Origin of the sequence: Wolbachia endosymbiont (group A) of Gastracanthus pulcherrimus (genome assembly GCF_964028265.1) — a bacterium.
Classification (GTDB): Bacteria; Pseudomonadota; Alphaproteobacteria; order Rickettsiales; family Anaplasmataceae; genus Wolbachia; species Wolbachia pipientis.
The window spans coordinates 460256-517926 of sequence record NZ_OZ034763.1; the positions used below are offsets into that span (position 1 = coordinate 460256).

General features: G+C 35.6%; 46 protein-coding genes, 3 tRNA genes and 4 pseudogenes (2 of these 53 running past the window's edge). 37 read left to right on the plus strand and 16 right to left on the minus strand.

Features of this window, described 5'->3' with window-relative positions; all coding sequences use genetic code 11:
* Positions 1-457 carry the end of a chromosomal replication initiator protein DnaA gene (dnaA, locus tag ABWU47_RS02420; RefSeq protein ID WP_006279777.1) on the plus strand. It extends 926 nt beyond the left edge of the window, so 457 of the gene's 1383 nt are visible here — the last part of the coding sequence; its start codon lies off the left edge, out of view; it ends in the stop codon at positions 455-457.
* Between the two features lie 27 nt (positions 458-484).
* Here the strand turns inward: dnaA and ABWU47_RS02425 are convergent, their stop codons facing one another.
* On the minus strand, positions 485-1759 hold the full coding sequence (locus tag ABWU47_RS02425; protein WP_006279778.1) for a metallophosphoesterase: 1275 nt from the start codon (positions 1757-1759) through the stop codon (positions 485-487).
* Positions 1760-1949: 190 nt separating this feature from the next.
* Here ABWU47_RS02425 and ABWU47_RS02430 point away from each other — a divergent pair.
* From ABWU47_RS02430 to ABWU47_RS02465, 8 genes are all read left to right on the plus strand, one after another.
* Positions 1950-2037: transfer RNA gene (locus tag ABWU47_RS02430), tRNA-Leu, on the plus strand.
* Positions 2038-2066: 29 nt separating this feature from the next.
* Entirely contained in the window at positions 2067-3149 is a 1083-nt protein-coding gene (locus tag ABWU47_RS02435) for a GTP cyclohydrolase II (protein ID WP_010082649.1), read from the plus strand.
* A 72-nt stretch (positions 3150-3221) separates the two neighbouring features.
* Positions 3222-3902, plus strand: coding sequence for a virB8 family protein (locus ABWU47_RS02440; RefSeq protein ID WP_006279780.1), 681 nt, complete (start codon positions 3222-3224; stop codon positions 3900-3902).
* Positions 3889-4689, plus strand: coding sequence for a P-type conjugative transfer protein VirB9 (virB9, locus tag ABWU47_RS02445; protein WP_186809141.1), 801 nt, complete (start codon positions 3889-3891; stop codon positions 4687-4689). Before ABWU47_RS02440 ends, virB9 begins: the two co-directional genes overlap by 14 nt.
* A gap of 16 nt (positions 4690-4705) precedes the next feature.
* Positions 4706-6166, plus strand: coding sequence for a TrbI/VirB10 family protein (locus tag ABWU47_RS02450; RefSeq protein ID WP_353285744.1), 1461 nt, complete (start codon positions 4706-4708; stop codon positions 6164-6166).
* 1 nt (position 6167) lies between these two features.
* Positions 6168-7160, plus strand: a complete 993-nt coding sequence (virB11, locus tag ABWU47_RS02455; protein ID WP_006279783.1) for a P-type DNA transfer ATPase VirB11 — start codon at positions 6168-6170, stop codon at positions 7158-7160.
* Between the two features lie 30 nt (positions 7161-7190).
* Positions 7191-9194: a type IV secretory system conjugative DNA transfer family protein gene (locus ABWU47_RS02460; RefSeq protein WP_353285745.1), complete on the plus strand. Its 2004-nt coding sequence runs from the start codon at positions 7191-7193 to the stop codon at positions 9192-9194.
* 121 nt (positions 9195-9315) lie between these two features.
* The gene (locus ABWU47_RS02465) at positions 9316-10182 is read left to right on the plus strand and encodes a P44/Msp2 family outer membrane protein (protein ID WP_006279784.1); all 867 of its coding nucleotides are present in this window, start codon (positions 9316-9318) and stop codon (positions 10180-10182) included.
* Positions 10183-10338: 156 nt separating this feature from the next.
* On the opposite strand, the gene prmC is transcribed toward ABWU47_RS02465, so the two are convergent.
* The gene (gene prmC, locus ABWU47_RS02470; protein ID WP_077188468.1) at positions 10339-11178 is read right to left on the minus strand and encodes a peptide chain release factor N(5)-glutamine methyltransferase; all 840 of its coding nucleotides are present in this window, start codon (positions 11176-11178) and stop codon (positions 10339-10341) included.
* Between the two features lie 971 nt (positions 11179-12149).
* On the opposite strand from prmC, the gene rpsL reads away from it, so the two are divergent.
* From rpsL to ABWU47_RS02530, 12 genes are all read left to right on the plus strand, one after another.
* Positions 12150-12524, plus strand: coding sequence for a 30S ribosomal protein S12 (gene rpsL / locus ABWU47_RS02475; RefSeq protein ID WP_006279787.1), 375 nt, complete (start codon positions 12150-12152; stop codon positions 12522-12524).
* A gap of 5 nt (positions 12525-12529) precedes the next feature.
* Positions 12530-13009 carry a 30S ribosomal protein S7 gene (gene rpsG, locus ABWU47_RS02480; protein ID WP_007549313.1) on the plus strand — a complete coding sequence of 160 codons (480 nt, stop codon included), beginning with the start codon at positions 12530-12532 and terminating at the stop codon, positions 13007-13009.
* Between the two features lie 21 nt (positions 13010-13030).
* Positions 13031-15106 (plus strand): elongation factor G, encoded by a 2076-nt coding sequence (gene fusA / locus ABWU47_RS02485; protein ID WP_077188470.1) that lies wholly within the window; start codon positions 13031-13033, stop codon positions 15104-15106.
* 11 nt (positions 15107-15117) lie between these two features.
* Positions 15118-16290: an elongation factor Tu gene (tuf, locus tag ABWU47_RS02490; protein WP_253303378.1), complete on the plus strand. Its 1173-nt coding sequence runs from the start codon at positions 15118-15120 to the stop codon at positions 16288-16290.
* A 13-nt stretch (positions 16291-16303) separates the two neighbouring features.
* Positions 16304-16376, plus strand: a tRNA-Trp gene (locus ABWU47_RS02495).
* Between the two features lie 19 nt (positions 16377-16395).
* Positions 16396-16596: a preprotein translocase subunit SecE gene (secE, locus tag ABWU47_RS02500; protein WP_022626186.1), complete on the plus strand. Its 201-nt coding sequence runs from the start codon at positions 16396-16398 to the stop codon at positions 16594-16596.
* Positions 16586-17422, plus strand: a complete 837-nt coding sequence (gene nusG / locus ABWU47_RS02505; RefSeq protein WP_065094731.1) for a transcription termination/antitermination protein NusG — start codon at positions 16586-16588, stop codon at positions 17420-17422. The genes secE and nusG overlap by 11 nt, the downstream gene beginning before the upstream one ends.
* Before the next feature lie 2 nt (positions 17423-17424).
* Positions 17425-17865, plus strand: a complete 441-nt coding sequence (locus ABWU47_RS02510) for a 50S ribosomal protein L11 (RefSeq protein ID WP_353285746.1) — start codon at positions 17425-17427, stop codon at positions 17863-17865.
* A 4-nt stretch (positions 17866-17869) separates the two neighbouring features.
* Entirely contained in the window at positions 17870-18523 is a 654-nt protein-coding gene (gene rplA, locus ABWU47_RS02515) for a 50S ribosomal protein L1 (RefSeq protein WP_077188473.1), read from the plus strand.
* Positions 18524-18535: 12 nt separating this feature from the next.
* Positions 18536-19054 carry a 50S ribosomal protein L10 gene (rplJ, locus tag ABWU47_RS02520; protein WP_006279539.1) on the plus strand — a complete coding sequence of 173 codons (519 nt, stop codon included), beginning with the start codon at positions 18536-18538 and terminating at the stop codon, positions 19052-19054.
* Between the two features lie 26 nt (positions 19055-19080).
* Positions 19081-19482, plus strand: a complete 402-nt coding sequence (gene rplL / locus ABWU47_RS02525; protein ID WP_007551887.1) for a 50S ribosomal protein L7/L12 — start codon at positions 19081-19083, stop codon at positions 19480-19482.
* Positions 19483-19540: 58 nt separating this feature from the next.
* Complete coding sequence (locus ABWU47_RS02530) at positions 19541-28054, plus strand: DNA-directed RNA polymerase subunit beta/beta' (protein ID WP_353285747.1); 8514 nt, start codon at positions 19541-19543, stop codon at positions 28052-28054.
* Between the two features lie 6 nt (positions 28055-28060).
* Here the strand turns inward: ABWU47_RS02530 and dusB are convergent, their stop codons facing one another.
* Both dusB and ABWU47_RS02540 read right to left on the minus strand, forming a co-directional pair.
* Positions 28061-29023, minus strand: coding sequence for a tRNA dihydrouridine synthase DusB (dusB, locus tag ABWU47_RS02535; RefSeq protein WP_077188475.1), 963 nt, complete (start codon positions 29021-29023; stop codon positions 28061-28063).
* Between the two features lie 5 nt (positions 29024-29028).
* Entirely contained in the window at positions 29029-30960 is a 1932-nt protein-coding gene (locus ABWU47_RS02540) for a Ulp1 family isopeptidase (RefSeq protein ID WP_353285748.1), read from the minus strand.
* Positions 30961-31103: 143 nt separating this feature from the next.
* Between ABWU47_RS02540 and serS the strand changes: the two genes are divergently transcribed.
* The gene (serS, locus tag ABWU47_RS02545) at positions 31104-32381 is read left to right on the plus strand and encodes a serine--tRNA ligase (protein ID WP_077188478.1); all 1278 of its coding nucleotides are present in this window, start codon (positions 31104-31106) and stop codon (positions 32379-32381) included.
* 34 nt (positions 32382-32415) lie between these two features.
* A complete protein-coding gene (gene purD, locus ABWU47_RS02550; RefSeq protein ID WP_077188477.1) occupies positions 32416-33687 on the plus strand; it encodes a phosphoribosylamine--glycine ligase in 1272 nt (423 codons plus the stop codon).
* 636 nt (positions 33688-34323) lie between these two features.
* Here the strand turns inward: purD and ABWU47_RS02555 are convergent.
* Positions 34324-36192, minus strand: a complete 1869-nt coding sequence (locus tag ABWU47_RS02555; protein WP_077188479.1) for a hypothetical protein — start codon at positions 36190-36192, stop codon at positions 34324-34326.
* Between the two features lie 413 nt (positions 36193-36605).
* Between ABWU47_RS02555 and ABWU47_RS02560 the strand changes: the two genes are divergently transcribed.
* From ABWU47_RS02560 to gatC, 3 genes are all read left to right on the plus strand, one after another.
* Positions 36606-37472 carry an ankyrin repeat domain-containing protein gene (locus ABWU47_RS02560; protein WP_006280296.1) on the plus strand — a complete coding sequence of 289 codons (867 nt, stop codon included), beginning with the start codon at positions 36606-36608 and terminating at the stop codon, positions 37470-37472.
* Positions 37473-37775: 303 nt separating this feature from the next.
* Positions 37776-38702, plus strand: a complete 927-nt coding sequence (locus tag ABWU47_RS02565; RefSeq protein ID WP_006279728.1) for a ribose-phosphate diphosphokinase — start codon at positions 37776-37778, stop codon at positions 38700-38702.
* Positions 38692-39045, plus strand: a complete 354-nt coding sequence (gatC, locus tag ABWU47_RS02570; RefSeq protein ID WP_006279727.1) for an Asp-tRNA(Asn)/Glu-tRNA(Gln) amidotransferase subunit GatC — start codon at positions 38692-38694, stop codon at positions 39043-39045. Before ABWU47_RS02565 ends, gatC begins: the two co-directional genes overlap by 11 nt.
* A gap of 41 nt (positions 39046-39086) precedes the next feature.
* Here the strand turns inward: gatC and ABWU47_RS02575 are convergent, their stop codons facing one another.
* From ABWU47_RS02575 to ABWU47_RS02600, 6 genes and pseudogenes are all read right to left on the minus strand, one after another.
* Positions 39087-40349 (minus strand): Tol-Pal system protein TolB, encoded by a 1263-nt coding sequence (locus ABWU47_RS02575; protein ID WP_006279726.1) that lies wholly within the window; start codon positions 40347-40349, stop codon positions 39087-39089.
* Positions 40350-40354: 5 nt separating this feature from the next.
* Positions 40355-41989: a ribonuclease J gene (locus ABWU47_RS02580; RefSeq protein ID WP_006279725.1), complete on the minus strand. Its 1635-nt coding sequence runs from the start codon at positions 41987-41989 to the stop codon at positions 40355-40357.
* Between the two features lie 208 nt (positions 41990-42197).
* Positions 42198-43316, minus strand: a complete 1119-nt coding sequence (gene dnaJ / locus ABWU47_RS02585) for a molecular chaperone DnaJ (RefSeq protein WP_077188480.1) — start codon at positions 43314-43316, stop codon at positions 42198-42200.
* Between the two features lie 82 nt (positions 43317-43398).
* Positions 43399-43476, minus strand: a tRNA-Arg gene (locus ABWU47_RS02590).
* A gap of 63 nt (positions 43477-43539) precedes the next feature.
* Positions 43540-44487, minus strand: a complete 948-nt coding sequence (locus tag ABWU47_RS02595) for a hypothetical protein (protein WP_077188481.1) — start codon at positions 44485-44487, stop codon at positions 43540-43542.
* A 226-nt stretch (positions 44488-44713) separates the two neighbouring features.
* A pseudogene (locus tag ABWU47_RS02600) lies at positions 44714-44992 on the minus strand (hypothetical protein); the annotation flags it as partial.
* Here ABWU47_RS02600 and ABWU47_RS02605 point away from each other — a divergent pair.
* A pseudogene (locus ABWU47_RS02605) lies at positions 44984-45394 on the plus strand (IS4 family transposase); the annotation flags it as partial. The pseudogenes ABWU47_RS02600 and ABWU47_RS02605 overlap by 9 nt on opposite strands.
* A 7-nt stretch (positions 45395-45401) precedes the next feature.
* On the opposite strand, the pseudogene ABWU47_RS02610 reads toward ABWU47_RS02605, so the two are convergent.
* Positions 45402-45987 (minus strand): annotated as a pseudogene (locus ABWU47_RS02610) (DUF6444 domain-containing protein); the annotation flags it as partial.
* Between the two features lie 424 nt (positions 45988-46411).
* Between ABWU47_RS02610 and ABWU47_RS02615 the strand changes: the two are divergent.
* From ABWU47_RS02615 to ABWU47_RS02660, 10 genes are all read left to right on the plus strand, one after another.
* Complete coding sequence (locus ABWU47_RS02615) at positions 46412-47053, plus strand: protocatechuate 3,4-dioxygenase (RefSeq protein ID WP_006279956.1); 642 nt, start codon at positions 46412-46414, stop codon at positions 47051-47053.
* 96 nt (positions 47054-47149) lie between these two features.
* Positions 47150-48652: a leucyl aminopeptidase gene (locus tag ABWU47_RS02620; protein ID WP_174930903.1), complete on the plus strand. Its 1503-nt coding sequence runs from the start codon at positions 47150-47152 to the stop codon at positions 48650-48652.
* A 189-nt stretch (positions 48653-48841) separates the two neighbouring features.
* Complete coding sequence (locus ABWU47_RS02625) at positions 48842-49171, plus strand: transposase (protein ID WP_049973609.1); 330 nt, start codon at positions 48842-48844, stop codon at positions 49169-49171.
* On the plus strand, positions 49155-49790 hold the full coding sequence (locus tag ABWU47_RS02630; RefSeq protein ID WP_082246250.1) for a transposase: 636 nt from the start codon (positions 49155-49157) through the stop codon (positions 49788-49790). The genes ABWU47_RS02625 and ABWU47_RS02630 overlap by 17 nt, the downstream gene beginning before the upstream one ends.
* 301 nt (positions 49791-50091) lie before the next feature.
* Entirely contained in the window at positions 50092-51279 is a 1188-nt protein-coding gene (locus ABWU47_RS02635) for an MFS transporter (protein WP_006279883.1), read from the plus strand.
* Positions 51280-51339: 60 nt separating this feature from the next.
* Positions 51340-51645, plus strand: a complete 306-nt coding sequence (locus ABWU47_RS02640) for an integration host factor subunit alpha (RefSeq protein ID WP_006279881.1) — start codon at positions 51340-51342, stop codon at positions 51643-51645.
* Positions 51645-51971, plus strand: coding sequence for a MerR family transcriptional regulator (locus tag ABWU47_RS02645; RefSeq protein WP_006279880.1), 327 nt, complete (start codon positions 51645-51647; stop codon positions 51969-51971). The genes ABWU47_RS02640 and ABWU47_RS02645 overlap by 1 nt, the downstream gene beginning before the upstream one ends.
* Positions 51972-52016: 45 nt before the next feature.
* On the plus strand, positions 52017-52613 hold the full coding sequence (locus tag ABWU47_RS02650) for a murein hydrolase activator EnvC family protein (protein ID WP_006279879.1): 597 nt from the start codon (positions 52017-52019) through the stop codon (positions 52611-52613).
* Positions 52614-52625: 12 nt separating this feature from the next.
* Positions 52626-55142: a leucine--tRNA ligase gene (gene leuS, locus ABWU47_RS02655; RefSeq protein WP_077188483.1), complete on the plus strand. Its 2517-nt coding sequence runs from the start codon at positions 52626-52628 to the stop codon at positions 55140-55142.
* Positions 55143-55270: 128 nt separating this feature from the next.
* Positions 55271-55906 carry a hypothetical protein gene (locus tag ABWU47_RS02660; RefSeq protein WP_077188484.1) on the plus strand — a complete coding sequence of 212 codons (636 nt, stop codon included), beginning with the start codon at positions 55271-55273 and terminating at the stop codon, positions 55904-55906.
* A 537-nt stretch (positions 55907-56443) separates the two neighbouring features.
* Here the strand turns inward: ABWU47_RS02660 and ABWU47_RS02665 are convergent.
* From ABWU47_RS02665 to ABWU47_RS07075, 4 genes and pseudogenes are all read right to left on the minus strand, one after another.
* Positions 56444-57266, minus strand: a pseudogene (locus tag ABWU47_RS02665) (IS5 family transposase).
* Positions 57267-57324: 58 nt separating this feature from the next.
* Complete coding sequence (locus ABWU47_RS02670; RefSeq protein ID WP_010082072.1) at positions 57325-57489, minus strand: IS3 family transposase; 165 nt, start codon at positions 57487-57489, stop codon at positions 57325-57327.
* Complete coding sequence (locus ABWU47_RS02675; protein WP_010082071.1) at positions 57482-57643, minus strand: DDE-type integrase/transposase/recombinase; 162 nt, start codon at positions 57641-57643, stop codon at positions 57482-57484. The genes ABWU47_RS02670 and ABWU47_RS02675 overlap by 8 nt, the downstream gene beginning before the upstream one ends.
* A 3-nt stretch (positions 57644-57646) precedes the next feature.
* A protein-coding gene (locus tag ABWU47_RS07075) for an IS3 family transposase (protein ID WP_174930894.1) crosses the window boundary here: on the minus strand, positions 57647-57671 show its 3' portion. Its footprint extends 398 nt past the window's final position; the window shows 25 of its 423 coding nt (coding positions 399-423); the start codon falls outside the window, past its right edge — the gene reads right to left on this strand; it ends in the stop codon at positions 57647-57649.

The window sequence follows — 57671 nt, forward strand, 5'->3', positions numbered from 1 at the left end:
TATGTATGTTCCGAAAGATGTCCTAGAGTTTTTAGCAAGGAACATAAAATCTAATATAAGAGAATTAGAAGGAGCATTAAATAAGGTTACCCATACCTCATTAATTGGAAGAAGTATGACGGTAGAATCAGCTAGTGAAACCCTAATCGATCTTCTTAGGTCAAATCATAGGTCAGTCACAATAGAAGAAATACAAAAGAAAGTAGCTGAATTTTTCAATATAAAGGTTGCAGATATGCAATCCAATAGAAGGCTTCGCAGTCTTGCAAGGCCAAGACAAATAGCTATGTATTTTGCCAAAAAATTTACGCAAAAAAGCCTACCAGATATTGGGAGAAACTTTGGTGGCAGAGACCATGCTACTGTTATACATGCAGTAAAACAAGTAGAAAATTTTATAAAGACCGACTCAAAATTTGCTGATGAAATCAATCGATTAAAAAAAACGTTTAAGTAGCGTTTTTAAAATAGCTAATAACAAATCCTAAAATGAATCGACTATAGTTTTAATCCGTTTAAGTTTAAAATCTTCTGTTAGCTTCGCAGAATACATTTCCTTATTGTGTTGATTATAGAAGGTAAATTCGTGATCATCTAAATTTAGTATTGCAAAGCCAAAGCCAAAAAAGTTTCTAACCTCGTGTGCTAAGTAGTTTTTACCATTTAAATAGTCAAATTCTACATTTTGATAAACAGATTCTTGATCTTGAGCGTGTAATGATGCACCACCGTTTCCAACTATAATTTGGTCTGGAACATTATCCATTAATAAAATCTGGGCTATATGAATGTGGCCAGAAACTATGGTAGTAACATTGCTTGGAAATTTATCTCCAAAAGCTTCGATTTGTGTAAGATTACCATGGCTTTTTAATGTCAAAAATTCTTTTTTTGGAGATCTCCAAAGCGGTTTATGAGTTAAAAACCACATGGGCTTGTCAGAACTATTTTGTATCAATTTATCAAATTGCCTCTCAAAAGCATCAATTGTGCTTTGGGTTGTAAAAATATCCTCACCGGATGAAGAGTCGAAGATAAAAAATTTCATCGGTCCAGCATCTAAGGACCAACTAGAAACGAAGTTTCCACATTTTTCAGACGAAAAGGGGTATGAATCTAGATACCTGAACCATCCTTCATAAGCTCTATCACAACTCTCATGGTTTCCACGAACAAAAAGGAAAGGGGATTGTGATAAAATATCCTTTGCAGGCTCAAACCAATCAGCGTACCAAACTTCTTTATTATATCCATAAATATCGCCACACTTTTTTGTATTTCTACATTTTGTTTGTCTATAATGATAATCACCAACATGGATAATTAAATCTGGTTTATGAAGGGCGATTGAATCTAAATTTTTTTTTAAAGGCCAGCTATCTACCGAATTACATTCCTGCTGAAATAACATATTTATTCTACAGCCCGTGTCACCAATGAAAGCAATTTTATTAACCTTTTTTGGTAATATAGGAACCCGTAGATCCTCAATACTAATGTTTTTGGCACTTGTTTGTACTGTCAGTTCACAAACTGTTTCGTTATGATCACCATTGTTAATTGAGCTGCGATTCAGCATTTCTGTTTCCTCGCCATCAACATAAACAATGGGACACATGTCATTGTCCGTAATTGCGCGTATGCTTAGTTTATTTTCTGGGATAACTTGAGACCATGTGTATAATATTTGTGCATGGACGAAATGAAAGCTAGTTATAAGAGAGAGAGCTAAAAAAATAAAGATATTAGCTATATTCATTTATATAAAAACCTAAGTTAAAAATTAGTAGTAAGGTTATCTTAAATGATTAAAATTTATAATCACAAAATTCATAATCAAATTATACAAACAATTTCTAAATTATTCTAGTATCAGATTGACACTCTAGATGAAAAATTCTAAAATGATTAAGTAATTTAAAATAATTATATAAAAACTAGAATATAGTGCGGCCGTGGTGGAATTGGTAGACACGCAGCGTTGAGGTCGCTGTGGCTCATAAGGCCTTGGAAGTTCAAGTCTTCTCGGCCGCACCAGTTTTTATCGCTGTTTAATATGGGTAAAAATGTTTATAGGAAATCAGAGTAGCAATAAGGTAGAAAGAGCTATCAGCGAAATCAGGCGCGGTCGGCCAATTGTAATATATGATGAAAGTAATTACCTATTGTTTGCTGCTGCTGAGGCTTTAGAAAGAGATTTATTTAATCAATACAAGCTTACATCAAGTAATGTATATGTTACTTTAACTTCAAGTAAGGTAAAATACATATCTCAGAATAAAGAACATAACAGCAAACGTCTGTTGGTGAATAATTTTGATGAACTGCTCTATTTAATAAACTGTTCAAAGGAAGATTGCATAAAAGAGTTGCAATGCTCAAAGACAATAGATGAATGTGCTATTGCCTTGCTTAAGTTCTCAGAATTATTGCCATACGCGTTAGTGGCTGATATGACTTTTGAGAATAACCATGAAATGCGAAATTGGTGCGAGAAAAATGACGTTATTGCACTGGACACGTCATTCATAAATAATTTTCAAGAAAATCAGGATGTATATGAAGTGTGCAAAACATCATTATTTTTAAAACAGACTCAAGAAGTAAATATCATATCTTATAGAACCGAAAGTGGTGGAAGAGAACATCATGCAATTATCATTGGCAATCCAGATAAAGATGACGAACCATTAGTGAGAATTCATTCTTCGTGCTATACGGGTGACTTGTTAGATAGCTTGTCATGCGATTGCAGAAGTCAGTTACATCAAGCAATTCAAATGATAGCTGACTCTGGAAGTGGTATTATATTGTATTTGATGCAAGATGGAAGAGGCATTGGTTTAACTAATAAGTTAAGAGCGTACAGTATGCAAAGAGGACATAATCTTGATACTGTTGATGCAAATAGAATATTGGGTTTTGAAGATGATGAAAGGAGTTTTGCTGTTGCAGCTAAAATGCTTAAGAAATTGAACATTAACAAAATCCAATTACTTACAAACAATGATAGGAAATTGTCAGAATTGGAAAGTAGTGGTATAGGAGTTACAAAGTGTCTACCACTTATTGTGGAACGTAATAAATATAACGATTCATATATGGAGACAAAGTTTGGTAAATTAGGCCATAGATTAAGAGTTTTTTAGCTTTTTTGCTGTAACTACTTTGTTAATTTGCTATGTTTATTAACATAAGTTAAGATTTTTAGGAATACTAAAATGCTAAGATTTTTTAAGCGAGAAAAAAATACTGAATCCTTAGATAAGGATATAAATTGGAATTCAAACCGCTACAGCACAGTTATTGCTCAAAGGAATATTCTACTTTTATTTGCATTAATATTATTAGCAACGACCTCTATCAGCATATTAGTCGTATTTAAAATTAGCACAAGTAGCACTATTGAGCCATTTGTTATAGAAATTGACAAGAAATCAGGAATAGTGCAATTGGTTGATCCTGTCACAGTAAAACAGTATTCTGCAGATGAAGCGCTAAACGATTATTTTATTTCAGAGTATATAAAAGCAAGGGAGGTTTTTGATCCATATCATTATAATTATAACTATTATACAAAGGTGAGGTTGTTTTCCTCACCTAATGTGTATAATGAATTTAGAAATTATGTAGGATCGCAGAATATGGATGATCTTTTTAATTTATATTCAGATACCAAAAGTGAATTTAAAATTCGCTCAATTCAAAAGTTGGGTAACGATGCTCTTCAGGTGAGATTTTTTGTGGAATTTACACGGAAAGATGGAAGTTCTACGAGAAAAAATAAGATAGTTATTATGTCATATAGATATGCATCGCTTGAAATGGATGATCAGCAAAGATATATTAACCCATTAGGATTTCAAGTTATTTCATATAGAGTAGATGATGAATATGTATAGGATATTATTAGTTTTAGCTTTACTTGTAAGTGGCAATTTAAACGCATCCATTAATTATAATGAGCCTATTTCTATAGATAGTAGAATAAAGACTTTTGTGTATAGCCCTAATGAAGTATTTACGGTGGTTTTTAGTCAGGGTTACTATTCTTATATTGAATTTGCGGAAGGAGAAAAAGTTAAAAATATCGCTGTTGGTGATGCATCAAGTTGGAAAATTAATCCTTATGACAATAAATTGCTTATCATGCCATTTGAAGTTAGTAGTCGCACTAACATGATTATTACGACAACTAAAAAAAGAAATTACATTTTTGATTTAATCTCAAGGCCAAACTACGATAAATACCCGGGTACTGATGCTAAGAAAGTGGATCACGATTATTCTGCTGAAAAGGATATATCTTACGTAGTACGTTTTTATTATCCTCAAGAAGAAGGTGAATTTGATGTTGATTTAGATGAGGTTTCTTTACCTACTCAAATGCAATATACTAAAGACAAGCTAGAAAAAATAATACAAGAAAATGATACGAAGTACAATTATACATATATTGATGAAGGTGGTAATGCGGATATAGTTCCGATTGAGTTATTTGATGATGGTTATTTAACCTATTTAAAATTTAGAAATAATAATAAAATACCTCAGATTTTTGTAGAAGGGGAGGATAAACCTTGTAAAAGGCTGTTATTTGATGATTATGTTATAATAAAAGGAGTACATAAAAAGCTATTTATGCGTTATGAAGATGGTGAAGTTGAAATTATAAATAGGTCACTTTAGCTGTGGTACATGCAATATGAATAAAGAAAGGCGTAACAATTCAGAAGATGAATCAGAAATAGAGAATAAGGTAGTAACAGTTGGCTCTAATCAAGGTCATAGGGCATTGATGGTCATTATTTTAGTGCTTCTGGTTGGTGGAGTGTATTATCTCTATTTTAGTCCTTCTCCTAAAGAGGGTTCAGAAGTTATTAAAAAAGAGGAAACAAAGCAAAACGTTCAAGAATTAAAAGGAAAGTTGGAACAAGTTCCAGATAATGTAATGGTTCCTGAAAGAATAATAACTGATCACTTACCACCCTTACCTCCTCTTCCTACACCACTAATCATACCAGAAATAAAACAAATTAGAAAAGAAGAAGTGATGAAAAAAGAAGAAGAGAAACCAAAAGAAACTCCTGTGTCAAATATACCTATTTTGCCAAAGCAAAATTTTCCTTCTAGTAATGTTATGGGCAATTTACCTACCTCGTTTCCTACAATAGGGGGTGGCGGTTATCCTAGAGACAGACGTAGTGCACAGATGTTGACAATTTCAGGTGGTAGTGGAGAGAACAAGGCTGCTGATGCTATTTTATCCGACACTTCAGCACAATCGAGCAAAGCTACCAGAGTAGGAAAGCTTGGTTTAATGATTACTCAAGGTAAAATTATTGATGCTGTTCTTGAAACTGCAATAAACTCTGATCTGCAAGGAATGCTGCGTGCTATGGTGAGTAGAGATGTTTATGCAGAAACTGGTGATACAGTTTTAATACCTAAAGGCTCAAGATTGATAGGCAGTTATTCATTTGACTCGAATGTTGCTAAATCTCGTGTAAATATAAACTGGAATAGAGTGATTCTGCCACATGGAATAGATATTGCAATCTCATCACTTAGTACTGACGAGCTTGGTAGAGCAGGAATAGCAGGAATAGTTGATAACAAAATAGTAAGTGCGTTATTCTCTTCAGTGACACTTGCTGGTGTTTCGATTGGTTCTGCTGTTATAGGGCAAAAGGCTTCTAATCTTGTTGATACGCTAACTATCAGAGATGCAGTAAAGTCTATCACTGCAACCGAAATAGATTTTTCTTCTCTCCAACTCATTATTGACCCAGAAAAGAAGATATCTAGTGACAAATGGAAATTAGGCCTTGGGGCTATCGGAAGAATTCGGAGTGCCAAAAGCAGACAAGATTTACTAAAAATAATGAAAGAGGAAATAGCAAAAGCACTAGGAATTGAAGAAGACGAGGTAAATATAAGCCTGGAAATTGTAAATCAACTGTTAGAACAAATTCAAAGAAAAAGCAAGTCTGTTTATGATGAAGCAATCGGGAAATCAATCGAGGATTTTTCTAAAGATATGCGGGATGTAGTGGGCAGATATACAGATAAAAAACCAACTATTTATGTTGATCAAGGCACTGCATTGAAAGTATTTGTTAGCCAAGATATAGTATTTCCTCCACAGGCAATATTAAATCAATGAAATGAACTATGCTGCACTTGATACATATTTGGAGCCATTACAAGGCATATTTCAAGAAGAAGGCGTAAATGAAATATCAATAAATAAGCCAAAGGAAGTATGGATTGAAAATCGCGGTGAAATAAGGTGTGAAAAATTAGAAGTATTCGATCTTAACCATTTGAAATCTCTTGGCAGACTGATTGCTCAAGCTACAGAACAAAAACTTAGCGAAGAAGCGCCGTTACTTTCGGCAACATTACCAAATGGTTATCGTATACAGATAGTATTTCCGCCAGCATGTGAACCTGATAAAGTAGTCATGTCGATTCGTAAGCCTTCTAGCATGCAGTTAGCACTCGATGATTACGAAAAAATGGGGGCTTTTTCTGAAACTGTTACAGAAGCAAATGATAATCCAGTTGACCGTCATTTGGATTTATTGTTAAGGCAAAAAAAAATAAAAGAGTTTTTAGAATACGCTGTAATAAGTAAGAAAAATATTATAATTAGTGGTGGAACTTCCACTGGTAAGACTACTTTTACTAATGCTACTTTGCGTGCTATTCCAGCTGAGGAAAGAATTATTACTGTTGAGGATGCAAGGGAAATCGTTTTGAACGATCATCCCAATAAAGTCCATCTAATTGCCTCTAAAGGAGGGCAGGGCAGAGCAAAAGTAACCACTCAAGATTTGATAGAAGCGTGCTTACGTTTAAGGCCAGACAGAATAATAGTTGGTGAGCTCCGTGGAGCGGAAGCTTTTAGTTTTCTCAGGGCGATAAATACTGGTCACCCTGGATCAATATCAACCCTTCATGCAGATAGTCCAACAATGGCCCTTGAGCAAATAAAATTGATGGTTATGCAGGCAAATCTTGGCATTCCTCCAGACCAAATTATACCATACATTAGAAATGTGATTGATATTGTTATTCAGCTAAAAAGAACCGGTGGGGGCAAAAGAAGCATTTCTGAGATATTATTTACTAGATCTGCGAGCGAAAATGCTTAAATTTATACATAAGTTAAGGAAGAGTAGTTTATGAGTAATGGAAATCACCTACGTAATATTCTCATAGGAGGTGTAGTAGCTTTTAGCGTACTTGAGTTTTGCTTCTATCTATCTGGTATATTGTTTGTTCTGTTTGCTGATGGTCCGGATGCTGTGGATTTTAAGGCAATTAATCCTAGTTTGACGCCTTTCCCTCAAGCTCTTTGGCCAACGATTTTTGATCATATACAATATTGTTGGCATCATCCAGAGTCATATAGCCTTGAGCTCAAAATCACATTAATTATATCTTCTGCACTGCCTATCATTGTTTTAATGATTATCTTATGGAATTTAAGAGAAAGGATAATTGAGTGGCGACCATTTAAAAAGAAGGAATCACTTCATGGAGATTCGCAGTGGGCATCAGAGAAAGACATACGAAAAGCAGGATTAAGAAGCAAAAAGGGATTATTGCTTGGTAAAGATAAAAGAGGATACTTCATTTCTGATGGGTTTCAGCATGCATTGTTATTTGCACCTACAGGTTCTGGTAAGGGTGTTGGCTTTGTAATTCCTAATTTATTATTTTGGACTGACTCGGTAATTGTACACGACATAAAATTAGAAAACTATGAAATAACAAGTGGTTGGCGAGAACGACAAGGACAAAAAGTATACGTATGGAATCCAGCGCAGCCAGATGGAATAAGTCACTGTTACAATCCATTACAATGGATTAGTGAAAAACCTGGGCAGATGGTTGACGATGTGCAGAAAATAGCTAACCTAATCATGCCTGAACAAGACTTTTGGCAGAATGAAGCAAGAAGCTTATTTGTTGGAGTGGTATTATACTTACTTGCTGCACCAGAGAAAGTTAAATCTTTTGGTGAAGTTGTGCGTACGATGCGTAGTGATGACGTGGTTTATAATCTTGCTGTTGCTCTTGATACAATGGGTAAAATACTACACCCTGTAGCATATATGAATATTGCAGCTTTTTTACAAAAAGCTGATAAAGAAAGGTCAGGTGTTGTATCAACCATGAACTCATCACTTGAATTGTGGGCAAACCCATTGATTGATACTGCAACTGCGTCAAGTGATTTTAATATTCTAGATTTTAAAAAGAAGAAAATTACAGTTTATGTTGGTTTAACTCCTGACAACTTGACTAGGCTCAGGCCTTTAATGCAGGTTTTTTACCAACAGGCAACTGAGTTTTTATGTAGAAAATTGCCATCGGATGACGAGCCTTATGGCGTATTGTTTTTAATGGATGAGTTTCCTACACTTGGAAAAATGGAGCAATTTCAAACAGGTATTGCATATTTTCGTGGTTATCGAGTTAGGTTATTCTTAATTGTTCAAGATACTGAGCAGCTCAAAGGAATATACGAAGAAGCAGGGATGAACTCCTTTTTGTCAAACTCGACTTACAGAATAACTTTTGCAGCCAATAATATTGAAACAGCTAATTTAATATCGCAACTTATAGGAAACAAAACTGTACAACAAGAATCGTTGAATAAGCCTAAATTTTTAGATTTAAATCCTGCTTCAAGGTCATTACATATCTCTGAAATACAGAGAGCATTGCTATTGCCTCAAGAAGTTATTATGTTGCCACGTGACGATCAGATAATTTTAATAGAGTCGACTTACCCAATTAAATCAAAGAAAATTTTGTACTACAGTGATACCACCTTCACAAGAAGGCTGCTCAAACAAACTCGTGTGCCTACACAAGAACCATATGACCCAAACAAAGTTCTTTCTGCCGCTGCGAGCAAAGATAAGGTTAATAACGAGGGGAATAATGTTCTTGAGGGACCTAATTCAGTTGATTATCCTGCTGAAACTAAAACCGAAGATGCAGTATATGATGAATCAGATGAATTTGCAGACGAAGATATTGATGATGAAGATATCGACGATAAGTTTGAAGATGATGACGAGGAAGATGAGGATAGGAGCGATGATGGGTTTGATGACGAAGAAGAGGAGGATGAATTTGAAGATGAGGATAAATTAAAAAATGACGAGAAGTAAGGTTAACTTTGCCTATTTTTAGCTCAGAAAAGTGCAAGTTATGCAAATAATTAGGTTTTTCATATTAAGCCATTTTTAATTAATTAGTATTAGATTAGCTATTTTAACTAGGGGAGTAGTAATGATTAGTAAAAAAACATTAGCGGTTACAGCACTTGCTTTATTGTTGTCACAACAATCTTTTGCGAGTGAAACAGAAGGGTTTTACTTTGGTAGTGGGTATTATGGTCAATTTTTTAATGGCATGGGTGAACTAAAAACAAGCACTACAGATATCAAAAATTTGTCTATAAATGACAGGGATGCTCAGAACACAAAAGGTCAGTCACTAAGTGAGTATAAAGGAGATTATAATCCACCTTTTGCTGCAAATGTGGCATTTGGTTACACAGGAGAATTGGGTAACAACAGCTATAGAGCTGAATTGGAAGGGATGTATTCTTCTGTAAAAGTGGATAATGTTGGTTTAACAAGTAGTCAAATAACTGTTTCATACCTAAAGGACATTGGTAAGGATGCTGGTAAAAAAACTTATATCTATAGTGCTACAGTTAATCATGACCAAATTGAAAACATGTCTCTAATGGCAAATGTTTATCATTATTGGAAGAGTGACCGTTTCTCTTTTTCTCCTTATGTTGGGGTTGGAGTCGGTGCAACAAGAATGACAATGTTTGAAAAATCGTCAATAAGACCCGCAGGTCAATTAAAAGCTGGCCTTGATTATCACATAAACGAAGATGTAAATATGCATATCGGATATAGAGGTTTTGGTGCTATTGGTGGTGTTATTGGTGATGGTCTTAAACTTACAACGGATGCGCTTGGAGAAATTATAGATGATCCTAATAACAGGGGTAAAAAGAAGCTTGATGATCAGAGTAAACCAGCAAATGCAGCAAAAGAAGATATAAATATAGGTAATACATTGTTTTACACACACGGTATAGAGGCTGGCCTTACTTTCCACTTTGCCAGCAAAGCTTAAACATGTTGCCCTTTTAAAAAATGCATAAAACCGTTCCTGTCATCCTATGCCTTGACCATAGTAAATATAGATCCAAGTAGTCACGCTACTTGGATGACTAGCTAGAGGGTGCTGGGATGACATAGGATAATATGGGATGAAGGAAGAAAACATTAGCTATGTTTTTTGCATAACAATGCACCTCTTCATTCCTGCCAAATCATGTACATATTCCTGAAAAGCTAATTTGTATGAGGGTATTATTTTGTCAATATCATTTTGATCTTCACCTATCTCCAATATTGCAAACCCATTTTTTTTAAGGCACTTTTTCAATATTGGAAAAATACTCAAGTAACAGTTTAAACCATCAATTCCACCATCAAGAGCAATTCTTGGCTCTTTTTGCACTTCGGCTTGTAAGTCTTTTAATTTGCTTCTTTTAATATATGGAGGATTGCTAATTATCAGATCAAATGAACCTCTGCACTCTGTCCATGAGCTTGGAAATATTTTGGCTCTGCTGAGAAGATCATGTTTCTTTGTGTTCTGATAGGCAACTTTGTATGCTTCCAAGCTTTTTTCAAAACCGATACCAACGGCATATTCATACTCACTAAGTACGGATATCAATAAACAACCTGTGCCTGTACCAAAATCTGCAATTTTTAGTCTCTGCTTTTTATTTGGGTAATATTTTAACACTGTTGAGATTAATGTTTCACTATCTGGTCTTGGATCCAAAACATGCTGGTTAACTATAAAATTTTTACTCCAGAATTCACGATTACCTATTATTTGCGATATTGGATATCTTTCCGCTCTTTTTTTTGTTAATTTCCAAAATAAAAGTTCTTTCTCCATCGGCACTTGATCAGCATGGTTCATAATTATGAATGATCTTTCCACTCCAAGTACGTGCTGCATGATGATTTCACAATCTAAATGTGGTGATTCAACTTTATGTGACGATAATAACTCCGATCCTTCTTGAATTAAAGTGCTGATTGTTTTCATTATTCTAAAAATATGTTCCTTTCAGCCAAGAATAGCAAGATGAGCTTCCAGTTTAGGGTAGCTGCACTAAATCCCGGTGTCAAGCACGCAGCTGTACGAACATTGCAATTTGCAGATCCAAGTAGCTTGACTACTTGGATCCAGCTAAGTTGGTGAGCATAAAAGTATAGCTAACGCGAGCTTTACGTCATACCGCCACGAACCGTCATACCGCGATTCATTCGCGGTATCTTAGCCGCTAACACGTAGCGGAATGACAGCAGTCCACGTCATACCGCCGCGGTATCTCTAGATCCCGCTAACACGTAGCGTGATGACGATTGTCGTTTAGCCATAAATATTTAAGAAATTTACCAAATAAAAAAAAGGCAAAAGAAGCCCCGTGGTTGGCTAATTACTTACATTATACTTTCAAGTATGGCGTTTTTTTATTCTAAACACTTAATAACCGCGATTTGGCTGCTTTTAAACCGCAACTAATCTAAATTATAAACGTTAAGAAATTTACTAAACAGAAAAAAAGGCAAAAGAAACCCTAGGGTAGCTAGTTATTCACTATCCATTTTTTAAGCTGGCGTTTTTTAATGTTTTAAATGCTTTATAAGCGCATTTCAGCTTATATTAGGCAAAAACCTAGAAATTTTATAAAGACATAGAGTGCACATAGTGCAAAAAATTAAACATGATACGCCAGATACGTGAGTTTTTTTGTCATTTAATCTGTACAGAGAAGATAAATAAATAGCTTCAGTTTCATGATAAGGGGGCTGGCGAAGCTTGTAAAGTAATTTTTTCGTTTCTACTGAATGACAGTTGTGGCTTGGGAGGTAGTGCAAGAAGTCTACTGATGGCTTTCAAGGCAGTTGAGCTTAATTATTAGAGTAGTAATGTTTATTTTTATATTGACTATTGAGGTTTATTATTTTATAACTAAAAACTTAGTTATTTTAATGAGCTTGAGTTTATAACATATGCCTACGATAAATCAATTAATACGTAAGGGTAGATTAGGATTGACCCATAAGAAAAAGGTACCAGCTTTGGGAGAAAGCAACCCTCAAAGGAGAGGTGTTTGCACTAAGGTGTATACTACAACTCCTAGAAAGCCTAACTCAGCACTCCGTAAAGTAGCCAGAGTAAAAATTAGTGGGTATGGTGAAGTGACGGCTTATATACCTGGTGAAGGTCATAATTTACAAGAACACTCTGTTGTTTTGATACGTGGTGGGCGGGTTAAAGATTTGCCAGGTGTGCGTTATCACATAATAAGAGGTGCCCTTGATCTGCGTGGTGTGCAAAATCGAAAGAAAGCTCGTTCAAAATATGGTGTAAAGAAATCTGGTTAAAGTTTATGGCTCGTCGGAATAAAGCAAAAAAAAGAGAAATAAGTCCTGATTCGCGTTACGGCAGTGTTTTGCTGATGCGTTTCATTAATACAATCATGAAATGTGGTAAAAAATCTACTGCAGAAAAGATTATCTATGACGCTTTGTCTTTAGCTGAAAAGAAAATAGGCGAAGGTGGGTTATCAATTTTTGAGACAGCAGTAGGAAATGTTACTCCTTCTATAGAAGTGCGTTCTCGACGCATTGGTGGTGCAACTTATCAAGTACCTGTTGAAGTTCGACAAGATAGAGCGGTTTCTTTAGCGTTAAGGTGGATTGCTAAAGCAACTTCTGCTGCTCGAAAAAAGAGTGGAAAAACCACTGTTGATTGTTTGCAATCTGAAATACTGGATGCTTATAATAAACGCGGTGGTGCGTTTAAGATGTGCGAAGAAAAATATAAAATGGCTGAAGCTAATAAGGCATTTTCTCATCTTCGTTTTTAATGTTAGCTAATTAATTGTGATATGGAAATTGGAATATCTAAATACAGAAATATAGGGATAATGGCTCACATAGATGCTGGTAAGACTACCACAACAGAGCGTATTTTATTTTATACTGGTAAGCAAAATAGAATTGGTGAAGTGCACGATGGTGCAGCTTCTATGGATTGGATGGAGCAAGAAAAAGAGCGTGGTATTACAATCACATCTGCTGCAACAACATGTTTTTGGAATGATCATAGGGTCAATATAATAGACACTCCTGGTCACGTTGATTTCACTATTGAAGTTGAGAGATCTTTAAGAGTTTTGGATGGTGCAGTTGCTGTATTTGATGGAGTTGCTGGAGTTGAACCTCAATCTGAGACAGTGTGGCGTCAAGCTGATAAATATAGCGTTCCTCGTATCTGCTTTGTTAATAAGATGGATAGAATAGGGGCAAATTTTTATCGATGTGTTGATATGATAAAGACGAAGCTTGGTGCAGCACCTTTAGTTATTCATTTACCAATAGGGAGTGAGAAAGATTTCAAAGGTATAATTGACCTTATTTCTATGAAAGCCATTATATGGCAAGAAGAAACGTTGGGCGCTAAATTTTCTTATGAAGATATTCCTTCTGATTTGCTTGATAAGGCTCAAGAATATCGAAATCTTTTATTAGATGCTGCAGCTGAGATGGATGATGAAGCGATGAATACTTACTTTGAGTCTAATGATCTGCCAGTGGATTTACTGAAAAAATGCGTGAGAAATGGGACCATTAAAGGAAAATTTGTTCCTGTGTTGTGTGGATCAGCTTTTAAAAATAAAGGCGTACAACCACTTTTAGATGGTGTGGTTGACTTTTTACCTTCTCCTATTGATGTTGATGTAATTGTTGGAATTGATCCTAAAGATTCAGAAAAGAAAATTGAGGTCAAACCTTCAGAAAAAGAGAAATTTGTTGCTCTTGCATTTAAAGTGATGACGGATAAATTTGTAGGCAGCTTGACGTTTATCCGTATTTATTCTGGTAAATTAAAGTCTAAATCTACCGCTTCAAATGCGTTAAAAAACGAAACTGAAGGGATTGGCAGAATGTTACTTATGCATGCAAATAACCGAGAAGATATAACTGAGGCTAGGGCTGGAGATATAGTTGCTTTAGTTGGGCTAAAGAAAACAACCACCGGAGATACTTTATGTTCTGTTGATTTTCCTATATTATTGGAGCGTATGGAATTTCCTGAGCCTGTTATTGAAATTGCTGTGGAACCTAAAACCACTTCAGATCAGGAAAAATTAGGTATTGCTCTAAATAGGTTGGTTGCAGAAGATCCTTCTTTGAGAATGTCAGTAAATGCGGAAAGTGGCCAGACTATATTGAAAGGCATGGGTGAGCTCCATCTTGAGATTATTGTTGATAGAATGAAGCGCGAATTTAACGTTGAGGCTAACGTCGGTGCTCCTCAGGTTGCATATCGTGAAACTATCACTAGATCTGTTGAAATTGATTACACTCATAAAAAACAATCTGGTGGAGCTGGTCAGTTTGCTAAGGTTAAAATAAAATTTGAACCTCTTGAGCCTGGTTCTGGGTTTCAATTTGAAAGTAAAATTGTAGGTGGTGCTATTCCAAAAGAGTATATTCCTGGGGTAGAAAATGGCTTGGAGTTGATAAAAGAAGGTGGTATAATTTCGGGATTTCCGTTGATTGATTTTAAGGCTACCCTTCTTGATGGTGCTTTTCATGAGGTTGATTCTAGTCCTTTAGCTTTTGAACTTGCTGCTAAAGGTGCTTTTAAAGAGATGGCAAATAAAGCTGGTCCAAAAATGCTGGAGCCTATAATGAAAGTTGAAATCATTACTCCTGAAGAATATATGGGTGATGTTATGGGTGATATAAATAGTAGAAGAGGAAATGTTGCTGATATGCTCGATTTAGGTAATAATAGTAAAATAATTACTGCTTCGGTACCTCTTGCAAATATGTTTGGTTATATCAACGTTTTGCGTTCTATGTCTCAGGGAAGGGCGCAGTATAGTATGCATTTTTCTTGTTATGAGCAAGTGCCACAATATGTGGTTGATGAGTTAAAGTTAGAGTATAATTAAGGGTAATAATTATGACAGCAGTAGTGGAAGCATTTGGAAAGCCGCATGTAAATGTGGGAACAATAGGACATGTGGATCATGGGAAGACGACGTTAACAGCGGCGATAACGAAGCATTATGGAAATTTTGTAGCGTACGATCAGATAGATAAAGCGCCAGAAGAAAGGAAGAGGGGGATAACGATAGCAACAGCGCATGTTGAGTATCAGACGGAAAAAAGGCATTATGCACACGTTGATTGTCCTGGACACGCTGACTATGTAAAGAACATGATAGTAGGTGCAGCACAGATGGATGCGGCGATATTGGTAGTGTCGGGGGTTGATGGGCCAATGCCACAAACGAGAGAGCATATATTGCTGGCGAAGCAGGTAGGTGTTGGATATATCGTGGTGTATATAAATAAAGCTGATGTTGCTGATGCTGATATGATAGATTTAGTAGAAATGGAAGTGAGGGAATTACTGAGTAAATACGGATTTCCAGGGGATGAAGTGCCTGTGGTGGTTGGTTCAGCACTCAAGGCGCTGGAGGATGACAGCAGCGAATATGGAAAGAAATCAATAGACAAATTGATGGAAAAGTTAGATGAATATGTAGCGGTTCCACCAAGGCCTGTGGATTTACCATTTTTATTGCCAATCGAAGATGTATTTTCGATATCGGGGCGAGGAACAGTGGTAACAGGAAGAATAGAGAAGGGAGAGATAAAGACGGGAGAAGAGATAGAGATAATAGGTCTGCAAGCGACGCAAAAGACGATATGCACAGGTGTTGAGATGTTTAAGAAGTTGCTGGATAAGGGAAGTGCAGGGCTCAATGTAGGAATATTGTTAAGAGGAACAAAAAGAGAAGAAGTGGAGAGAGGGCAAGTATTAGCGAAACCGGGGACGATAACACCGCATAGAAAGTTTAAGGCGGAGGTTTATATATTAAAGAAAGAGGAAGGAGGAAGGCATACACCATTTTTTGCGAATTACCAGCCACAGTTTTATTTAAGGACAACGGATGTAACTGGGAGCATAAAATTGCTAGATGGGAAGGAGATGGTAATGCCAGGAGATAATGTGAGTGTAGAAGTAGAATTGCAAGTACCGATAGCAATGGATAAGGGATTGCGTTTTGCGATAAGAGAAGGCGGTAGAACTGTTGGTTCTGGTGTTGTTTCTGAAATTTTGGAGTGAGAGTTTGAGTTATAGGAGTGTAGCTCAATTGGTAGAGCGCTGGTCTCCAAAACCAGAGGTTGTAGGTTCAATTCCTATCGCTCCTGCATTAATGTTGTGGTGGAAATGTTAAAAAGTTTGTGTGGTTTTTTCTGTGATATAAAGCAAGAAATACGAAGAATTGCTTGGGTAAAGAAACAGGAGGTGTTGTCATCTCTATTTGTTGTAATGATTGTTATATTATGCTTTTCGATTTTCTTCTGTTTTGTGGATTTTATGTCTCTTTACGTAATTAAGGCTTTATTTGGAATTATTTATGGAATGTGAATATAAATGGTATATCATTAAAGTTGATTATGGATATGAGCAAGGTATACGCGAATTGGTAAGTAATGCTGTTTATTTTAAGGAAGTGTTTATTCCTTATCAAACGGTATGTAATTCAAAGTCTGATATAAAAGAATTATGTGAAGTGTATGTATATATGCATCTGTGTGATGAAAGCAAAAATATTTTGAATCAAACGCCTGGATTCTGCAGTGGCGAATCTGGTAATTTTGAGATGATTTTAGATGATGAGATAAGTTTAAAGTGTAAAGAATTTAATAGGTATAAATGGTATATCTTGAGAGTTGCTTCTAATTGTGAAGAGAAAGTGCGCCAACATATATTAGAAAATTCTATGAGATTGGGTGTTAATGATTACTTTAAGGAAGTTTTTATTCCATATGAAGAGCTAAGTGAAGTAGAGTTGAAATCTAAGAAAATTGCTACACGAAGGAAATGCTTTCCTGGTTATGTCTTTTTATACGTGAATTTATGCGATGAAGTATTGAATTTTATCAATAATATACCAAAATCTCTTAAGGTTTATGGATTTTTGAAAAACGGTAATATTCCAAAGGTGATTTTGGATGATGAGATTCACTCAATGTGTAATGCACTTTATAATGCTCAAGAGACAAAGAAGTTAGGTTATGGTTATGAAAAAGGTGAAAAAGTGAAAATTAATGATGGTCTTTTTCAAAATTTTACTGGTAAGGTAAATATGGTAAACGATGAGAAAAAAATTATTAATGTGGAAGTATCGATTTTAGGTAAGCCGACAATAATAGAGCTTGATCTGGCTCAAGTAGAGAAAATAGAGGATTAATTATGAGTGTTATAGTTGCTAAGATTAACTTACTTATGGAAGCTGGGAAAGCAGTTCCAGGACCGAAAATTGCTTCAGTACTTGGTCCACGTGGTATACCTGTTCCTAAGTTTTGTGAAGCTTTTAATAAAGTTACTAGTGCTGCTAACGCTAATTATAAAGTAGGCGATTTAGTAACAGTGCGAATTTCCATAAAGGATGATCGCTCTCATGATTTTACTGTCAGCGGTCCGCCTGTGGCTTATTTACTTAAGCAGAAGGCTAAATTAAGTAAAAGTTCTGGTAATCCTGGTAAAGAATTAGTGGCTAAATTACCTATGTCTGCTATAATTAAAGTAGCAAAGTGCAAGATGGTTGATATGAAAGTGGATAATGAAGATTCAGCAGTGAAAATGGTTGTAGGCACTGCAAAATCTATGGGTATAGAAGTTGTGGAAGGTTAGGTAAATGAATACATATAATGATAATCCTAAGCAGTGTTTGAGGAAGATTGTTGAGTCTGCTTCAGCAAAATTTAATGAATCAGTTGATATTGCGGTCAATTTAGGCGTAGATTCACGTAAATCTGAAGAGCAGGTGCGTGGTACAGTAGTTTTGCCTAAAGGTATCGGGAAGAATATTAAAGTAGCTGTTTTCGCTCAAGATAAACATTTATTAGAAGCTGAAAAAGCTGGTGCTGATATTGCAGGAGGAGAGGATTTAGTTGAAGAAATAAAGAAAGGTAGAAAGTTAGATGTTGATTGGTGCATTACTACTCCTGATTTTATGGCAAAAATCACTCCTATTGCAAAAGTATTGGGTGCTAAAGGGCTGATGCCTAACCCTAAATTTGGTACTGTGACTTCTAACATTGCAGAAGCTATTAAAACCATTAAGTCTGGTCAGGTAAAATTTAGAACAGATAAAAATGGTGTTATTCATGGTAAATTAGGAAATATTAAATTTGATATTGATGACTTGCTAGAAAATTTAAAAGCCTTTCTTAAAGTAATTAAAGATAATAAACCTATTTCTGCGAAAGGAATTTACTTTAAGGGTGTTTTTTTAAATTCAACTATGGGTAAAGCTTATAAGATAGGCAAAGTGGAAGATATAATTTAAGGGAGTGATACCGTGAAGCGTAAAGATAAGGATGAATTTATACAGAGCACAATAAACGTATTTGTAAATAATGATTTCTTGATATTAGTAAATTTTAAATCTATAAATGCTAATGATTCATTAACTCTGAGGAATAGTCTGAAGTCTATAGCAGGTGGGGTATTAGTAGTTAAAAACACTCTAGCGCGCTTGGCTTTGGAAAGGACTGGTAAATTCTCTTATTTATCAGGCAAATTTTCCGGTCCTGTTGCTATTATATACTCTAGTGGCATAGTAGAAGCTGCAAAATTAATAGTTGATTTTACTAATGCTAACAAAGAAAAAATGTCTGTGATTTGCGCAGCTCATTTAAATGAATTGTTAACAGTGGAAGATGTTAATAAACTGGCTAAGTTGCCTTCTCTGGATGAATTGCGTGTTAAAATTATGCGTTTAATATCTTATGATATTCCTGCTCGGTTAGCGTTGTCTATTAATTCATCTTCTATGAGGCTTATGAGAGTTTTGGATTATTATAGTTCTAAAAAATAAATTTGTTGTTAAGTAAGGTGGTAATTATGAGTAATGTAACAAGTGATTTGGTTGATAAAATATTATCTTTAAACCTATTAGAGGCTTCTGAACTTGTAAAAGTTTTAGAAGAGAAAATAGGGTTGCCTGCTGGTTCTTTTCTTGGTGGAGCTGTTGGTGCTGGGGCGCCTATTGGTGATAATGCTGCTGCTCCTGCTGCTCAAGAAAAAGCTGAGTATAAAGTTGTGATTAAAGAAATTGATGCGAGTAAAAAAATAGGAGTTATTAAAGCTGTGAGAGAGGTTAATTCTACATTGGGTTTAAAAGAAGCAAAAGAGTTGGTTGAATCTTTACCTAAAGATTTGACTGCTAATGTTCCTAAAGACGAAGCAGAAAAAATCAAGCAAAAACTTATTGAAGCAGGAGCAACTAAAGTGGAGCTTGAATAATATTTAATGTATTAATTTTATATTGATATAGCTCTTTTAATTAGTTTGGGGTATTTTAATGGTTGATTCTTCTTATATGTACGCTTCTGGTGCTTTTGTTCCTAGAGTTTCTTATTCTAGGTCGATTGATTTAAAAGATTCTTTATTGGATTTGGTTAAGGTTCAAAAAGAATCATATGATTCTTTTACTCCTAAGAATAAGGGTAATGAAAGACTTGAAGTTATCTTTCATACAATCTTTCCAATAAATGATCCTTTGCGTAGGGCTACTATTGAGTTTATAAGTTGTAGGGTAGATGATCCTAAGTATGATGAATCTGAGTGTATAAAGCGTGGTGTAACTTTTTCTGCTCAGGTTATTGCTTCTATACGTCTTGTTGTTATGCAGGATGGTATTTCTCTTGATGAATATAAATCGATTAAAGAGAGTGGAGATCATTCTAAACTTGCAACCGTTGTAAAATCTATAGAAGAGCAGAAAGTCCACTTTTGTGGGTTGCCTATGATGACTGATAAAGGCACTTTCATCATTAATGGTGTGGAAAAAGTTATCGTCTCACAAATGCATAGGTCTCCTGGTGTATTTTTTGATAGCGATAAGGGAAAAACTTACAATTCTGGTAAATTGATCTATTCTGCTAGAATTATTCCTTATAGGGGTTCTTGGCTTGATATTGAATTTGATGTTAAAGACCATTTGTATTTTCGTGTTGATAGAAAAAGAAAATTGCCAATTTCAGTTTTATTAAAGGCGTTGGGTCTATCAAATAATGATATACTCGATAGATTTTATGAGAAAATAAAGTATGTAAAACATAAAGATGGTTGGAAAGTGCCTTTTGTTCCTGATAAATTTAAAGGAGTGAGGCTGCCTTTCGACTTAATGGATATTGAAGGTAATGTGCTGCTTAAAGCTAACGTTCGTATTACCTCAAGACTAGCTAAAAAGCTATATGATAATGAATTGAAAGAGTATCTGGTTCCTTTTAATTCTATATGTGGTTTATTCCTCGCAGAAGATTTAATGGATAGTGCTAGCTCTACGAAAATTTTATCTGCTGGTGAATCTATAAAGCTGGAAGACATAAAGAAGCTTGAGTTATTATCTGTAGATGAAATATCAGTGTTGAACATAGATAATTTGTTTGTTGGACCTTATATATTAAATACGCTTTTCTTAGATGAAAACATGTCTTATCAGGATGCACTATATGAAATATATAGAGTTTTGCGTCCTGGTGAAGTTTCTGTTTTAGAGATAGTAGAAGAGTTTTTCCGTAATCTTTTCTTCAGTCCGGAATATTATGATTTGTCTAACATTGGTAGGTTGAAGCTTAACTCTTACCTTGGATTAAATTATGATGAGGATTTAACTGTTTTAACGCATGAAGATATTATTGAAATTGTGAAAAAAATAGTATTGTTACGTGACGGTCAAGGATCTGTAGATGATATTGATCATTTAGGAAACAGAAGAGTAAGATCAGTTGGAGAGTTTATAGAAAATCAATTTAGAACTGGGTTGTTGAAATTGGAACGCGCAATAGTTGATTCTATGTCCACTTCTAGTTTAGATAAAGTTTCTCCATCTGATTTTATTAATCCAAAAGTGTTAACTAATGTTTTAAGAGATTTCTTCAATTCTTCTCAATTATCTCAATTTATGGATCAGACTAATCCGTTATCTGAAATAACACATAAAAGAAGGTTATCCGCGTTAGGTCCTGGCGGTTTAACAAGAGAACGGGCAGGATTTGAGGTGCGTGATGTTCATCCAACTCATTATGGAAGAATTTGCCCTATTGAGACTCCTGAAGGGCAAAATATAGGGTTAATCAACAGCTTAGCTATATACGCGCGTATTAATAGATATGGTTTCATTGAAAGCCCTTATAGAAAAGTAGTCAATAGGGTTGTTACTGATCAAATTGAGTATCTTTCTGCTATAGACGAAGGCTCACATCATATAGCTGACACTAGCGTAAAGCTTGATGAAAATAATTGCTTTGTTGATGACATGCTATACTGTAGATATGCTGGTAGCTTCGTCATGGTAAGTAGCGACCAAGTTAGTTACATTGACGTATCTCCTAAGCAGGTAATATCAGTTGCAGCTTCCTTGATTCCATTTTTAGAAAATGATGATGCTAATAGAGCATTAATGGGCTCAAATATGCAACGTCAGGCCGTACCTTTATTGAAGCCTACCGCTCCTCTGGTTGCTACTGGTATGGAGTCTTTTGTAGCTTCTGGCTCTGGTGCTGTAGTTTTAGCAAAACGCGATGGCATAGTTGATAGTTCTGATAGTAACTCTATAGTTATACGTGCTTTTGATAAAGAAAGTGTTAACTACTTGGACGTAGATATTTATCATCTAAGGAAATTTCAGCGTTCTAACCATAATACTTGTATTAATCAAAGACCGCTAGTGTGCGTAGGTGATTATGTTAAAAAGGGTGATGTAATAGCTGATGGTCCTGCAATTAACAGTGGTGAGTTGGCGCTTGGTAAAAATTTGCTAGTCGCTTTTATGTCTTGGCAAGGTTATAATTTTGAAGACTCTATTATTATTTCTAGTGAAGTTGTTAAAAAAGATCTCTTTACTTCTATTCATATAGAAGAATTTGACTGTGTTGTACATGATACCCCTTTAGGATCAGAAAAAATAACTCGTGCTATACCTGGTGTTAATGAAGAAAATCTATATCACTTGGATGATAGTGGTATAGTGAAAATTGGTACAAGAGTTGGTCCAGGCTATATTCTGGTAGGTAAAGTTACACCTAAACCTTCTCTTTCATTGCCTCCTGAAACGAAGTTATTGATGACAATTTTTGGTGAAAAGTCATTCGATTGTGCGGATTCCTCTTTATATACATCTCCAGATGTTGAAGGGACAGTAATTGATGTACAAGTCTTTACACGCAGGGGGGTTGAAGAAAATGAAAGGGCATTACTCATCAAACAAAAAGAGATAAATGACTTTGAGGAAGAGCGAGATTATATAATCAGTGTTACTAGTGAATATTTCTATGATGAACTGAAGAAACTTCTTATTAATTCTGGTTCTCAAGATCGAGAAAAATTTGACTCTATTGAACGTGAGCAATGGTGGGGTATAGGATTAAAAAACCAATCCATTTCTGAGCAAGTTAAGAGCTTAAAAAAAGATTTTGATGAAAAAGTATCACATGCAATAGCACAGTTTAAGCGAAAAGTAGAAAAATTACATGAAGGTTATGACCTGCCTCAAGGTGTGTCGATGTCAGTAAAAGTTTTCATTGCTGTGAAACATAGTCTGCAACCAGGGGATAAAATGGCTGGTAGACATGGAAATAAAGGTGTGATTTCTCGAGTTGTGCCAGTGGAAGATATGCCTTATTTGGAAGATGGTACTCCTGTTGATATTATTCTTAACCCTCTTGGTGTTCCTTCACGAATGAATGTAGGGCAAATACTGGAAACGCATGTAGGTTGGGCTTGTAGAAAATTAGGGGAAAAGGTAAGTAATATTCTCGATGAGATCAATAAGATCAAAAGTGCTTTTTGCAAGGGAATTAGGTCCCTTAACGATGATAATTTTACACAATTTGCAGTAGCATACCTTGATAATAAAAAAATTGAAAATATTGATGATGATGAAATAACGGCTTCTGTTTTAAATACACCTAATAAGAATGCACTAAATGACGAGTTGAATGAGTTAGTAGAGAACTATTTGAACTCTTGTAAAAGTTCATACAGCAATTTACGTAACTTCCTGATTGAGGTTTATAGCTATGGCAGTAACGTATCTATCTGTAATGATATTCGTAATATTAGTGATAATAATCTCATTGAATTTGCACGCAAATTACGTGATGGCGTTCCTGTTGCTGCACCTGTATTTGAGGGTCCAAAAGATGAACAAATAGCAAAATTATTTGAACTTGCTGGTTTAGATAACTCTGGACAAGCTGTATTATATGACGGTTGCAGTGGTGAAAAATTCGACCGCAAGGTTACAGTTGGTTACATGTACATGCTTAAGTTGCACCACTTGGTTGATGGTAAAATTCATGCGCGTTCAGTAGGGCCTTATAGTTTGGTTACTCAACAACCTCTTGGAGGAAAATCTCATTTTGGTGGTCAGCGTTTTGGTGAAATGGAATGTTGGGCATTACAAGCCTATGGTGCTGCTTATACTTTGCAGGAAATGTTAACTGTGAAGTCTGATGATATTAATGGTAGAGTTAAGATTTATGAATCGATAATAAAAGGTGACAGTAATTTTGAATGTGGAATTCCTGAATCCTTTAATGTGATGATAAAAGAACTACGTTCTTTATGTTTAAATGTAGATTTAAAGCAAAATGATGTAGTGGTTGAAGATATATCTCACACTAACATTGCACAACCTTTTAATGAGGTTAGCATATCGATTGCTAGCCCTGAAAGTATTAAGCGTATATCTTGTGGTGAGATAGAAGATGTTTCAACTGCAAATTATCGTACGTTCAAAGTTGAGAAAGGTGGATTATTTTGCCCTAAGGTTTTTGGCCCTGTCAATGACGATGAATGTTTATGTGGAAAATACAAAAAAAGAAGACACAGAGGTCGCATATGCGAAAAATGCGGAGTAGAAGTTACATCTTCTAAAGTAAGAAGAGAAAGGATGGGTCATATAGAGCTTGCATCTCCTGTTGCTCATATATGGTTTTTGAAATCGCTTCCTTCAAGAATTGGAGCATTATTGGATATGTCTCTCAGAGATATTGAGAATATTTTATATAGCGATAATTATATCGTAATGGATCCTCTTGTTTCGCCTTTTGAAAAAGGTGAGATTATTAGTGAAAAAGCTTATAATGAAGCTAAAGATAGCTATGGGATCGATAGTTTTGTAGCTATGCAAGGTGTTGAAGCTATAAGAGAGTTGCTAACGCGCCTTGATTTACATGAAATTAGGAAGGATTTAAGACTAGAATTAGAATCTGTTGCTTCTGAGATAAGAAGAAAGAAAATTATAAAGAGATTGCGTATTGTTGAAAACTTCATTAAATCTGGAAATAGGCCTGAGTGGATGATACTTACAACTATACCTATTTTACCACCTGATTTGCGTCCTTTGGTATCGCTTGAGAGTGGTCGTCCTGCAGTTTCTGATCTGAATCATCATTATAGGACTATTATTAATAGAAATAACAGGTTGAGGAAATTGTTGAGCTTAAATCCTCCTGAGATTATGATTCGTAATGAAAAAAGGATGTTACAAGAAGCAGTTGATTCTCTTTTTGATAATAGTCGTCGTAATACTTTGGTAAATAAAGCTGGTGCTGTTGGATATAAAAAGTCCATTAGTGATATGTTAAAAGGAAAACAGGGTCGTTTTCGCCAGAACCTCTTAGGAAAAAGAGTAGACTACTCTGGACGTTCTGTAATAGTTGTTGGTCCAACTTTGAAACTAAATCAGTGTGGATTACCAAAAAGAATGGCTCTTGAACTATTCAAACCTTTTGTTTACTCAAAGCTTAAGATGTATGGTATGGCTCCAACTATTAAGTTTGCTAGTAAGTTGATAAGAGCAGAAAAACCAGAAGTTTGGGATATGCTTGAAGAGGTAATAAAAGAGCATCCTGTTTTGTTGAATAGAGCGCCTACGCTACATAGACTTGGTATTCAGGCTTTTGAGCCAATCCTTATTGAAGGCAAAGCAATACAGCTTCATCCGCTTGTCTGTACGGCGTTTAATGCTGATTTTGATGGTGATCAAATGGCAGTGCATGTGCCAATTTCATTGGAAGCTCAGCTTGAAGCTAGGGTGTTGATGATGTCCACTAATAACGTTTTAAGTCCTTCTAATGGCAGACCGATTATAGTTCCTAGTAAAGATATAGTACTTGGTATATATTATCTGACTTTACAAGAACCTAAGGAAGATAATTTACCATCTTTTGGTGCTTTTTGTGAAGTTGAGCATTCCTTGAGTGATGGTACTTTACATATTCATTCTAGTATAAAGTATAGGATGGAGTATATTAATAGCAGCGGTGAAACTCACTATAAAACTGTTTGTACAACTCCTGGCCGTTTAATATTATGGCAAATTTTTCCTAAGCATGAGAATCTAGGCTTCGATCTAATAAATCAGATATTAACAGTCAAGGAAATAACTGGTATAGTTGATTTGGTATATCGTAACTGTGGTCAAAGTGCTACAGTGGCATTTTCTGATAAATTAATGGTACTTGGCTTTGAGTATGCCACATTTTCTGGTGTCTCTTTTGGTCGTTGTGATATGGTTATACCTGAAACTAAAGCTACACATGTTGATCACGCGAGGGGTGAAATTAAGAAATTCTCTATGCAATATCAAGATGGGCTAATAACTAGAAGTGAGAGGTATAACAAGGTTATAGATGAATGGTCTAAGTGTACGGATATGATAGCTAATGATATGTTAAAAGCAATATCTATATATGATGGAAATAGTAAGTACAACTCAGTGTATATGATGGTTAACTCTGGTGCAAGGGGTTCTACTTCACAGATGAAACAGCTAGCAGGAATGCGAGGGCTCATGACCAAACCTTCTGGTGAGATTATAGAAACACCTATAATTTCTAATTTCCGTGAAGGATTGAACGTATTTGAATACTTTAATTCTACTCACGGTGCGCGTAAAGGTTTAGCTGACACTGCACTTAAAACTGCAAACTCTGGATACTTAACTCGTCGTTTAGTTGATGTATCTCAAAATTGCATAGTTACAAAGCATGACTGTAAAACAAAAAATGGTCTTGTTGTGAGAGCTACAGTTGAAGGAAGTACTATAGTTGCATCTCTAGAGAGTGTTGTGCTGGGTAGAACAGCTGCAAATGATATATATAACCCAGTGACAAAAGAATTATTAGTAAAAGCAGGGGAATTAATTGATGAGGATAAAGTAAAGCAAATCAGCATTGCAGGTCTTGATGTTGTAAAAATTAGATCGCCTTTAACTTGTGAAATAAGTCCTGGTGTATGTTCTTTATGTTATGGAAGAGACCTTGCAACTGGTAAAATTGTTTCAATAGGTGAAGCAGTTGGTGTTATAGCTGCTCAATCTGTTGGAGAGCCAGGTACTCAGTTAACGATGCGTACTTTTCATATAGGTGGAGTAATGACTAGAGGCGTTGAATCCTCGAATATTATAGCTTCTATTAATGCTAAAATAAAGTTAAACAATAGTAATATAATTATAGATAGAAACGGAAATAAAATTGTGATAAGCCGTTCCTGTGAAGTCGTGTTGATTGATAGCCTTGGTAGTGAGAAGTTGAAGCACAGTGTACCTTACGGCGCTAAGCTTTATGTAGATGAGAGTGGGTCAGTAAAAATTGGCGATAAAGTTGCGGAATGGGATCCTTATACATTGCCTATTATCACGGAGAAGACTGGTACAGTGTCTTATCAGGACTTAAAAGATGGAATTTCGATCACTGAAGTGATGGATGAATCTACAGGAATATCAAGCAAAGTAGTAAAAGACTGGAAATTGCATTCTGGTGGAGCTAATTTACGTCCTCGTATTGTGCTGCTTGACGATAATGGTAAAGTAATGACACTCGCAAGTGGCGTTGAAGCATGTTATTTTATACCAATCGGTGCAGTGCTCAATGTACAAGATGGCCAGAAGGTTCATGCAGGTGATGTTATTACAAGAACACCAAGAGAGTCAGTTAAAACTCGTGATATTACTGGTGGTTTACCGAGGGTTATAGAGTTATTTGAAGCACGTCGTCCTAAAGAGCATGCTATTGTTAGTGAGATAGATGGCTATGTAGCGTTTTCTGAAAAAGACCGTAGAGGAAAACGCAGTATATTAATTAAACCTGTAGATGAACAAATTTCTCCAGTTGAATATTTGGTATCAAGAAGTAAGCATGTAATAGTCAATGAAGGTGATTTTGTACGTAAAGGTGATCTATTGATGGATGGTGACCCTGATCTCCATGATATTTTACGTGTGCTTGGGTTAGAAGCTTTAGCGCACTATATGATTTCTGAAATACAGCAAGTTTATAGATTGCAGGGTGTTCGTATAGACAATAAGCATTTAGAGGTGATCTTAAAACAAATGCTACAAAAAGTGGAAATTACTGATCCTGGTGATACTATGTACTTGGTTGGCGAAAGCATTGACAAGCTGGAAGTTGATAGGGAAAATGATGCTATGAGTAACTCTGGCAAACGGCCTACTCATTATCTTCCTATTCTGCAGGGGATTACTAGGGCAAGTCTTGAAACTAGCTCCTTTATTTCTGCTGCCTCTTTCCAAGAGACAACAAAAGTACTTACAGAAGCAGCATTCTGCGGGAAGAGTGATCCTTTAAGTGGATTAAAAGAAAATGTTATAGTAGGAAGATTAATTCCTGCTGGTACAGGTTTGATTATGAATAAGATCAGAGCACTTTCACTTTGTGATAATGTGGATAAATATGAAAAATATTTTGATATTGAAACTTATGACGAGGAATGGTTGATGGATAATGGTTGTCATTTACACTCTGGTGAGGAAGAGAGCGTAGTGGCATACGATCAGTCGAATTGAGTACAGCTAGTGTGTCTCTTGACCAAAAAAGCCAATAATATTTTCTTTCACTTCTGTGCTATCTGTCATGTTATTTACTCTCACACGAAATTCAGATGAGCCTTGAAGCCCGCTACTGTACCAACCTATGTGTTTGCGGGCCATCTTTATTCCTGTGTCATTTCCATAGTACTCAAGAATATTGTCGTAATGCTCGAGTATGATGCTTAATCTCTCTGAAGCTGTTGGCTCAGAAGTTTCACTTCCACTGAGAAAGTTCATTGCTTGATTAATCAGCCAAGGTTTACCGTAGGCACCACGACCTATCATCACTCCGTCTGCTCCAGATTCTTTGAGAGCATTCTGAATATCATTTAAATTTTTAATATCGCCATTTACTATAACTGGGATTTTTACTTGCTCTTTAACATTTCTAACGAATTTCCAATCTGCTTGACCGTTATAAAGCTGTGCCCTTGTTCTTCCATGTACAGTAATCATCTTTGCTCCTAAGTCTTCGGCAATTTTCGCAAGTCTCGGTGCATTGCGATTTTCATCGTTCCACCCGGTGCGCATTTTCACTGTAACTGGCACATTCACTGCCTTGACCACAGCTTCAATTATCTCAGCGGCTTTTTTCTCATCACGCATTAGCGCTGATCCTGCATAACCGTTTACAACTTTTTTAACAGGGCAACCAAAGTTTATGTCTATAATTTTTGCTCCCATGTCCTCGTTTAATTTTGCAGCCTCCGCCATAACATCTGGCTCACACCCAGCAAGCTGCACAGCAGTTAATGCATCGACTTTTGCTTTTTGCAGACTCTGATGAGTTTGCATAATCATAGCTCTGCTTGCAATCATTTCTGAAACTAACAAACTTGCACCAAGTTTCTTCACAATACTTCTAAACGGATAATCAGTCACTCCAGACATTGGAGCTAAAATAACTGGAGAATCAATTGTCAAATTTCCTACTTGTAGGGACATATATTCTATGTGTTCAAACCTAGCGCATTTACACATACTGTTACAACACTTTGTATAGCCGAACTTACTTTTTCCATAAGAGAAGGCTCTACCTCTACTATCTCAGCTCTCTCATAATGACCAGGTGCCAAGTATACCGTTTCTTGTTCTTTATTTCCCCATAGCTCGTTGTTCTGCTGATAACCTTCATTTATCATTCCCGCATTTGGCAGAAACAATGTATTTACATCATTACCATTATTTTTATAGTAGACGTCAATTTCAATATTAGCCAGCGAAGCTAAGATAGAAATTTCTTCTATGAAAACATGGTAACTTTGGCTGCTGATTGCCTCTAGATAAGATCTATAAATGGATTTGCCATTGAGAAAAGAATTTGCTGCAGTATCACTATTATAATCTCTATCATATTTTCTTTCACTAATATTGAGATTACTAGCACTAATGCTTCTTAAATCACCTATAACTTCATTTTCTTTTAATGTCGTAAGACAACATAACTTTTTTATTAATTTATTAGTCTTTTTTTTGATCTTCTCTACCCGTCTGTTTGTATGCTGAACCAAATCTTTTATTGAGTCCGACATACCAATCAAATGATTTGGATTTTCTAAGAATGCACCAAAAACTTTCTGCATCTGTCCCTTCAATAACTCAGGCATCCTTGGATTATTCAAAGAGTTAAATTGACTTAAAAATTTGTGCCATTCCATTCTCATATCTTGTGCTTTTTCAGTTTTATATTGACCAGAGCTATTATCACCAAATACCGCATGGAAAAAGCAGTTGCCATCACCTGTAGTATTATATTGAACAATTTTTGTTTGCTTACTTTCTACTGAATCTAAACTTACTCCGCTATCTTTACGACTTATATTTCCTGGACCACCTAATACAGGGCTTGGCGTGCCAGCCCTGCTTTGTTCATCCTTTTTCAACGCTTTTGCAAATTCTTTTCTCTTCTCTATTAATTGCTCTGAACTAAGTTCATATTTTAGCTGATCATCAATTTCATCAAACGATTTGCCTGCTTTCAGCATATCTGTAATTTTCTTAGCATTCTCTAAGGCAAATATTCCACAATTATACTTATCATCTTGTTGTTTAGCTTTTGAGTTTCTAATACTACTATTGTCTATTCCTAGAGTTTTCTGTAGCGCACTTGATACCTCTTCTGGTAATGGTTCACCAAATGAATCGCAATAGCAAGCTCTAAACTTTTCACTCTTTTCGTCGTAAGAAACACCCAGTGTTACCCAATGGTTTCCATTTAAATTAAGGATTGAAGTGAACACTAAATCACTACCCTCTCGTTCTACTTTATTTTTATATTCTTTTAGTTCTTGCTCTAAAGATGATGTAGAGTCAGGACAAGCAAAAATCACACCTTCAGAAGTATCTTTTAAGCCTTTTTTATTTTTGTGTGCTATCCACCCATATTTGCTTTTTACAATATCTCTAATATCAGTAGTAGTTAATTTGTAATTATAATTCTTTTCTTTCTCTGTTTGATGTAAAAAAGAATTATTATCTATAGCTATTTCCGATGTAATAACACCACTATCCCTATCAGGAGTTTTCGGTCTTGCTTGCTTTTCTGGAGTCTTGCCTTGCAAATCTTGTAGTTCTGTATCTTTTTCTTCACTCTTTTCCCCCTTTGAAGCTCTTTTTCCATTAATATAGTTCTTCGCTAAGTAAAATAAAGGTTCAACAACCATTTTGTATGCTACTGTAAGAATTATTCCCATTAAAACCCAAACTACGGGGTTAGAGATGAGCATAGCAAGTGGAAAGGTCAATAGAGGGGATCCTATTACCGCCCCTAAACAGCCAGCAGCGAATGTGGCTGCTAGGCATACACAAGTAGCGTAGATAACGAATTCCTCACCAGCAAAGTAAGTGCTCTCTTTCTGATTATTTTTTGTAATGCCCAACATACTACACCCTATGAACGCTAAGTTAATTAAATTTTAACAAATTCTAACAAAAAAATCAACCATAATAATTTTAGTAGTATGAGAAAATATTGAATATTAAGAGCTTTTGGAGTACAGTAACAATGTTAGTAATAGCACAATATATGCACGATATAGAATATATACGCAAAAACCCTGAAGGATTTGAAAAGGCAATGAAAAGCAGGGGAATTAGAGAATCTACTGCGGAAGAGATATTAGAAATCGATCACGAGAAAAGATCATTAACCACTAAACTGCAGGATTTGAATAGGCAGCGCAATGAAATCACAGAGGAAATAAAAAAGCTTAAAATGAGCAAGAGCCCCTGTGAAGAGCAAATAGAGTTGTCAAAAAGCATCACAAATGAGATAGAGGCAATCAGCTTAAAAGAACAAGCAGAAAAGGATAAGTTAGTGAATGTTTTATCTAACTTGCCGAATATTCCTGCGCAAGATGTGCCAATAGGCGCAGATGAGAACTCTAATTTAGAGGTGAGAAGATATGGAGGAAAAAGACAGTTTGATTTTGTACCAGAATCTCATTATGAACTCGGAGAAAAATTAGGTTTAATGGACTTCGAACAAGCGGCGAGAATTTCCGGATCAAGATTTACGATATTAAAAGGACAGTTAGCTAAGCTTGGACGAGCGCTAATAAATTTTATGCTTGAAATGCATGTTAATGAATTTGGCTATACTGAGCTGTACCACCCGACTTTGGTGAAAAACGAGGCTATGTATAATGTTGGTCAGCTACCGAAATTTTCTGACGATTCGTATTTAACTACCGACGAATTGAGGTTGATTCCCACAAGTGAAGTGTTTTTAACAAATTTAGTTGCTGACAAAATAATGGAAGAAAAAGAACTGCCTATTCGCTTTACTGCATATTCGGAGTGCTTTCGTAAAGAAGCAGGCAGCGCAGGGCGAGACACGAGAGGTATGATAAGGCAACACCAATTTGGTAAAGTGGAATTGGTTAGTATCACAACTGAAGACCAATCAAATGATGAACTTGAGCGCATGACGAGTATTGTTGAAGAGATATTAAAAAAACTAGAATTACCGTATAGAGTAATGCTACTCTGTAGTGGTGATATGGGTTTTGCTGCACAAAGGACTTATGACATAGAGGTATGGTTACCTGAGCAAGATAAATATAGAGAAATATCAAGCTGCTCAAATTGTGGTGCATTTCAAGCAAGAAGGATGAACACTAAATACTCTTCAGAAACTGATAAAAAGATGAAAAAATATATTCACACTTTAAACGGCTCAGCTTTAGCTATAGGAAGAACGATTATTGCCATAATGGAGAATTATCAAAATTCTGACGGGTCGATTGCAATACCAAACGTGTTGCAAAAATACATGAGTAATGATACTGTTATAAGCAAATAATAATTTTGACATATAGAAAAGCGAGGAAATAAAGATGAAGGTTCTGGTTATAGGTTCTGGTGGGCGTGAGCACGCTCTACTTTGGGCTCTAAAAAAATCTCCTATCTTGACTGAGTTATATGTAACTCCTGGTCGCCAGGCCATGGAAAATTTGGGAGTTCTTGTGGATGTAAATATTCAAAATTCAGTGGATGTTACACAATTTTGCAAGAGAGAAAATATAGAGTTGGTTGTTATTGGTCCAGAACAACCAATAATTGATGGGCTTGCTGATGATTTAGTTGCAGAGGGAATAAATGTTTTTGCTCCAAGTCAAGCAACTGCAAAACTTGAGGGATCGAAGTCTTTCACCAAGGGACTATGTAAACGATATGGTATACCAACTGCCAAGTACGAGTGTTTTGTTGATGAAGGGTTAGCTAAAGATTTTGTACGTAGCAATAAAATAAAGTTTCCACTTGTAGTGAAAGCAAATGGAATTGCAGCAGGAAAAGGGGTGGTTATATGTAATACAGAAAGCGAAGCTTTTTCAGCAATAAATTCAATGCTAGTGGAGAAAAAATTTGGTGAATCAGGTGAAGAAATAATCATAGAAGAGTTTTTAGTTGGAAAAGAAGTAAGTTTTTTTGCTCTTATTGATGGGTTGAAAGTAGTAACTCTTGGGTGTGCAAAAGATTATAAGAGAGTTGATGAAAGTAATGAAAGCCAAAATACTGGAGGTATGGGGTCGTACTCATCACCTTCAATTATAAGTAAGGACATGGAGCAAAAAATTATCCAAAAAATAATATACCCTACAGCTCAAGCATTGGTTAACATGGGTACGTCTTATAAAGGAGTACTCTTTGCTGGTTTAATGATTTGCAAAGATAGCCCAAAACTTCTCGAGTATAACGTTAGATTCGGTGATCCAGAAACGCAATCTATATTACCTAGATTTGATTCAAATTGCGATTTGTTAAAATTGATGTTGTCAGTTGCAGAAGGAAAGTTAAATGTCAAAATGGTGGAACTTAACAACAAATCTACAGTTTGTGTAGTTGTTGCAAGTAAAGGCTATCCGGGTGATTATCAAAAGGGAGAAGTAATTAAAGGATTAGATAAGATTGAAAGCATTCCTGGTGTGTTGGTGTTTCATGCTGGTACTAAATTCGATGAAAGTGGTAACTTAGTTTCCGATGGCGGAAGAGTGCTAAATATAGTAGCAGAAGGGAGCACTATAGAGGAAGCCAAAAGTAAGGTGTACTCAGCATTAAATTTTTTAGAATGGCCAGGGGGCTTCTTCAGATACGATATCGGTAGTTAATGTTAGCTGTCGGTTAGCAGGTGGTTCACAGAAACGAAAAACTTCCTTGACAAACTCCGCCAGCCCCCTTATCATGAAACTGAAGCTATTGTATTTGCTTTCGCCAATCTGCAGATTAAAAGGTAAGGATTACTTAATGTATCGGCGTCTTATGTTCAATTTTTTGCAGTATATAGATACTGTATGTCTTTACAAAACTTCATCTACATCTAGATTTTTATCTAAATGAGCTGAACGCGCTTATAAAGCGTTACAAGACATCAAAAAATGCCAATACTCGACAGAGATAGTAAAAGACTAGCTAACTCGGGGATTCTTTGTCTTTTTTTCTGCTTGGTAAATTTCTTAAACATTTGCAGCATAGGTTAGTTGCAATTAAAAGCAGCTAAATCTTGCTTGTCAAGCGTTTAAAACATAAAAAACGCCAATATTTTAAAGCAGATAATAACCCCAGGGCTTCTTTTGCCTTTTTTTTCATTTGGTAAATTTCTTAAATATTTATGGCTAAACGACAATCGTCATCCCGCTACTTGTTAGCGGGATCTAGAGATACCGCGGCGGTATGACGTAGGGAAACCTTTCTTGGGTTAGCTATAAAACTAATCAGCATCTTGTTTAGCACATATAAATTAAGTTTCACAAATATAGTGCTAAACCTTGAAAATATGTTATAGCTACTTCTTCCAATTTAGTGGTGGGTTTTGACAGTACACATGTTATTTTACTAGCTACCAACTCAAGTGTCACAGAAGTTGCAATCATTTTAAATGTCACAGAAGTTGCAATCACTGCATTTATATTCTGTACTTTAACATTTACTCTACTTTCTATTAGAGGCTTTACCCCCCTTACATCATTACGTACAGCAGTATGATTTATTTCATTTTCAATTCCACTACTATGCTGCAACAAGATATCCCCATTAACTTTTATTTCAACATTTTTGTCACTACTACCATTGTTAAAATTTAATCCCTCATCTCTTCTACTTTGTCTTTTTTCTTTTAATTTTAATTCAGTTTCTCTTTTATCAAGGGTAGGAAATGGGATGTGAGTTTTTTCCTGACCATCTTGATTTATAGCTCTTGTTGTATTAAAAGCTTCGTTGCTTTTACATGATATTGTATAAGTAAGTGGTGTGTAGATTTTTTCTTCACTATCTGGATATTTTATAGTGATTGTTGCATTAAGAATGTCTTTCAGAATATCGTTTTCTCTAGCTATGTCTAAAATTTCTTGAATAACTTTGCGATCATGTAATGCGGCAAGTAACTTATCAGTTACTTTTTGATTATTTTTATGTTTTATGGTTATTGTTGTGTTAAGAATGTCTTTCAGAATACCGTTTTCTTTAGCTACTCTTAACATTTTCTCAACAGCTATACTATCTTTACGTAGTATAGCATAAGCAAGTGGTGTGCAAGTTTCTTCCTGACCATCTGGATATTTTATAGTTGTTGTTGCGTCAAGAATGTCTTTCAGAATACCGTTTTCTTTAGCTACTCTTAACATTTTCTCAACAGCCATACTATCTTTACGTAGTATAGCATAAGCAAGTGGTGTAACAGTTACTCTCCGACCATCTAGACATTTTATAGTTATTGTTGCGTTAAGAATATCTTTCAGAATACTGTTCTCCTTAGAGATTTTTAAAATTTCTTCAATAGCTATACTATTTTCACGCAGTATAGCATAAGCAAGTAGTGTGTAAGTTACTTCCCGGCTATCTGAATGTTTTATAGTTGTTGTTGCGTCAAGAATGTCTTTCAGAATATCGTTTTCTTTAGCTACTCTTAACATTTTCTCAACAGCTATACTATCTTTACGTAGTATAGCATAAGTAAACGGTGCGCAAGTTTCTTCATGACCATCTGGACATTTTATAGTTGTTGTTGCATCAAGAATATCTTTCAGAATACCGTTTTCTTTAGAGATTTTTAAAATTTCTTCAATAGTTTTGCTATTTTTACATGATATAGCGTAAGTAAGCGGTGTGTAAATTTCTTTCTGACCATCTAGATATTTTATAGTTGTTGTTGCGTCAAGAATGTCTTTCAGAATATCGTTTTCTTTAGAGACTTTTAAAATTTCTTCAATAGTTTTGCTATTTTTACATGATATGGCGTAAGTAAGCGGTGTGTAAATTTCTTCTTGACCATCTAGATATTTTATAGTTGTTGTTGCGTCAAGAATGTCTTTCAGAATACCGTTTTCTTTAGCTACTCTTAACATTTTCTCAACAGCTATACTATCTTTACGTAGTATAGCATAAGCAAGTGATATAATAGTTGGTTCTTTACCCCGATGTTTGCTTACTTCCGTAGTAAGAATCCTTTGTTTTTCCTTTTTAGATATTTTTTCTAGTTCTTCAGCAATGCTACTTTTTTTGCCTTTTATTTTTGATGCTAATTTTAAAATACTTTTTTCATCTTTCTCTTTCAATTTCGAATCGTTTACCTGATGAGTCATTTTTTTTCTCAAGGTCTTTCTTATTAAACTAAGCATAACATTTTCTCTCTTCGTGGTTATAATATTTGCTTTTATGAATCAGTTGTGTTGATAATGTATTAATTGCATAGTTCAGACATTGTTTTGTAAAGCAAAATTTTAGTAGACCACCTTACAAGAACGTTTCTTGCTAATTCTGAATCCGAAAAAAGGACGCAGTAAAGTTATTTGTAAGGGAAGAATGAAACTTGTAGCTATAGCTAAACTGACTTACGATAATTTGAAAAACCGTCATCCCGCTGCTTGTTAGCGGGATCTAGAGATACCGCGGCGGTATGACGGTTCGCAGTGGTATGACGGTTCGCGGCGGGATGACGATAAGCTCGTCATCCCGCTACATTAATATTGTATTAATAAAAACTTAATAATAATCCTTAATAATATATGAACTAACATGTTCGCAATTTCGTATGACAGAGGAAACAAAAGATGGATATGCTTCCTTATACGTTGCAATTCAGGAAGGTAATATTGAAGCTGCAGAACTACTAATAAAATGTGGCACAAACGTCAATGATCATTATGAACGCAATCGTACGCCACTGCATATTGCCATCGGACGCAAACAATTAGAAATAGCAAAATTGCTGATAAAAAATGGAGCAAACGTTAATGCAAAAACTCAAAATCATGGTAAAGATGATCTAACACCAATGCACTTTGCAGTTTTTGCAAATACGCCAGAATTTATAGAATTACTAGCTAGCCATGGTGCATTGATTAATGAAAGAGAAAGTACCGAAGGGTATACTCCTCTTCACTTTGCTGCTTTATATGGGAACAAAAATATAATACAAGCCTTAATTGATAAGGGACAAGATATTGAAGATGTGGACAATAATGGGCGAACAGCTCTGTTTTTAGCTGCTAGGCAGTGCACTGAAGCAGAAGATGATAGCAGAATAGAAATTATCAAGTATTTGATAGACAAGCTCAAAGCAGATGTAACAAAGAAAGACAATAATAACAATGCAGTACTCTTTCCTGCCGCTAATAATTGCCCTGGAAAAGTGGTAGAATTCATCATTGAGCAATATATAAAAATCTTTGAGTTAGAGAATTTTATCAACCACAAAAATAATGATGGAATGGATGCTTTGGATATTGCGCTGAATAGTGGAAACGAGAAAGCTATTGAAGTATTAAGATCATATGGAGCAGATATCAAGAATAAGGTAGATGGTAGCATTCAAAAAATTACTGCAGAAAAACCAAGTAGTACCCTAGACAGAGCAGAAAGTGCAGAGGTAGCGCCTCCAATTAAGCAAAGAGTATAAAGCTTTTTATAAAGCGATTATAAATTTCAGTAAGTTGCAGAGGCTCTACAATGGGAAGTGTAGTATGTTAGCAGATACAAATGACTAGATAAATTATATTTCATTAAAGTCATTTATCTTGAAACATAAGCAGGATTTTGTATAGTTGTTTCAATTTGGGTCTGTATATTGAAACAACGCGTGAAAATGACAGGTCATTGTACAAGAGGTACCTAATTCACCGACAAGAATGCTAGATAAAGACACTTACATTTCAATTATTTCACAATTTCTGTATAATCTTAAAAACTCAATTAGTGCGTTATGAAGATAATAATAGGTAATGCTAGTAAGGAATTAGGGGAATCAGTAGTTAACCGGCTAGATGTTCAACCATCCTCTGCTTGGATATCAAAGTTTACCGATGGCGAGGTAAATGTAGAAGTAGCAAATGATCTATATAATCAAGAAGTATATATAATACAATCTCTTTCTCCCCCTGTGAATGATAACCTTATGGAGCTTCTGCTCATAATTGATGCAGTAAATAGATTAGGAGCCAAAAGGATAGTAGTAATTATCCCTTATTATGGATATAGCAGGCAAGATAGAATTATCAAGAACAATAATGTGCAGTCTGCTTTAAGTGCCAAATTAGTTGCAAATCTTATTCAAACTGCAGGTGCAAGTAGTGTTGCAGTTATTGATTTGCACTCAAGTCAAATTGAAGGATTCTTTGATGTACCGATAACTAATTTGAACTGCTTTGAAGCATTTGTTGACTCTATACACACGGAAAATTTGGCAATTGTTGCACCTGATGTTGGAGCAATTGGTAGAGCACGTGCTTTTGCAAAGACTTTAGAGGAAAAGTACAAGATAGGGTTAAGTGATAAGATTATTGTAGTAGATAAATATAGGGAGAAAGCAGGCACATCTCAAGTAATGAACATAATAGGAGAAGTTGCAAACAAAAATTGTGTCATTGTTGATGATATAGTTGACTCTGGTGGAACATTGTGTAATGCAGCTCTTGCTTTAAAAAGTTACGGAGCAAAGTCCGTAACTTCATGCATCACACACGGTGTGCTTTCAGGAAGTGCAGTTGAGAAAATCTCTTCCTCTTCTTTAGATAAATTAGTGATTACGGATACCATACTTCACAAATTTGAAAAAACTGGTAAAATAGAAGTTGTTTCGGTCGTAGATATTTTAACTCACTTTATCCAAGGAGGTAAAGATGCCAGCTAAGTCAACAGAAGACGTTATTACTTCACTAATAGAATTTGCAAATAAGAGAAAAATAACAATTACCAAGGAAGAAATGCTTAAAATTGCACAGCTTGTAAGGATTAAGTTATCAAATGACGAGATTGATCACTACTCCAAAGAACTGACAATGCTGGATTGGATACACGATACTTTATTGCAAGTTAATACTGAAGGTGTTTCTCCTATGCGTTATGGCAGTATAGACAAGGACATTCATGTACGCGATGATGTTATAAATTCTCAAAATATTAAAGAAGAGATATTGTCCAATACAAAACCTGAGCATGGGTATTTTGTAGTGCCAAAGGTTATAAGCGATTAAAGTAAAATAAGGCTCATATCAAACCTATAATAGATCTACTTTCAAAAATAAGACCAATCCGGTAAAGAAGCATTTGTGGGAGTGGAAACCATTTTTTGATTTTTCTTTACTAAGTCTACTAAATATAGTTTAGAGTTGCTTGGTGATTCTGTTCTTGTAAAAATGATTTCTCTACCATTTGGTAGCCATGCCGGGGATTCAATTTTATGCCCCTCTGAAAGCAGACGTTCTTCTTTGCCATCTGGCTTCATAACTCCTATGTAAAATTTTCCTGACTGAATCTTTGTAAAAGCTATCAGATCTCCTTTTGGCGACCAAACAGGCGTAGCATATCTTCCACTTCCAAAACTAATTCTTTTAGGTTTTTTACTTTTGTTAGTAAAATCGATAACGTACAGTTGCTGACTCCCACTTATATCAGAACTAAAAGCCATATACTTTTGATCTGGAGAAAAAGAGGGAGAAGTGCTTATAGCTGAACCTTTAGTAATTTTTTTTGTCCGTTTACTACTTAAATCTAAAGATAATATATTCGTTTCACCACCCAATGAGTGGGAAATTAAAAGAGATTTACCATCAGGAGAAAATCTTGGTGCAGAAACAACTCCTTCAAATGCGCTGATTATTGATTCAGTGTTATCTTTTAAATTTTTTAATATTATATAACTTTTACCATTTGCGTACGAGATATAAACAATACCCTTTCCATTTGGTGAGAATCTCGGTGTTGACACAAATCTATCGCCATTTGTTAAGTATTTTATATTACTTCCATCTTGATTCATCACAGCAATTTTACGCACAGATTTGTAGTTGCTATCTTTTTCTTCAGCGATATACGTGATTTTTGTGTTGAAGTGCCCTTTCTCACCAATCAATCTATCATGTATCACATCCGAAACGAGGTGACCAATTTTTCTCCAGTCTTTTGCTGGAAAAACAACTGACTGAGTAAGTAATTCTCTTTTTGTAAAAGCGTCAAATAAACGAAATGATAGCTCTAATGCACTACCAGATATTTCGCTTAAACTTACTGTGACTACAGTATCGCTTTTCCAAGATTTAGATTCAGCTTCCGCGCCACGTTTTACATTAAATAAGCCACAATTAGATAAATTTGTTCCTATTACCTTTGCAATATTTTCGCTTAATTCGCTTTCCAACGCTGTTTTACATGTACATTTAGATACAACAAGACCAATGTTACCAACACTGCTTTTTTTTATATCAACATATAAAGCAGCTTTTGTAAAATAAGGAATAAATAACGAAATAAATAACACCAGATGAACGAATAGCTTCATTCATTTCATACCTGTTCTATCTGAACCTCAATTATAGGTCTTTTTAGTAAATATTCCTTTAAGATACTCAATATTGAACTTTCAATCTTATTTTTAATTTTTTTTGTTGGCTGCAAACTAAACAACGACTCAACTTTCTTGACAATTTTCTGTATGGTAGCTGCATCTTCTAGCACTTCAAAAACACCAGGTACAAATACTTTTGGTTTAGCAAGCAATTTATTTTTCTTGTTTACAACTGCTGTTACCACAATAACTCCGGCATCTCTCATTCTTTTACGCATTTTTATAACACTGCTCTCCGGATGACGTAGCAACATACCATCAATACCAAAGTAGTCAACATCAATTGAATCAACCTTTTCTCCGTTCTCCAAATTAACAATATCACCTGGTGCAATCATTATTGCTTTTGCCACACCGCACTCTTTAGCAAATTTTACATGTGCATGCGTGTGAATATATTCGCCGTGAACTGGAATAGACATCTTCGGTTTTATTAAAGAATACATTTCCTTTAGCTCTTCTCTTGTTGGATGCCCAGAAGCATGAACATGCTCTGTTTTTTCAGTAATAACTTCTACCCCCATCTCAATAAAGGCATTGAGCATGTTGTGCGCACGAGTTTCATTTCCAGGAATGATTTTTGACGAAAAGATCATGGTATCACCTTGCTGCATTTTAAATGCTTGATGACTCTTAGCAGCAAGTCTTGCGGTAGCTGCCAGTGGCTCACCTTGACAACCTGTGCAAAGTAGCACCAGTTCTTCCCTTGGAAAATTTACTGCTTCCTTTGCTTCAAGAAACTGAGGAGAATCAGTTAAATAACCACTATCTTGCGCAACTTTCACTATTCTCCATAAAGATCTACCAAGTAAAACTACTTTTCTATTTAGTGCTTTTGCAGCTTGGCTTATCGTTTCAATTCGTGCCACATTTGAAGCGAATAGCGAAACAGCAACTAATTTTTTAGACCGCTTTATTATGTTATAAATATTATTATAAATTTCACCTTCTGACTCAGGGTGATGCTTGCTTAATATATTGGTTGAATCGCAAATTGCTGCAAGCAGGTCACCTTTATCGCCAATTTCTTTTAGACGCTCCATATTAGAAGTTAATCCAACAACAGGTTTTGGATCAAATTTCCAGTCTCCGGTATGGAGTGCACTACCCATTTCAGTGCTAATTAATATTGAATTTGCCTCAGGAATTGAATGAGTTACATTTATAAACTCGACGGTAAAAGGACCCAAATTTATGCTGCCATTTATGTCTACCTCTTTCACAGGCACTATACCTTCCAATCGAAATTCTTTTAGTTTCTCTTTAAGAAAATTAACCGTAAACTTTGTTGTATATATGGAGCACTGCAACTCTTCCCACAAGTGGGGCACTGCACCGCAGTGGTCCTCATGTGCATGTGTAATTATTATTCCAAGTAAATCTTTTTTTCTTTGAGCAATAAAATCTATATCAGCAATGAGCAGCTCAACACCTGGCATAATTTCATCTGCAAAACCAACACCAAGGTCGATCATAATCCACTTACCTTGGTAATGATATAGGCTAACATTCATCCCGATTCTTCCTACTCCCCCAAGCGGAAGAAATAAAAACTCATTTTTGTTTATATTCATTAAATTTAAATTATTAAAACCTGAGAATAGCAAAACTTCGACCTTAAATAAAGAAATTTATTGCTTTTACATAGTTTTAAGGAACTAAGAAGTTTCTGTTGGCTAATAATAACACTATTGTTAAGTTTTCCATTAATAAGGTCAAAGAATTGCAGGATTAAATGAAAACCCGTAAACAGTTACCCCTTTATGTCATTTAGCAGATTTCTTATTTTTTTTTTACTTTACTAAAAAACCCTTCAGATTGCTGTTGTACACTTGCATTTTCCTCTTCTTCAAGCGCTTTTAATAGTTCAATTTGCTTTTTAGTTAAATTTTTTGGATTTAAAGTCTCAACTATTACCTGTACGTATAAATCACCACGAGCATGTGAGTTCATATATGGCATACCCTTTTCCCTACAACGTAGTTTGGTACCAGTTTGAGTGCCTTCAGGGACCTTTACTTTTATTTTAGCTCCATCAATTGATTGAATATCGATTTCACCACCAAGCACTGCTAGTGTCATTCTTATAGGCACTTTACAGTGTAAATCTGCTTTATTTCTAGCAAAGATTTTATGGAAAATTATTTTCACGTATACGTATAAATCTCCACTTTTTCCACCTTTTGTTCCAGCTTCTCCTTTACCACTTATCCTTACCTTAGCTCCTTCTTCTATGCCTTTTGGAATTGAAACGGATATATTTACTTCATCTCTTCTACGTCCACTTCCACCACATTTCTTACATTTGTTTTGTATTATTTCTCCTTCTCCATAGCATGTAGTACATGTTCTTTCGATGGTAAAAAAGCCTTGTTGAGTTCTAATCCTACCGCTTCCCTGGCATGTGTGGCACTGAACTGGTTTAATTGCTCCTTCGCCACCTGTGCCTTGGCATGTATCACATTTTACATTTGTCACATAATGTATAGGCGCTTGTATTCCTTTAAATGCATCTTCTAAGGTAATTTCAAGATCATAACGTAGGTCTGCTCCAGATACTCCTGTTGTACTTCTTTTTGCTCTCGATCTACTTGCACCACCACCGAATTCTCCACCAAAGAAGTCATTGAATATGTCGCTAAAATTTCCTGCAGAGCTAAAGCCTTGAAATCCACCAGAAGCACCTTCGTGGCCATAACGGTCATAGCCTGCCCTTTTCTCAGAGTCAGACAGAACTTCATATGCAGCTGTTACTTCTTTAAATTTTTCCTCTGCTTCTTGATTGCCAGGATTTCTATCAGGATGATATTTTAATGCTAATTTTTTATACGCTTTTTTTATCTCATCAATACTGGCATTTCTGCCTACTTCCAGCAGATCATAGTAGTCTTTTTTGCTCATATATAATAGTTTAGTGCTTAACCTTTAAAGATAGGTATTACATATATTAATTTCAAGTATGACTTCTGTTTCCTATAAAATGTGGTGCACCCTGAGCGACTTGAACGCCCGACCTTTTGATCCGTAGTCAAATGCTCTAATCCAACTGAGCTAAGGGTGCTTTCACAAAGTTAACTTTAGCAGGTTTTGTAGCTTGATTCAATTAATTTGGCTAAAAATAAAACTATTCATTTCTATCATACGTGAACCCCTCACAATTCTCAGACTGCCGTTTCGCATTAGGATTATCAAATTCACTACAAGGAGGAGCAGTTGGAGTAGTATTAGGATCTTGAGAAAAGTAAGGAGGTGGTGCATCATAACGAGAAGGATCTCCATAACCATGCCCTTGTCTAAGACAGCTATCTACCGCTCCTTTAGCTTTCTCGATATTTTCTGATTCTTCCTCATGCTTCATATGAAAAGCTAAACCACCAGCAAAACATACGAGAGAATTAACGCCAAGGATAGCTAAACCCCACACTGGTAAGACTGGGTAAACAGCACAAGCTACCAAAGCTGCCAAAGAAACAACGCCAACCGCAAATTCTATATTTCTGAACGTTTTAAATTTACTATCCAGGTAATCTATTTTTTCTTCTTTTCTAGCCACTTTTCTGCTGCTGTTATACCAAAAACACATACCAGCATGGAAAGCAACACACACAACTGCAGCTACTATACCCAAAGCTAATAGCTTTCTACTGTCTTCTGATTCTTTTTTATTCTCTTTTCTCCCTTGATGAGTGGTATTACCATTGTTAATATTCGTTATATTATTAACCGTAGTGTGACCACGTCCACCGAATAAAGAATCCATCCAGCATTGTAATAGCAAATAATCCCAAAAGTCTAAACCTCTATTGTGTACATGTATATGTGTAATCTGAGAGCCTGTAGGTTGTGCGTTATTCCCTGCGTTATATTGATCATTTCTGCTTCCTGTATCGTGCCTATTGCTTGAATTTGGATGTGTAAATTTTTCATACGCATTTTTAAAATTCTCCTCACTCCAATTTGTGGTATTTTGCGTATTACAAAATTGTAAAAACTCTTTAACATCACTGTTACTACCAGATTTCTTTATATAGGCTAACGCATACCTTTTTAAAACACTATCACTTGCTACCATAAATACCCTCTTAAGTTAAGATTAAATTAATAAGTACTTACTTACTTACTTATTATAACAAGATAACATCTACTTGTCAACTTGAGCCTGATTCAAATATCCGTTCAGAGTGTGGCAGAAGAACTTATTCAAATAAAGTAGGTGGTAAAATATAAACATTTTATAAAGTGAAAAATGGACTTTTCAGACCACTGCCGAGCTAAAAAAGCCCTAAAAACCGTGATACTTAGGCCACTTCTTGCTTAAGCTGTACAATTTCAGCTTGAGAAAGGCCAGTGGATTCAGCTATTAAATTAACAGATACACCAGCTTTAAGTAAATTTTTTGCAACTTCGATTTTTCCTTTCTCTATACCTTCCTCAAGTTTGTATTCAAGAATGGCTTCTTCCTTACGTAGATCCATTATTCTTTCTTCATATGCTACTAAATCTTTTTCATTCCAGCTAAACCTGTCTAATTCATCGTAGGCTAACTTTATTATTGGTGCTTTTTCTGCTATTGCCTTAGATGGAAAATAGAGATATTACATAAAATTTTAAATTCGGTCTCAAAGTTGAAGAATGTAGGCTTGGAATAGCAGAAAGACTAATGAGATATCTAACAGTTGTGAGTATTATTGCTTGGAGGATCTTCTTTATTACATCAATTGCAAGAGCTAACCCAACATTACCATGTACTACTTTATTAGCTGAAGAAGAATGGAAAGTTTTATACGTTAAAATACACAGAAAACCATGTCCAAGTGTAGTTCCCAACATAAAAGAAGCTGTTTCATGAACTTGGAGGCCATTTAGCAAGAAAAAATGACCCAAAACCAGGACCAATTACTCTTTGGAAAGGATATAAACGTCTCTTTGATTTAGCAGAAGGATGGCGACTTGCTCACGAACCTCATATTTGTGGGTAATAGTAAGATTTGATATGCTGCCAACACTTATGTTCAAATTAAAAATGTCATTTATGATACTAGCCACTTCACGCTTTGAGTTTTTGTAAAATCCGCTGAGTGCTGCAATTATAGACTTAACCCTTGGACCAAATGCATCTGGCGTAACACCTTCTGGTAACTTGCTACTTTTTCTTTTTCTGCATCTCCGACAACGACCATGTTCCAATTACTACATAGGGCCTAATTTCCGGAAGATCAACTTTTTGGTGAACATAAGGTTTTTCGCATATTACAAGCTCTCCTCCGCATTCGCAAATATTAGGCAACTCTATTTTTACTACTTTATCCGCTTCCATTGTGGCATGAAAATTTCCTTTATGCCCAACCTGATCGCCAACATTCCTTTCGCTTTTTGGCTTGTCCTTTTTTGTTTTGTACAATTCTTTAGAGCTCGGTAGAGATGAATTTTTCGAGTTTAAACCAAGCCTCTCTTTCAACTCAGCGTTCTCAATCCTCAAGGCCTTATTTTCTGCCTCTAACTCTTCTATCCTCCCTTCCAACTTTTCTATTTTTTGCTGTAAATTTTTGCAAAGTTCTAAAAGGTTTACCACATTACCTCACTTTTGCTCTATGATTATCTTTATTATCTTGCTTTGTCTACCTTATTCTACCACTCCGCTGAACGGATACAATTTACTAAACAGAAAAAAAGGCAAAAGAAACCCTAGGGTAGCTAGTTATTCACTATCCATTTTTTAAGTTGGCGTTTTTTAATGTTTTAAATAGCGCGTTTCAGCTTGTGTAGGTAAAAACCTAGAAATATTGTGAAGACATAAGGTGCACATAGTGCAAAAAACTAAAAATAAGACGCCAACTACGTTGTTTTCTTGCTGTTTAATCTGCACAGATGAAGATAACTGAATACCTTCAGTTTTATGATAAGGGGGCTGGCGAAGGGTGTCAAGCAAGTTTTTTCGTTTCTATTTCCAATAAAAGTTTGTTATATGGTTATGCAAGAAGTCTATTATAAATGAAATGAATGTGAAAAATATCTTATTAGCGTTTTTAGTACAAATGGTATTCAGTTTGCCGCTATTTGCAGCTGATCCTGTTTTGCTCAACTGCATTGAAACTCCAGAAATATATGACCTTGATGCAAGGCCAAAAAATTTTAGCTCTTCAAACAATTTAAGAAGGAAACCTGGTTCTCCAAATAGTGCAACAGGAGAATTAATACACATAGTGGGTAGAATTACTGATATAAACTGTTTACCAATACAAAATGCTGTAGTTTCTATATGGCACGCGAATTCACGCGGCGTGAACCATTACGATAAGAATATAGAGGATGATCCGAATTTTGCTGGATCAGGAAGGTTTGTAGTGAATAATCTTGGCTATTATAATTTTATTACGATAGCACCTGGTAAAATTGGTGATAGAGCTCCACATATCAACTTTCTAGTTCAACATCCGGATTTTCCAGAATTCACAACGCAAATGTTTTTTGCTGACCATAATTGCGATAATTGCGCTGATCCTGTTCTTGAAGATTTTGTTAGTAATGGGCTTGCAAGCCTTCTCATAACACCATTTACTTACAGTGATCAGGTCATAAAAACCTATACGTTTAACATTACCTTGGGCGGATATAATAAGTTCTCTAATAAAAGATAAAAAACCTTGCATGTAAGGGAGTCCATAGTAAACTTAAGTGTTATTGTACTTAGGATGTATATGAAAAATATCTTACTGATGTTTTTGCTATGTTTTATGTACAGTTTACAATTATTTGCAACGGAGATACCAGCAATGAAAATAACAATTTCTAAAATTTCGCCCGATTTTAAAACAATAGTAATGGGTTTATTTGAAGACAACGAAACCGTAAATGATGGCGGAGTTTTGCAAGGAAAACAGGTCATAGATAATATAAAGCAATTTAGCGATTTCAATGGAAGTTTTGGTGAATTTTTCTCTACTGCTTTGCCAGAAGAAAAAAATGTTATAGTTGTTGGACTGGGTAAGAAGGATGAATGGAATGAAAATAAAGAATTAAATATTGGTGGTAAAATATATTGTGAGCTAAGCAGATTAAAAATTAAAAAAGCAGCGGTTTTAATCGAAGATAGTGCAGCAAATGTTGCATATGGTGCGTTTCTGCGTAGTTTTAAGTTTGATAAGTATAAAACTAAAAAGGATGAGAAAATTACAGAGGTAGAGGAGATTACCGTATTAGTAAAAGATGAACAATTAAGTAATGCTGAAAGATCATTTGAGCACTTAAGGCAAGAAGGTGAGAGTATATTCCTTGCGCGCTCTTTTATAACAGAGCCTCCTAACATTCTATATCCAGAATCCTATGCTGATCATATAAAAAAAGAACTTACTAAGCTTGGCCTTGAAATCGAGGTGCTTGATAAAAAGCAGATGGAAGAGAAAAAAATGGGAGCCTTGCTTGGAGTTGCACAAGGAAGTAGTAAAGAACCAAAATTAGTAGTGATAAAATGGAATGGGGCTTCTAAAGAACAAAAGCCTATAGCTTTTGTTGGTAAAGGTATAACGTTTGACACTGGCGGAGTATCACTCAAACCTTCACGTGGTATGGAGTCGATGAAATATGACATGGCAGGCTCTGCTACTGTGGTTGGGGTGATGCATGCTTTAGCAGGACGAAAAGCAAAAGTAAATGCAATTGGCGTGGTCGCACTTGCAGAAAATGCAGTGGGTGGTAATGCTCAAAGACCAAGTGATGTAGTAACTTCAATGTCTGGACAAACAATAGAAGTGTTGAACACCGATGCAGAAGGAAGGCTCATACTTGCAGATGCTTTATGGTATACGCAAGATAGATTCTCACCAAAATTTATGATTGATCTTGCAACTTTAACTGGTGCTATAGTGGTTGCACTTGGAAATAACGAATATGCTGGTCTTTTTTCAAATAATGATGAATTAGCAAACCGTCTGATTGATGCAGGAAATGAAGTAAATGAGAAGTTATGGCGTTTTCCTATGAATGAAACTTATGACAAAATTATTGATTCACCGATTGCTGATGTTCAAAACATCGCTCCTGCAGGCTCTGGTGGAGATAGCATAATGGCTGCACAGTTTTTACAGCGTTTTGTGAATGAAACTTGCTGGGCACATTTAGATATCGCAGGCACTGCTTGGCACGAGAAAGGTACTGACATTTGTCCAAGAGGAGCAGTAGGTTTTGGTGTAAGGTTACTTAATAAGTTGGTTGAGAAGTACTACGAAGCCAATGATTAAAGGTCTTTATACTGGATTTATGGCTTAGCTACATGAACGTTTATTTTCGAGGCGCAGCAAATGAAAGTAGCTGATACATATTTCTTTTTTTCTGGATTCCAGTGGGCTTTGTTGCATAGCAACTGAAAAATCTGGTGGCTACTGACAAAATTCATTATAAAATAGCCATTTAACCTTGAAAGAAAAAATATGCCACAAAAAATGAGGGTCAGTAACCATAGCGAATATAACAAATTTCTAGAAAAAAGAGGAAATATTTTTCATTATACCAACGAAGCCATAGAAAAGTGGTACGAGAATGGTCCAAAAATACCAGGTGGCAACAATATTTATAGCGATAAAGTTGTAATTTTGGTGCACATAATAACTTGTTTATTTAGAATAGGCCTGAGGCAAACAGTTGGGTTTATAGCAGGATACCTTGAGCAAATTGGGAAAAATTTGCAAGTTATCAGCTATTCACAATCATCAAGAAGGTTTAAGAAACTCAATATTAAGATCAATGATTGCAGAAAATAATATGGAAGATATCGAAATTGCTATAGACAGTACAGGAATTAGTATATACAACAACACTCCTGGTCATAGCAAAGAAAATAGCGAAGATAGAAAGTATCGCAGCTATGAACAGACAAGAAAATTGCATGTAATGTTGAATACAAACAGCAAAAAAGCCATAGCTGTAAAATACAGTAACGGTGTCTACTCTGATCACTATGGAGCTTGTGATTTGCTAAAAGAAGTCGATTTTCAGTATGTCATAAAAGTACTATATGCAGATAGGGCATATGACAGAGAAAAGCTCTATAAGCTGTGTAATCAATATGGTATAAAAACGAAAATTCCTCCGAAAAACAACGCAGCAGAGCATCCAAAATTGGATTATATGCTTGATAGAAATGCCGCTATTCAGTTAATGAAATTACATGGTGAGAATGGTATAAAAAGATGGAAAGAAGAAGTAAATTACGGAAAAAGATCGTATATTGAAGGATTTTTCTCAAGGTTGAAGCGAATATTTGGGTTTAGTTTTAGGAGCAAATCTGAAATTAATCGTGAGAAGGAACTGCTACTCAAGTGTTATTTGCTTAACAAATTTACTGAAATAGGCATGGCTAAGTTTGAGATAGCTTCATGAATTTATTGTACGTTACCTACTATCCGAAGAGCGATGCAACAAAGCCATTCCAGTGTCAAGCACTGGAATGACACCGTCTTGGATGGAAACCAGTGTTGGCTACTCGGATGACATCATAGGGGCGCTAGGATGACACCCTGACAATCGTCATCCCGCTGCTTGTTAGCGGCTAAGAGATACCGCGGCGGCATGACGTAGGGAAACCGTTTTTTGGGTTAGCTATAACAGTAGTCAGGAAACAATAGCTTAAAAAGAGACTTAGTGTTAAATTTCTAATAGATTACTTATAAAAATAAATCTTATGGAAAGCAGAGCTAAGGCTTGGTTCATTTGGCTGATTAGTAACTTGGTTGTTATATTCAGCAACATGCAGATAATTTATACCTTTATAAGTGTAAATCTCGAAAAGGAACTTGGACTTACAATCGCGCAAGTTGCACTGGCTAATTCAGTATATACTTGGACTTTCGCCATCTTACAATTTTTTAGTGGAGCAACGTTTAATGTTTTTTCCAGTAAAAAAATTTATTTTTTCTCGTTATCAACTATGATCTTGGGGTTTTTTGTCCTTATTAATAGTGACAATTTCTCCCATTTGATTTTGTCTCAAGTGTTGATTGCAACTGGAGCATCATTTGGTTTTATTGGTGCTGCTCACACAAGTAGCATATGTTTTTCCGCTGCCCAATTTGGACTAATGTTTTCACTAGTGCAGACAATTTCAAGCCTTTCTGCTTTGGTAATTCAAATACTGTTCTCTAACTTGCTTGCCGAAGATGCATATTGGAAAAATCTGATTGTATGCATAATACTATTTGGTGTGTTGATATTTGTACTTACGCTTTTTTGTCCAAACACACTTCCAGAAAGCAGCTCAGAAAAGCGCACAATAAAAAGCTCTATGAAGACAGTAATGTGCTCTATATTAACAGTGCTAAAATTAAGAGATATCTGGATAACTTCAGTGGTGGGTGCTATTACTTTTGGAACATTTTTAGCACTTAATACCTTGTGGGCTCCAAGGTTACTGGGCAACTCAGAACTCAATGCAATGGAGTCAGGTATAGCAACTGCAATACTATGGCTTGGTCTTGCAGTTGGTGCTCCAATTGCAGATCGAATCTCAAACTTATTTAAAAATAGGAAACATGTAATTTCTGCTTTTGCTTTATTGCAAGGCGTCTCAATTATTATTTTACTATACAGCCATTTAACAGTCCACGTTGTGTACTTTTGTATGTTAATGTTCGGGTTTTTTGCGGGAGGACATATGCTTAATTTTACTGTCGGCAGCGAGATTGTGAAACGAAAATACATCAGCACATCATCATCCATTATCAATGGATTTATGTTTATTGGCAGTGGAGTTATAGTGTCAATGTTAGCACTTTTTACAGATCATAAAATGGCACTTTTTGCAATATTTGCGATATTGATAGTTGCCGGTATTTTAAATTATGCAACAAAAGAGACATACTCTAAAAAATAAAGTAGCTGAATCTCGAGTCGATTGCTATATTATATTTACGTATTGTAATATTTATCAATAATGGATCACGTTACAACAAAAGACACAACAGTAACTAAGGCAACGATAGCTGGAGATATAAACCAAGAAATAGGATTATCAAAGGAAGACTCTGTTTCGATAATAGATGATATATTGGACGAAATAAAGACAAGCTTGGTAAAGGATGGAATAGTAAAAATATCGTCATTTGGAACATTCTTGGTTAAGAAAAAGAAGGAAAGACCAGGAAATATACCAAATACATCGGAGAAAGTGATGATTCAGGCAAGAAATTCAGTTTCTTTTAGGCCTTCAAAAATTATAAAAAAATCAATCAATAATTAATGAACAAGGAAAAATTATTTTATACGATTGGGGAAGTAGCTGAAGAGCTACATTTGGAACAGCATGTTTTGAGATTTTGGGAAGGTCAATTTCATCAAATTAAGCCTACAAAGCGTAAAGGAAGAAGGCTATATGATCGCAAGTGTATAGAGGCCATAAAGAAAGTAAAATACATGCTATATGATAAAGGATATACAATAAAAGGAGTGCAAAAAGAATTTGGTAATGATATAAAAGTCACAAAGAATTTGTTGCAAGAACTCACCGATTTGAGGGACTATTTAACTAGTAAAATAAATAACGAGGAAAGTAACAAGCAGGCGTGAAACACTACGTCTCGCTAAAATTTTGGAGTTTTGTGAGAGTTTAAAATGTGGCATATAGCCTCATTTCTTATGTTATTAGCAATATTAATAGGCTGTGGCCTGCAAAAACCTGCACCTGTGCTGCTTAAAGGCGAAGAATTTTACGGAAAAAGAGATCTGGAATATACAAGAGAGTACCATTTAATTAGGGAGCCTTCAGTGCAAAAAGAAAGTAGAAAAGCCATCATAAATAGGATATACAAAGATAACAATAATACACAAAATGTGGGGGTAAATTGTAAATTTGTAATGCCAGTTAAAGGTTCAGCTACCTCTTCTGATGAAATGTGTAAGGATGGCATAAAAATTGCTGCTCAAAATGGAACGAACGTAGTTTCCTCTGCACCAGGCAAAGTGATATATGTAGGCAAAGGGCTGAGATGGTATGGGAATTTAATTATAGTGGAACACAAAGATAATTACATGACTGTGTACTCCTATTTAAAAAACATACATGTTGAAATTGGCGATAAAGTAAAGCAAGGTCAAGTAATTGGATCTGCAGGTAAATCAAGCACACAAGATAAAGATCCACAGATGTGTTTCACAATACGACATAATGGCCAAGCGGTTGATCCTTTGATGCATATGAACTGTAATTGAATTTGGATTTATATGAAATATGATTTTAAAAGTGTTGAAAAATTTTATCAAGATAAATGGGATTTTTCTGTAAGCAAGAGTGGTAAACAAGAAAAGTGTTACGTGTTGGAAATGTTTCCATATCCATCTGGTAAAATTCATATGGGACACTTACGTAACTATGCAATAGGGGATGTGATAGCGCGTTACAAGAGAGCTAATGGATTTGAGGTTTTGCATCCAATTGGCTGGGATGCGTTTGGATTACCAGCTGAGAATGCAGCAAGGGATAACAATATTAGCCCCGAAACATGGACAAAAGAGAATATAGATAATATGCGTACACAGTTGAAATCTATAGGTCTTTCTTATAATTGGGAGCGTGAACTCTCCACATGTGAGCCTGATTATTACAAACACGAACAAAAATTTTTCCTGGATTTTTTAAAGCATGGGCTTGCCTATCGAAAAGAATCATGGGTTAACTGGGATCCAGTGGACCAAACAGTGCTTGCAAATGAACAGGTGGTTGATGGAAAAGGATGGCGATCAGGTGCAGTTGTTGAAAAACGTAAGTTGTCCCAATGGTTTTTAAAGATTACTGATTTCGCTGAAGATTTACTCAAGTGCCTGCAAAGTTTGAAAAATTGGCCAGAAAAAGTCAAAACAATGCAGGAGCGTTGGATAGGAAAATCTGAAGGAGCAACTATAGAGTTTGAAGTAGTTGGCCTGAATAAGAAATTAAAAGTTTTTACAACTTATCCTCATACTTTGTTTGGGGCTTCTTTTTGTGCAGTGGCAGCAGAGCATCCTATTGTGCAGGATTTAAAGAATGGTTCTTCTGTTGTCATCCCAGTGCTTGACACTGGGATCCAGGAAATAAAATCGAAAAGAGAGAACGATGAAAAAATAGGAGTTTACACCGGATTAAACGTCAAACATCCATTTCTTGATAAGGAATTGCCGCTTTACATAGCGAATTTTGTGTTGATGGAATATGGGGAAGGCGCGATTTTTGGTTGCCCTGCACATGATCAGCGTGACTTTGAATTTGCACAGAAATATAATTTGCCGATAATTCCCGTTATTTCTTCAGCCCACTTAGGTGTCATTCCAGCGCGTGACCAGAATTCTTACAATGGATCCCAGTGTCAAGCTACTCAGATGACAAAGGAGGCGTATACTGGAGACGGGACAATGTTTAACTCCGAATTCTTAAACGGATTAATGGTTAGTGAAGCAAAGGAAGCCATAGTTAAAAAATTTGAAGAAAAAAAAATAGGCAAAAAAACAATAAACTATCGTTTGCACGATTGGGGAGTTTCAAGGCAGCGTTATTGGGGATGCCCTATACCTATCATATATTGCAAAGATTGCGGAACTGTTCCAGTGCCAGAAAAAGACCTTCCTGTAGTTCTACCAATAGATGTAGAATTTACAAGTGGTGGCAATCCGCTGGATAAGCACCCAACTTGGAAATTTGTTGATTGTCCAAAGTGCGGAAAGCAAGCAGAGCGTGAAACTGATACATTCGACACCTTTTTTGAATCTTCCTGGTATTTTGCTGCATTCTGTAGTGAAGATAAATCAATAGACAAAGATGCATGTAATCGTTTTATGCCTGTTGATTATTATATAGGTGGGATAGAACATGCAATTCTGCATTTGCTTTATTCAAGATTTTTCTGCCGTGCTTTAACCAAATGTGGCTATTTTGATATTAAAGAGCCTTTCTCTACTTTAATCACTCAAGGAATGGTCTGCCATGCAACTTATAAAGACGAAAATGGTAAGTGGCTATTTCCCGCAGAAGCAAAAGAGTTGATTGCACAAGGAGCTAAGGTTCAAGTTGGAAAAGTCGAGAAAATGAGCAAATCGAAAAAGAACACAGTTGATCCAAATTTTATCATAGAAAAGTATGGTGCTGATACTGCCCGCTTGTTTGTGTTGTCCGACACTCCTCCGGAGAAAGATATGGAATGGTCCGATGATGGCGTGGAAGGTTGTTCTCGTTATGTAAATAAATTGTGGCGTATGGTCATGCAGCTAAGACCTGTAAATATACACTATGATAATGAAAATGTTACGGGTGGACTTCTAGAGTACAGAAAAAAAATTCATAAACTCTTACACGGACTTACAGATGACTTGGAAAACTGCAGATTAAACTGTGTAGTGGCAAAATTTCGTGAGATGACGAATTTAATAGCTGAAATAGACGTAAAAACTGGAAAATCTCTTATTGATGAAGGTATATGTATATTAATCAGAGTAATCGAACCATTCATACCACATCTAGCTGAAAGCCTATGGCAAGAAATAGGAGGTCAACCTTGGCCAAAAGCTGATGAATCATTATTAGTTGACGATACGGTAACTATAGCAGTGCAAATCAATGGAAAATTACGTACAACAATCAAGGTGGCAATTAACTTACCTCAAGAAGAATTGAAGAAAATAGCGATAGACTCTGTGTCCAGTAAGATCGATCAAAGCAAAGTTCGCACTGTATATGCTGTACCAAATAAGATAGTAAATATAGTTATATAAAAGACCTGAGTAGTACGTTTTATATAATCTGATTTTATGGCTATACTTTTTTTGACATGTAGTTATATCTTTTTTAATATAAAGGATATATACTTATGCATTATATATTTTTTTGTATGAGGAGTTATATGAAAATAAAGAGATTGTGCGTTTTGGCTGTGTTGCTTACTTCATCTCTAGCAGGTGCAGCTAGTAATAGTGCAAGTAAGTCAGAAGATAAGTACTATGCAGGTTTAAACTTTGGTGCTGGTTGGGGTGGTGGCTTTAAAATGAAACCTGGTGTTGTTCTTGGTTACCATTATGACCAAAACTCTAAATTTGAACTTGAGGTTCTCAGTAATATTAAGTCATTAAAGAGCATAGGAGCTAGCTTATTGGCAAACTACCGCTTCTATCCTGACCTTGATATTGATCCCGTTAAACTATATGTCAGCGGAGGTTTAGGAGGATATCTCCAAATAACACCTTTTGGCTTTGGTGTTAGTGATACAGTTGATGGTGATGACAATAGTTCACAAGAAGAAAAAGAAAAGGAAGAAGAAACACAAGGTGCTCCAGAATCAGGTGGTGAAGCTGCTGGTTCATCTGTAGTAGATAAAATACTGAGTTCTATTTCCTATAAACTAAAGTTAGGTGTTGATTATGAAATTACTCCGCAGATAATTGGTGCAGTTGGTATGACCATGGGTGGGCAACTAAGTGGTATAAAAGCAAAACAAATACCAGATGCAACTCTAGAGATAGGGGTACGTTATAATTTTTAATGCTGCTACTTAGTTCATAAAGGTAGAGACGATGTTGAGGATGAAATAAACAGCATTAAAAAAAATCCGAAAACGTATTTTCGAATATGGTTTTGAACGCTAGCTATAGATTAGAAAAATAACAAGAAAAAGGGTAAACATACTGTAATTGCTGTTGAATGATGGAGTCCATTATTTTAGCACGAAGTAACGAATTCAGTAGAATAAGTTCTTCAAAAATAATTTAAACTTTTATTAGTAGGAGCAGTCTCATGGAATATTATAGCGATCTCACTAAAAGAAACTTTTATAAGTATCGTTGATGAGAAAGGAAAAATTGTTAAGGAAGAAGTTGTTGCAAGAGAAAGTAAGGCAATAGCTGAATTTTTTCTTGGTCAAGGCAAAAAATATGAATCCATGGGAATAGAAAGTGGACAGTTATCAATTGACCTTACCCAGAAAAAGTGGAGAGAAAGTTTGGAATGTTTTTTACAAAAAGAATGATGCATCAAATTGTTCTGGAATGCAATAGTTAGAGGTTGTCCACAAACCAGTAAATCAAGCATATTCCCTACTTAACATAACTTTACTCATAGCCAGATATATGAAACTTTCAGTAGATGTTGTAAGTAAATCGTACTCCTTTGATAGCCTTCTATTTCTATTGATCCAAGCAAAAGTCCTCTCTACCACCCACCTTCTCGGCTGTACTGAAAATCCAGGATCCCGTTGTGGCAATAGTTCTAGTGGTGTATCTTTATGCACCCAAAACCTACATGGAGGCCTTTTGACAATTTCAATATCTATCCCATATTCTCTCTTTACGTAATCCTTTAAATCTTTTCCTTGGTATCCCATATCAGCCCACATTTTCTTAATATTGCTGTATTTTTCCTTCATATTGTCCAATGCCATCTTCACCCCATCTCTGTCATTTTCGCTTGCAGCTCCTACATAGCAACCAAGCACAAATCCTTGAGTATCTGTGATTATATGTCTTTTTCTCCCCTTTACCTTTTTCGCACCATCATAACCTTTGCCCCCCCTTTTTCCGTGGTTTTTACCGATTGACTGTCCACTATGCATGCGCTCGGCTTCCCATTTTTGACCTACTATATTTAGTGATATCATAGTTCATTTTCTCAAAAATTCTCTGCTTTTTCCATCTTCTAAACTGTTCATGCACAGCCTTCCACGGCGGAAAATCGTGTGGTAAATAGCGCCATTGACATCCTGTGCGCAGTATATAAAGAATTGCATTTACTATCTCACACTTACTGTATTTTGGTGGCCTTCCTCCTTTCTTGTACGATACTCTGAAGTGTTTTTCTATTCTTGCCCATTCCCTTTTACTTAAATCTGTTGGATATTTTTTCCTCATCTCTTACCTCAATATTCTTTCTTTATATACTACGTATTCCTTGGTTTGTGGACAACCTCTAATAGTGACGTTGTTTGTTATAAAAAATTTCTATGTATTCAAATATTGCAGTTCTAGTTTGTTGAGCAGAGTGTTGTGAAGTATCAATAAGTATTTCTCTTTTCAATGAGCTAAAGAAGCTTTCTGCAACAGAATTGTCGTAACAACAGCCTTTATTACTCATCTATATTCTTTACAGCTAAGAGATATTGATACCCTTGCGCAGTATATTGTGAACCTTGGTCACTGTGCAGCAGTAGATTTTTAACAGGTTTACGCCTATTAATGGCCATTAATAAAGAGTTCATAACCAATTGTTTATTTATTGCACTACTCATTAACTACCATACGTGAGAATTATTGCTG

Bases quoted from the DNA above. Each gene is read 5' to 3' on its own strand.
- ABWU47_RS02425 (WP_006279778.1), bottom strand. From the start codon at position 1,759: ATGAATATAGCTAATATCTTTATTTTTTTAGCTCTCTCTCTTATAACT.
- ABWU47_RS02435 (WP_010082649.1), top strand. From the start codon at position 2,067: ATGTTTATAGGAAATCAGAGTAGCAATAAGGTAGAAAGAGCTATCAGC.
- ABWU47_RS02440 (WP_006279780.1), top strand. From the start codon at position 3,222: ATGCTAAGATTTTTTAAGCGAGAAAAAAATACTGAATCCTTAGATAAG.
- virB9 (WP_186809141.1), top strand. From the start codon at position 3,889: ATGAATATGTATAGGATATTATTAGTTTTAGCTTTACTTGTAAGTGGC.
- ABWU47_RS02450 (WP_353285744.1), top strand. From the start codon at position 4,706: ATGAATAAAGAAAGGCGTAACAATTCAGAAGATGAATCAGAAATAGAG.
- virB11 (WP_006279783.1), top strand. From the start codon at position 6,168: ATGAACTATGCTGCACTTGATACATATTTGGAGCCATTACAAGGCATA.
- ABWU47_RS02460 (WP_353285745.1), top strand. From the start codon at position 7,191: ATGAGTAATGGAAATCACCTACGTAATATTCTCATAGGAGGTGTAGTA.
- ABWU47_RS02465 (WP_006279784.1), top strand. From the start codon at position 9,316: ATGATTAGTAAAAAAACATTAGCGGTTACAGCACTTGCTTTATTGTTG.
- prmC (WP_077188468.1), bottom strand. From the start codon at position 11,178: ATGAAAACAATCAGCACTTTAATTCAAGAAGGATCGGAGTTATTATCG.
- rpsL (WP_006279787.1), top strand. From the start codon at position 12,150: ATGCCTACGATAAATCAATTAATACGTAAGGGTAGATTAGGATTGACC.
- rpsG (WP_007549313.1), top strand. From the start codon at position 12,530: ATGGCTCGTCGGAATAAAGCAAAAAAAAGAGAAATAAGTCCTGATTCG.
- fusA (WP_077188470.1), top strand. From the start codon at position 13,031: ATGGAAATTGGAATATCTAAATACAGAAATATAGGGATAATGGCTCAC.
- tuf (WP_253303378.1), top strand. From the start codon at position 15,118: ATGACAGCAGTAGTGGAAGCATTTGGAAAGCCGCATGTAAATGTGGGA.
- secE (WP_022626186.1), top strand. From the start codon at position 16,396: ATGTTAAAAAGTTTGTGTGGTTTTTTCTGTGATATAAAGCAAGAAATA.
- nusG (WP_065094731.1), top strand. From the start codon at position 16,586: ATGGAATGTGAATATAAATGGTATATCATTAAAGTTGATTATGGATAT.
- ABWU47_RS02510 (WP_353285746.1), top strand. From the start codon at position 17,425: ATGAGTGTTATAGTTGCTAAGATTAACTTACTTATGGAAGCTGGGAAA.
- rplA (WP_077188473.1), top strand. From the start codon at position 17,870: ATGAATACATATAATGATAATCCTAAGCAGTGTTTGAGGAAGATTGTT.
- rplL (WP_007551887.1), top strand. From the start codon at position 19,081: ATGAGTAATGTAACAAGTGATTTGGTTGATAAAATATTATCTTTAAAC.
- ABWU47_RS02530 (WP_353285747.1), top strand. From the start codon at position 19,541: ATGGTTGATTCTTCTTATATGTACGCTTCTGGTGCTTTTGTTCCTAGA.
- dusB (WP_077188475.1), bottom strand. From the start codon at position 29,023: ATGTCCCTACAAGTAGGAAATTTGACAATTGATTCTCCAGTTATTTTA.
- ABWU47_RS02540 (WP_353285748.1), bottom strand. From the start codon at position 30,960: ATGTTGGGCATTACAAAAAATAATCAGAAAGAGAGCACTTACTTTGCT.
- serS (WP_077188478.1), top strand. From the start codon at position 31,104: ATGCACGATATAGAATATATACGCAAAAACCCTGAAGGATTTGAAAAG.
- purD (WP_077188477.1), top strand. From the start codon at position 32,416: ATGAAGGTTCTGGTTATAGGTTCTGGTGGGCGTGAGCACGCTCTACTT.
- ABWU47_RS02555 (WP_077188479.1), bottom strand. From the start codon at position 36,192: ATGCTTAGTTTAATAAGAAAGACCTTGAGAAAAAAAATGACTCATCAG.
- ABWU47_RS02560 (WP_006280296.1), top strand. From the start codon at position 36,606: ATGACAGAGGAAACAAAAGATGGATATGCTTCCTTATACGTTGCAATT.
- ABWU47_RS02565 (WP_006279728.1), top strand. From the start codon at position 37,776: ATGAAGATAATAATAGGTAATGCTAGTAAGGAATTAGGGGAATCAGTA.
- gatC (WP_006279727.1), top strand. From the start codon at position 38,692: ATGCCAGCTAAGTCAACAGAAGACGTTATTACTTCACTAATAGAATTT.
- ABWU47_RS02575 (WP_006279726.1), bottom strand. From the start codon at position 40,349: ATGAAGCTATTCGTTCATCTGGTGTTATTTATTTCGTTATTTATTCCT.
- ABWU47_RS02580 (WP_006279725.1), bottom strand. From the start codon at position 41,989: ATGAATATAAACAAAAATGAGTTTTTATTTCTTCCGCTTGGGGGAGTA.
- dnaJ (WP_077188480.1), bottom strand. From the start codon at position 43,316: ATGAGCAAAAAAGACTACTATGATCTGCTGGAAGTAGGCAGAAATGCC.
- ABWU47_RS02595 (WP_077188481.1), bottom strand. From the start codon at position 44,487: ATGGTAGCAAGTGATAGTGTTTTAAAAAGGTATGCGTTAGCCTATATA.
- ABWU47_RS02615 (WP_006279956.1), top strand. From the start codon at position 46,412: ATGAATGTGAAAAATATCTTATTAGCGTTTTTAGTACAAATGGTATTC.
- ABWU47_RS02620 (WP_174930903.1), top strand. From the start codon at position 47,150: ATGTACAGTTTACAATTATTTGCAACGGAGATACCAGCAATGAAAATA.
- ABWU47_RS02625 (WP_049973609.1), top strand. From the start codon at position 48,842: ATGCCACAAAAAATGAGGGTCAGTAACCATAGCGAATATAACAAATTT.
- ABWU47_RS02630 (WP_082246250.1), top strand. From the start codon at position 49,155: ATGATTGCAGAAAATAATATGGAAGATATCGAAATTGCTATAGACAGT.
- ABWU47_RS02635 (WP_006279883.1), top strand. From the start codon at position 50,092: ATGGAAAGCAGAGCTAAGGCTTGGTTCATTTGGCTGATTAGTAACTTG.
- ABWU47_RS02640 (WP_006279881.1), top strand. From the start codon at position 51,340: ATGGATCACGTTACAACAAAAGACACAACAGTAACTAAGGCAACGATA.
- ABWU47_RS02645 (WP_006279880.1), top strand. From the start codon at position 51,645: ATGAACAAGGAAAAATTATTTTATACGATTGGGGAAGTAGCTGAAGAG.
- ABWU47_RS02650 (WP_006279879.1), top strand. From the start codon at position 52,017: ATGTGGCATATAGCCTCATTTCTTATGTTATTAGCAATATTAATAGGC.
- leuS (WP_077188483.1), top strand. From the start codon at position 52,626: ATGAAATATGATTTTAAAAGTGTTGAAAAATTTTATCAAGATAAATGG.
- ABWU47_RS02660 (WP_077188484.1), top strand. From the start codon at position 55,271: ATGAAAATAAAGAGATTGTGCGTTTTGGCTGTGTTGCTTACTTCATCT.
- ABWU47_RS02670 (WP_010082072.1), bottom strand. From the start codon at position 57,489: ATGAGTAATAAAGGCTGTTGTTACGACAATTCTGTTGCAGAAAGCTTC.
- ABWU47_RS02675 (WP_010082071.1), bottom strand. From the start codon at position 57,643: ATGAGTAGTGCAATAAATAAACAATTGGTTATGAACTCTTTATTAATG.